Source organism: Aliivibrio sp. A6 (assembly GCF_028765505.1).
GTDB classification, from domain to species: Bacteria; Pseudomonadota; Gammaproteobacteria; order Enterobacterales; family Vibrionaceae; genus Aliivibrio; species Aliivibrio finisterrensis_A.
This window is the reverse complement of the sequence record NZ_JARACR010000025.1, coordinates 1-57,140: the sequence shown is the minus strand read 5'-3', so window position 1 is coordinate 57,140 and position 57,140 is coordinate 1. Positions and strand designations below refer to the sequence as shown.

Sequence of the window (57,140 nt, the reverse complement as noted above, 5' to 3'; positions counted from 1 at the left end):
CCGCTTCACGTGCAACACGACGCGCACGAGAACGAAGCTCGGTTGGTGTTAAGCCTGAGCTATCATCGATGTACATGTTTTTCTTTTGAGTCAAAATGCCCATGGTAGACGAAATGCGCGCCCAATCTTCATCGTCTAATTGACCGGTACGGATTTTGGTTTGGTCAACACGAGAAAGTGACGCTAACATACGCATCATCAGCTGTTCTGCTGGCATCTCTAGTGAGAAAATAAGGACGGGTTTGTCTTGGTCCATTGCGGCGTTTTCACACAAGTTCATCGCAAAGGTGGTTTTACCCATCGATGGACGAGCAGCAACAATGATTAAATCAGAACCTTGTAAGCCAGCGGTTTTCTTATTGAGATCAGTAAACCCCGTCGATACCCCTGTCACACCATCCTGCGGGCTTTGATATAAGATCTCGATACGCTCTAAGGTTCTCTCTAAAATTGAATCGACATTTTGAGGGCCTTCATTTTCAGTAGTACGCTCTTCTGCGATGGCAAAGACTTTACTCTCTGCCATGTCGAGTAAATCTTCTGATGTTCGGCCTTGTGGATCATAACCTGCATCTGCAATTTCATTTGCAACACCAATAAGGTTACGTACCATTGCACGCTCACGCACGATATCTGCATAAGCATTAATGTTTGCAGCACTTGGGGTATTTTTAGCTAAATCCGCCAGATACGCAAAACCGCCAACAGAATCTAATTTCTCATGACGTTCAAGGTGCTCAGATAAGGTAATTAAATCCAAAGGCATACTATTTTCTAGGATGGATTTAACTGACTCAAAGATAAGTCGATGCGGTCGGCTATAAAAATCTCCTGCCACCACTTTTTCTGCAACGGTATCCCAACGCTCATTATCAAGTAACAAACCACCAAGGACAGATTGCTCTGCCTCCAATGAATGCGGCGGTACTTTTAACGCGTCTACTTGTGCGTCTGGTTTGCGGTTTTGATTTCGATTATCAGCCATTACTACTTTTCACCATCCTAAATTTAGCTCTACATTATAACCAAAAGAAACATGGATGAAATAACAATCCTTCTCTAGCAACCTTACCATTCGCAAAATAAAGATTTTGACTCAAATTTAACTATTTGAATCAAGAAAACACCTATACTATCTGACCTCTTTTATTCTTTTTGAGATTGATGCGTGTTAAAAAAAGTGTTTCTAACTGGGCTTATTACTATAAGTGCATCAGTGCATGCTAGTGAGCTCGATACTGAAGACACGGATACGTCGCCCCCATCACCGTGGGAAAGCCAAGTAGAGTTTGGTTACCAATCAAATACTGGTAACAGCGACTCTCAATCACTCAATAGTCGATTTGAGGGCAGCTACACATCTGGACAGCACCGTCATACTGGTGAAATAAAATATTACTTATCAGAAAAAGACGGTGAAGCCGATAAAGATCAACTAAGCATTAATTTGCAAAGTGACTATAAGATCAGTCCTGATTACTACTTATATGCCAACTTTAAAGGGCTAAACACAAAATACAGCGCCTACTTTAACGACTATACTTTTTCTGGTGGTTTGGGTTATCAGATCAGTAATACAGAGAAATTATTATTAGAATTAGAAGTGGGTCCCGGTTTTCGTTACCAAAACCCCAACTTAGATGAAATTGATGATGATGATTTAATTTTGCCTGAAACCGTCCAAGAACCTATTGTTCGTACCAACGTTAATATGTCTTGGAAAGCGCTCGATAACTTAACCTTAGCGGGTGAAGTCACTATTACCGCAGGTCATAGTAATACTCGTGTCGATTCTGAAGTCAGCGTTACGAATAACATTACTGAAGAAATCGCCCTAAAAATTGCACAATCACAAGAGTATCTTGATCGTGTTCCCCCTGGGCTAAGTCAAACCGACTCTGTTTTTTCAATTAACTTATTGTTTTCATTTTAGACTCTTCCAGTTTAATGAAGCTCTTCATGTTTCTTCACTAAACCGAAGTCAGCTAAAATGGCGTAAGCCGCTGGGATCATAAACAACACCAATAAGGTTGAAGTAAAGATACCAAAGACAATCGATACGACTAATGGTTGAATAACTTGCGCCTGCAAACTGGTTTCTAATAACAAGGGTAATAACCCTGCAGCCGTCGTAATTGAGGTTAAAAATACCGCCCTAAAACGCTCACGACTTGCTTTAATTACTGACTCATAAACGGAGTCACCATCATCAACATGGTGGCGTATGTACTGCACCAATAAAATCGAATCATTAACCACAATGCCCGCTAAAGAAACAAACCCCATAATACTTGGCATACTCAATGGATGACCTAATAAAACGTGTCCCCATAACACGCCAATCAGCGCTAATGGTATCGCTAGCATCACCACAAACGGTTCTAAGTAGCTTCTAAATTGGAAGCTGAGAATAACAAATACCCCAAACAGCCCGAGCATAAATCCAGTGCCAATGGATTGTCCTGTTTCGGCCGAATCTTTCGCCTCCCCTTCAAAATCAAAACGCAGTCCTGGGTATTTCTTTTTCAATTCTGGTGCGAGATCTTTTTTAAATTGATTCAGTATTTCTGTTGAGCTCACCTGAGATGCGTGAACATCACCAAAGACACTTAAGGTTCTTAACCCATTAATTCTTTGTATTCGCACATAATTTCTTTGAAAATCTAATGTTGCGATAGAGGCTAAAGGTATTTGGTCTCCCGTAGGCAAAATGATTGGGAAGTTCTCTAAAGTATGTAAATCACCTGCTTGTTGTTTATTTAAACGCACTTCAATTTCAATGTTTTCAACACCTAATTGAATTTCATCTGCCGTTTGTCCAAAGTAAGCAGCACGTAATTGATTAGCAATCAGTTGACCCGTCACACCAAAAGCTTCAGCACCTGGGCGAAGTTTTATTAATACTTCTTCTTTCCCCATTCTCATGTCATCAAGCACGCCATAAACGCCTGCAAAATCATTCAAATAGGCTTGAACTTCTAATGATGCTGACTTCAGTGTGTGTAAATCATCATCCATCATACGAATTTCAATCGCCCTTCCACCCGGTCCCATGGTTGGCTGCTTAAAAACCATAATTATTGGCTCCGCTAAATCTCCGACTTCTTTACGCCATGCATCAATAAAATCATCAATGAGTGTGTTTCGTTTTTCAGCCCCTAATAAATCTAAACGAATTGTTGCTAAATGCGGGCCAGATTCATTAGCGTCGGCATTAGTATTAAACTGCTCGGTAATATGCTCAACTAATGGTGTGCCACCTTCCTTTTCTTCACTCCATTGTTTATTCAATTTATTCGCTGCATTAACAATCTTATCTACGACTAATTCAGTTTGAGATAATGAAGATCCAGGGGGCAAAATAATACGAGCTTCGGCGATATCTCCATCTAACTCAGGAAAACCAACAAACTTTAACGCGCCATCAGATATCAAAGAAAAAGAAACCAATAAACTTGCGATAACCGCACCTAAAAACGCATAGCGCCACTCCACAACTTTCGTTACCGCATTCACCAAGGTGGTATTTCTAAATTGCTCAAAACGGTCCAATACTTTCTTTTTAAACCCAGTAATCGGTTTATCGTTTTTTGCTCTGTGTAATGAATGGCTTAAATGATTAGGTAAAATTAAAAATGCTTCAATAAGACTCAAGGAGAGCACTAAGATCAGAACCTGTGGAATAACCTTGAGTACCGCCCCCATCTCTCCTTGCAAAAACATCAAGCTACCAAAAATACAGACCGTCGTTAAAAAAGAAGATAAAACACCGGGAAAGACTTTTTTAACCCCGTTATAGACCGCATCATCAATCTCTTGTCCTCTATCTAGATGAGAAGCGATGGATTCTGCAATCACAATCGCATCATCCATCATGATCCCGATGGCCATTAATAAGGCAACAAGAGACATGATATTAATAGAGAGCCCTAAGCTTGCCATTAAGAACAGCCCACCTAAAAAAGCCACGGGCAAACCAGCAGCAACCCAGAAAGAATAGCGGAAAGTAAAAAACAGCCACATAGTTAAGAAAACCAGAATGATCCCCTGCCATCCGTTTTTTACCATCATGGTCAAACGATCCCAAAGCAGTGATGAGAGATCATTCGTCATCTCTAACGTCACACCATCGGGTGCGACTGATTGCTGATATTCAACAAATGCAGAAACACGATCTTTGATTCGCAGAGCATCGTCAGCTTTATTTTTACTGATCTTAAGTACCGCTGATGGCTTACCATCAAACAGTACTTTCTGTTCATCAAGTTCAAAACGATCCGTGATAGTGGCAATGTCTCCTAAGCGAAGTAATGCGCCATTCTCTGATGCCCCTATTACCGTTTTTGCTAATTCCTCAGGTGTGGTTTTTCTCTCATCAAAACGAATTAAAAAGTTCTTTTCTGGCGTTTCGATATTACCGCTAGGCAATTTAATGTTCTGTTGAGCTAATTGATTGGCAATATCACTGACATTCAATCCCAATTGACGAATGGCACTCTCATCCAGTTCCACTCGATATTGATGATCCGAAAAACCACTCACTTCAACGAGTGAAACATCATAATCAAGCTTTAGACTTTGCTTTAATTTCTCTGCGTATGCTTTTAATTCTGGCCATGTCGTATCAGCAGTAATCGCCACATCCACCACAGGTTCATTCCAATCAAGTTCTTGAACAACTGGGGATTCAATCTCTTTTGGAAAGTCATTAATTGAGTCAATTTGAGTTTGTACATCCACCAACATTCGCCCGATATCGGCTTTTTCATTCAACTTAATAATCAGTCGAGCTGAGCCTTCTATCGCTTCACATTTGGTTTCTTCAATATTACCTAAACCATCAACCGCATCTTCCATACGAATACAAATGCTCTCTTCCACCTCTTGCGGAGAAGCCCCTGGGTACACAACGCCAGCTAAAATATAAGGAGGACTAAATTCAGGAAATGTCTCTCGTTTTAATTGAGATAAAGAAACCAAACCAAGCAGCAATAAAGTAAGCATTAATAAGTTAGCTGCGGTTGGATGACGAGCAAAGAACTTGATCATTGAGCAGGCTCCTCATCATTATTTGATTTAGCCAAACGCAATTGCATGCCATTAATCGCAGGAAGCAGATCATTTAAGATCAAACGATCATTACTCTTAATATCTCCAGTCACGACAACTTGGTTATTGCGTCGATAAACAATCTCAATCGGAAGGATAGTTAATTTGTTATCTTGCCCTAATAAATAGATCTTATCGCCATGCAACGCACTTTCAGGGATCACCCATTGTGCTGACGCCTCACCTTCGATCCTCGCTTTCACAAACATCCCATTCACTAATGGTGGTAATGAGTTGGGTTGAAAAGCACGGTAGTTTTGATCTATTTCTAAAATGACGCCAATCGTCGCTTGATTTGGATCGACAGTTTCACTAATACGAGCGACTTTCGCTTCCCATTTAGCATCAAAGCGACCACTGCTTAATTCCACATTCGCCGTTAATGGTAATGAATCAATATTTGGCATGCCCTGTTCACTTACCTCAAAGGCTTTCACACTTTGAGCTAATGTTTGCATGTCATGAATAGAGATTTGCGCTTCCATCTCCATGGTTTGAATTCCATGCGCAATAAACATGGTTTGCTGTAGATTAACCACTTGCTCTGCTTCAATATCCACTTCAGAAATACGCACATCCGCTGGCAATATAATCGAAGTTTTTTCTAAAGAGCGTTGCGCTTCTTCTAATTTGGCTTGGTTTACCTTAACCATTGCCGCGGCCACTTTTCTTTCATCAGGCAATAATAAGATCTGATTTTGAATATCTTGAACCACTTTTTGTTGTGCCAAATAAGACTGATTCTGCTGGTCTAAATCCGATTGAGATGTCAGGCCTTTTTTCTGAAGATTAACCTTACGGCTTAGCTCTTTCTTACTGATCGAAAGTCGATTCTTTTCTATTTTTAATGTGTTTCGAATGTTTTTTTCTTCTAAATCCACTTTTGCTAATTGAGTTTGGCTCGATCCTAAGTCTGCTTCTGCTTGAGCGAGTTTCAACTCATAATCGAGTGGGTCTATTCGTAATACTTCAGTACCGGCTAATAAGATATTTCCTTTGTGTAATTCAGGGTGGCGATACACCACTTTACCGGATACTTCAGCAATGGCTTTCCATTCAAACTTAGGTCTAATTTTCCCGTAACCTATGGCTTGAGGGGCAATGGATTTAGGTTCTAACATTTGGATATTGACAACTTTTGAACGGTCTTCAAGTGGTTTAGTTTCAGCATCTGGACGCAATTTCGTGATGGTAATAAGAATAATCACACCAACCGCAACAACTGGAAAAAAGAGGAATTTTTTATTTATTTTCATTATGTGCATCTCTTCTGTTTACTTAACGTCACGCCAGATAAAAGCTAGATAGTTATTAATTGTACTATTAAGAATTAAAAATACGCTCACCTTTGTATAAAAACGCATCATAGCAATCGTTTTTCTTCTCTTTTTTAACATTTAATCAAAAAAACATCCATATAAGGTAAAAATATCATTTAAAGGTTGACGATATTAGCTAAGTACGATATTAATTTGTTAATTATTTTTTATGGATTGTATTTCAAATGAAAACAGTATCTTCTTTTGCTTTAAACCTCCTCATTATCGTGAACATCTCACGCGGGTAGGTTATGGACCAAAAGAAACCATAAACCAAATTTTAAAACCCGCTAACCATGGCGGGTTTTTTTATGGATATCCGTCATCAAGGCAAATGACAAACACAAGGAAGAAAGCCCATGAGCGATCAAGTCATTATCTTCGACACCACCCTACGTGATGGCGAACAAGCACTATCAGCAAGTTTAACCGTAAAAGAAAAATTGCAGATTGCGTACGCACTTGAACGCCTAGGTGTTGATGTAATTGAAGCTGGCTTCCCTGTCTCTTCCCCTGGTGATTTTGAATCAGTACAAACCATTGCAAAACACATTAAAAATAGCCGAATTTGTGGTCTAGCTCGTGCTGTCCCTAAAGATATTGATGCAGCAGCTGAAGCGTTAAAAGTCGCAGAAGCGTTCCGAATTCATACCTTTATTTCTACTTCGACCGTTCACGTTCAAGATAAATTACGCCGTAGCTACGATGATGTGGTTGAAATGGGTGTAAAAGCGGTTAAACACGCACGTAAATACACCGATGATGTAGAGTTTTCTTGTGAAGATGCTGGCCGCACTCCAATTGATAACCTTTGTCGTATGGTTGAAGCTGCAATCAATGCCGGTGCGAATACTATCAATATTCCAGACACGGTTGGTTACACCATTCCAGGTGAATTTGGTGGCATTGTTCAGCAATTATTTAACCGAGTTCCAAACATTGATAAAGCTATCATCTCTGTTCATTGTCATGATGATTTAGGGATGTCAGTTGCCAACTCTATTGCAGCGGTTCAAGCAGGCGCTCGACAAGTTGAAGGTACAATTAATGGTATTGGTGAGCGTGCAGGCAACTGTTCTTTAGAAGAAATTGCGATGATTCTACAGACTCGTTCAGAATATCTAGGCGTTCATACGGGTCTTAAAAATGATGAAATCCACCGCACCAGTAAGTTGGTAAGTCAGCTTTGTAACATGCCAATTCAAAGCAATAAGGCTATCGTAGGCGCAAACGCCTTTAGCCACTCTTCTGGCATTCACCAAGATGGCATGCTTAAGAATAAAAATACCTATGAGATCATGACACCTGAGTCTATCGGTCTTAAAAACAAAGCGTTAAACCTAACCAGTCGTTCAGGTCGTGCAGCGGTTAAGAGCCACATGGATGCGATGGGTTATAAAGACGAAGAATATAATCTAGACACGCTATATGCAGATTTTGTGAAGCTAGCGGATCGTAAAGGCCAAGTGTTTGATTACGATTTAGAAGCGCTAATGCATTTTGCTAACTTACGTGATGAAGATGACTTCTATAAGTTGAACTACCTAAGCGTTCAATCTGGCAGCGTAATGGCGACAACTAGTATCAAACTACTTTGTGGTGATGAAGAAAAATGTGAAGCTGCTGTCGGTAATGGCCCTGTTGATGCACTTTATCAATGTATCTACAAACTAACAGGCTATGAGATTGTTCTAGATAAGTTTGATTTAACTGCAAAAGGCGAAGGTGAAGATGGTTTAGGTCAGGCTGATATTATTGCCAATTACAAAGGCCGAAAATATCACGGTACAGGTTTAGCGACCGATATTATCGAAGCCTCTGGTCAGGCATTACTTCACGTAATTAATAGCATTCATCGTGCAGATCAAATTGCTGAAATTAAGCAAAAGAAAGTAGCAACGGTTTAAAAAAGCCGAAACAAATTTTAAATCAGAGAAGTATAGGCCTTCTCTGATTAAGCAAATTAAATAGAAAAGATTAAAGGATTAACATGACAAACAAAACATACAAAATTGCGGTTCTACCAGGTGATGGCATTGGTCCTGAAGTGATGGAGCAAGCACATAAAGTTCTGGATGCAATCGAGAAAAAACACGCCATTTCATTTTCACGCGAGCAGCACGATGTAGGTGGTATCGCGATTGATAACCATGGCTGTCCGCTACCAGAGAGTACAGTCAAAGGTTGTGAAGATTCAGATGCCGTATTATTTGGCTCAGTTGGCGGTCCTAAGTGGGAACATCTTCCACCAAATGACCAACCAGAGCGTGGCGCCCTACTTCCTCTTCGTAAACATTTCCAACTGTTCTGTAATCTTCGTCCTGCGCAAATCCATAAAGGATTAGAAAACTTCTCTCCACTGCGTGCTGATATTTCAGGTAACGGTTTTGATATCGTCGTGGTTCGTGAACTGACTGGTGGTATCTACTTTGGCCAACCAAAAGGGCGTGAAGGCGAAGGCCCTCAAGAAAAAGCGTATGATACTGAAATTTACCACCGCTACGAAATCGAACGTATTGCAAAGATTGCTTTTGAATCGGCTCGTCTACGTAATAAAAACGTCTACTCAATTGATAAAGCCAACGTTCTACAAAGCTCTATCCTATGGCGTGAAGTGGTAGAAGAAGTGGCTCAAGATTACCCAGATGTAAAACTAAGCCACATGTACATTGATAACGCGACCATGCAGCTAATCAAAGATCCATCTCAGTTTGATGTGATGCTATGTTCAAATATCTTTGGTGACATTATCTCTGATGAGTGCGCGATGATCACAGGCTCTATGGGTATGCTTCCTTCTGCAAGTCTGAATGAGAGCAACTTTGGTCTGTATGAACCCGCAGGTGGTTCAGCGCCTGATATTGCAGGTAAAAACATCGCAAACCCAGTGGCTCAGATCTTATCTGCTGCACTGATGTTACGTTACAGCCTAGGTGAAGAAGACGCAGCACAAAGTATTGAAGCTGCCGTATCTAAAGCGCTATCAGCAGGAGAGCTAACGGCTGACTTAGCCGGTGATAAACCAGCACTAACTACATCAGCAATGGGCGATAAAATCGCTGAGTACATTTTGAATTCGTAATTCAAGGAAGAAGCAATGTCTAACGCAAAAACATTATACGAAAAAATTTACGATGCCCATGTTGCCGTCGCAGCTGAAGGCGAAAATCCAATTTTATACATCGACCGCCATTTGGTTCATGAAGTTACCTCACCACAAGCGTTCGATGGTCTACGTGAGAAGGGACGTAAAGTTCGCCAAGTAGGAAAAACCTTCGCAACGATGGATCACAACGTTTCAACACAAACCAAAGACATTAATGCCTCTGGTGAAATGGCTCGAATCCAAATGGAGACGCTATCAAAAAACTGTGAAGAGTTTGGTGTTACCCTTTACGATCTAAACCATAAATACCAAGGTATTGTGCACGTAATGGGGCCAGAGCTTGGTATTACTTTACCGGGTATGACGATTGTTTGTGGTGACTCACACACCGCAACTCACGGGGCATTTGGCTCACTAGCATTCGGTATCGGTACTTCAGAAGTTGAGCACGTACTAGCAACACAAACGCTAAAACAAGCACGTGCGAAAACCATGAAGATCGAAGTGAAAGGCAAAGTGGCCGAAGGCATTACCGCTAAAGACATCGTTCTTGCGATCATAGGTAAAACAACGGCTGCTGGTGGTACTGGTTATGTGGTTGAATTCTGTGGTGAAGCGATTACCGACCTTACGATGGAAGGTCGTATGACGGTATGTAACATGGCGATCGAATTAGGTGCTAAAGCGGGCCTAATCGCACCAGACCAAACGACGTTTGGTTACATTACTGACCGTAAATTCTCACCTCAAGGGGAAGATTTAACGGCAGCGATTCAATACTGGTCGTCACTAAAAACGGACGATAATGCAGAGTTTGATGCCGTAGTTACTCTTGAAGCCTCTGATATTAAACCACAAGTCACTTGGGGCACAAACCCAGGTCAAGTAATCGCCGTTGACCAACCTATCCCTGCTCCAGAGAGTTTTTCTGACCCTGTAGAAAAAGCGTCTGCTGAAAAAGCCTTAGCTTACATGGGACTTGAAGCTGGAAAGTCCCTGTCTGATTACAATGTTGATAAAGTTTTTGTTGGCTCTTGTACTAACTCACGTATCGAAGACATGCGTGCTGCGGCTGCGGTAGCAAAAGGTAATAAAGTCGCTTCTCATGTTCAAGCCTTGATTGTTCCTGGCTCTGAGCAAGTAAAAGCACAAGCGGAAAAAGAAGGTCTGGATGTGATCTTTAAAGAAGCTGGTTTTGAATGGCGCCTACCGGGTTGCTCTATGTGCCTTGCAATGAACAACGACCGTCTAGGTCCGCAAGAACGCTGTGCGTCAACATCAAACCGTAACTTTGAAGGTCGCCAAGGCCGTGATGGTCGAACTCACCTAGTGAGTCCTGCAATGGCTGCTGCTGCTGCAATTGCGGGTCACTTTGTTGATATTCGCACCATTACAGAACAAGCATAAAAGGAATTTACTATGTCAGGTTTTAAGCAACATACAGGTCTAGTCGTTCCTTTAGATACGGCGAATATTGATACCGATGCCATTATACCAAAGCAGTTTCTACAAAAAGTAAATCGCATTGGTTTTGGTAAACACCTATTTCACGATTGGCGCTTTTTGGATGATGGTGGTGAACAACCAAATCCAGAATTTGTCATGAACGCACCACGCTATCAAGGTGCTACCGTTCTGCTTGCTCGTGAAAACTTTGGTTGTGGTTCATCTCGTGAACACGCACCTTGGGCATTAGCGGATTACGGCATCCAAGTGATGATCGCACCAAGCTTTGCTGATATTTTTTATGGCAACTCAATCAATAACCAAATGGTTCCAGTTCGCCTGACCGAATCTGAAGTTGATGAAATATTTCAGTTCGTTGAAGCGAATGAAGGCGCTGAAGTTACTGTGGATTTAGAAGCGATGTTAGTGACCGCTAACAATAAACAGTATTCTTTTGAAATTGATGAGTTTCGTCGTCATTGTTTATTAAATGGTTTAGATAATATCGGACTGACACTGCAACACGCCGATAAAATTTCAGAGTATGAAGCGAAGATCCCGAGTTTCTTAAAATAAGATTCAGGCTTCGTATTCAGGAAATGTTAGAGGTTGATATGAACGTATCAACCTCTTTTTTGTCTATAGAATAGTGTCATCTATAATCACATATCACTAAACCAAAACAAAAGTCAGGTATCTTTTATGAAAATCCTTATTTCCTCGTTACTTTTGCTTTTCTCATTCAGTACGTTCGCTGCACCAAAATCTGAACTCTGGGATTATTGGAATGTAAGTAATGAAAAAAACGCCACCACCATCTCTCACCAATATTGGCAACAAACCTTAGATAAATACCTCATGACTAAGGGGGAATTCACGCTTTTTTACTATGCTAACGTCACCGATGCTGATGAGCGAACTCTTAACAGCTATTTACGTCAAATGAGTCGTATTGATCCGAGAGAATATAAAAAAGCAGAGCAATACGCTTATTGGGTCAACCTTTACAATGCAATCACTGTAAAAATTATTTTAGATAATTACCCTATCAAATCGATTACTAAATTAGGAGGGCTATTTAGCTTCGGACCTTGGGATGAAGAAGTTATTATAGTGGCAGGAAAAGCTCTTACTCTTAATGATATCGAACATCGAATTTTAAGACCAATATGGAATGATCCTAGAACCCATTATGCGGTGAACTGCGCAAGCTTAGGTTGCCCTAACTTACAATCAAAAGCCTTCACCGCTAGAAACAGCGATAAATTATTAGATAAAGCGGCAACCGAATTCATTAACAGTAACAAGGGTGTATTGATTCAAGAAGATAAAGTCCAACTATCCTCTATTTATGATTGGTTCGCTGTTGATTTTGGTAATCAAACACAGCTTTTTAAGCACCTAAAAAAATATCGCCCAGAATTAAAATCATTCAAAGGCGATATTCGCTATGACTACGACTGGTCATTGAATAAACAATAAAAAATGCAGAGGGATTACTTAATCCCTTTAGCCTTTTTAATTAAGTCATAAGCGCCTTGGATCTCTTGCGCTTTTTCTTTTGCCATTTCCATCATTTCTGGTGGCAGACCTTTTGCTACCAACTTATCTGGGTGATGCTCATTCATTAATTTACGATGGGCACGCTTAATTGTTTTAGCATCAGCATCTTCATTAATACCTAACAAATTATAAGCATCTTTTAGTTGATCAGCTGAACTGGCTTGCTGCCATTGACCATGATTTTGTTGTGAGCCGCCTTGACCAGAGAAACCACCACTGCGCTGAAAACGAAAAGCCGCTTCTTGCATTTTTAAACGTTTTTCAAGCTGTGCAGCACTAAAGCCAAGTTCTTCAGCAACAATGTGTAAAATATCACGTTCACTTGGGTGAATATCACCATCCGCAATGGCTGATGCTATTTGTAACTCTAAAAAGAATTGCAATAAATCATAGCGACCACCCGTAATTGAGCGGATTTTCTGTAAAGTTTCACGTAATGGAAAATCATTTTCTTTACCTTCTCTAAACGCTTCTTGAGCTTCTTTTTTCTGCTCGCCGCTTAGATTCATACGATCCATCATCATTGATGCTAATTGGATTTCTTGTGCTGTTACCTGTCCTTTTGCTTTCGCTATATGCCCCATAACGGCAAAAGCGGCATGAAAAAATTCAGCCTGTCTCTCTGTTTGAGATGCGCCACCAGTTTGGAAAGTAAATCCACTGCTTGCCATGCGTTTTGCTTTATCAAATTGATGCCCAATAAAGATCCCTAATGCAGCGCCAAAAAAGCCACCAAATAAGAAACCAAAAAAACCACCTAATATTTTGCCAAATATTTGCATTTTATATTCCAATTATTGAATTATTCTATTTTTACTCGGTCACATAATTCTACTTAACCACATAACGGGCAAACGCAGCCTCTTACTTTGCAGCCAAGCAACATCAAGATACAGGATTCAGGGTATCATCAACAGAAGCAATTGCAGAAAAATAACTGAATTGAATGAGATGATAGCCGCATCTTAAGGTGGTTTGGGCATAGCTTTTGCTTTATTATAAAGAAGTGACTCTGTCTAATATCATTGAGTATATCAGCGGATTAATATAACGAACAGGAACGTCTATCTCGATGCCTTTTACTTCTCGCAGCCTACTTGTCTCATTCGCTGGATGCCTTCTTTACGGAGCTCCCGTCATCGCTGATGATGGTAACCCTGTATCTCCAGAAAATAGTGCCATCTTCCCTCTAAAAACTGACGCAGTTAACTCTTGCAAAGTGCCTGATAAAATGTCGAAAGAGGAAGAGGAACAACAACCTGTATTAATTCAAGCAGACAGTGTTGAAGCCAGTAATAATTCTAAAGCCGTTTATAAAGGCAACGTTCATATTATTAAAGGCCGACAAGAGATTAAAGCGGATAGCATCACCCTTCATCAGCAGGAAAACATTGCAATAGCTGAAGGTAATGTTGATTACTCAAGCATGGATATGCGCTCAACCTCAGATAAAGTAACTACGGATTTAACTACCGAAGATACCACTATGGTGAATACGGCCTACAATATGTCTTGTCAGCCTATTCGTGGTACAGCAAGCCGTGTATTAAAAACAGGGCAAGAAATCTACCAATTAGAAGACGCCTCTTTCACAACCTGTCCTGCGGATGACAATAGCTGGCGCTTTAAAGCCAGTGATATCGAATTAGACCAATCTGATGAGTGGGCAACGTTCTACAATGCTCGCTTTGAAGTGCTTGATGTTCCGATTTTTTACTTACCTTATATTACCGTTCCTGTTGGCGACCAACGTAAAACAGGGGTGTTAATTCCAAGCGCTAGCTTAGACAGTAAAAATGGTTTTGAGTTGTCAGTTCCTATTTATTGGAATATCGCACCAAATTATGATGCAACCACAACCATTAATTATATGGAAAAGCGTGGTACTCAACTTGAAAGTGAGTTCCGCTACCTTACAGAACTTGGGGTTGGTACGGTTGATCTTGAGTTCTTAGGGTCTGATGAAAAGTTCCAAGAAAAAGGAGCGCGTTGGGGAGCTAGCTGGGTTCATTCAGGTATCTTCAGAAAGCATTGGAAGTTTGAAATCGACTACTCTCAAGTCAGTGATATTGATTATTTCCAAGACTTAAATTCGAGCATAGGTACTCGTGATGAAGGTCAATTAAGTCAATCAGGTGAAGTATCCTATCGAAGTCAAGATTGGGATATGACCATGCGTGTGCGAGACTTCCAGGTTTTAGTTGAGAACCAAACACCATATCGACTAATGCCACAGGTAGAATTTAATTATTATGCCCCTCAATTCTATAGTGCATTTGATTTTAATTTTCATAGCCACGTTAGTAAATTTGCTACTGATGACGAAACAAAACCATCAGCAACACGAGTTCACTTAGAGCCTAAGTTAAGCTTACCTTTGAGTGGTACTTGGTGGTCATTAACACCTGAAACTAGCTTGCTATATACCTATTACTCACAAGAGTTTGACAAGCAGCCAGAAGGAGCAGATGGACCTTTAGATTTAGCTCACGAGGTCAGTAGAACAATCCCCGAAGTTCGTATCAATGGCGCCATCTACTTGGATAGCACACATAGATTCCTAGGTGAGTACTTACAAACGTTAGAGCCAAAAATTCAATATTTGTATGTACCTGAAGTTGACCAAAGTGAAATTTACGGCGGAACAGGTGACGGTGGTTATGACAGCAGTAAATTACAGCTGGACTACTATGGATTATTTAGAGATCGTCAGTACAGTGGTGTTGATTACATCTCATCAGCAAACCAATTCAGTATTGGTGCAACCTCTCGATTTTATGATGATACTTATAAAGAACGCATGAACATCTCTTTTGGTCAGATCCTTTACATGGATGGTTCTGGTACTCAAAGTGATACAGATGATGACAAGAACTCATCAGCTTGGGCTATGGAAAGTGACTTTAATTACGATGATTATTTGTTCTATCACGGTGGTATTCAATACGATTCAAATTTAAGCGAACTTCAAATAGCCAATAGCACATTAGAATATCGTCATAGCGCCGGATACGTTCAAGCAAACTATCGTTATGTAAGTAAAAACTACATCGATGAAAATGTGCCATATTCCAATTCAGATAATACAACCACTCGTTATGGTATTTATCAAGCAGGTATACTAACCCAATATAACATTGGTAATAATTGGAGATTAAGAGCTCAATACTTCTATGACACCAAAGAAGAGTTCATGTTAGAAGCGCTTGCTGGCGTAACCTATTTAAGTGATTGTTGGTCATTTGGATTAACTTACAGTGATCAATTAATTTCTTGGGATTCAGGCAGTACACTATCTACCTATAAGCCTGAATACGAAAGTAATTTAATGCTCTCAATCGCCATTCGAGGTCTTGGAAGTAACACTGGTATCACCTCTGGCTCAGCAACTAACGCACTGGGCTACGGTCGCCCATTTTATTTAAACAATTAATTTATACGGATATACCTGAAGCGTCCTATGTTAATCGGACGCTTCACTCTCCTTACTCTTGGATGACACTATGAAAAACTGGAAACTCCCATTAGTTAGCACATTATTACTTATGCTAACCATGAATGTACAAGCAGCACCGGTTGAATTAGATCGTGTTGTAGCGATTGTTGATGAAGGCGTTGTATTACAAAGCGACATTGATACCTCTCTTAAAACAGTAAAAATAAACGCACAAGAAAAAGGACAACCTTTGCCGGAAGAGAGTGTTCTACGCGAACAAATTCTTGAAAAGCTTATTGTTGATACGATTCAAAGCCAACAAGCTGAAAAAATGGGTATTCGTATCGACGATACTCGACTTGAGGAAGCACTGAAGAACATAGCCAAAGAAAACAACATGACATTGGTGCAACTGCAACAAAAAACCGCAGCTCAAGGGCTTTCATACGCTAGCTTCCGTGAACAAATTCGTAAAGAGATCGCAGCAAGTGAAGCTCGAAACGCTCAAGTACGTCGTCGTATTAACATCCTTCCTCAAGAAGTAGAAAGCCTTGCTCTACTACTTGCTGAAGAGACTCAGGCAACAGTGCAATATAAAATCAGCCACATCCAATTACGAGCAGAAGATGGCGCAACTCAAGCAGATAAAGAAGCGTTAGAGCAGCAAGCTGATGAGCTTACCGAACGCCTAAAACAAGGCGCTGATTTTGCGACCATGGCATACACTTACTCTAAAGGCCCTAAAGCACTTCAAGGTGGTGACTGGGGCTGGATGCGTAAAGAAGAAATGCCAACCATTTTTGCAGACCAAATTACGGGACAAGGAAAAAACAGCATTATCGGTCCATTCCGCTCTGGTGTGGGTTTCCATATTCTGAAAATTGATGACGTTAAAGGGCTTGAGACTATTGCGGTTACTGAAGTAAATGCTCGTCATATTCTAATCAAAACCTCGGTCATCATGAGTGATGAAGGCGCTAAACGTCAGTTAAACACTATTATTGCTGATATTAAAGCAGGCAATGATACCTTTGCTGAAATGGCAAAGCGCTATAGCCAAGATCCAGGTTCAGCAGCAAGAGATGGCGAACTAGGTTTTCAAACACCTGATTTATATGTTCCAGAATTTAAACACCAAGTAGAGATCCTGCCTGTTGGTCAAATCAGTGAACCCTTTAAAACTGTTCATGGCTGGCACATTGTTGAAGTATTAGAGCGTCGTCAAGTTGATAGAACTGATGCCGCAATGAAAAACAAAGCATACCGTATTTTAATGAATCGTAAATTTAACGAAGAAGCTGGCGCTTGGTTGCAAGAAATCCGTGCTAGTGCTTATGTTGAAATACTAAAAGATGATGATGGTGAAGAAGATAATGAATAAGATTAAACGAATTGCCATTACTCCTGGAGAACCATCAGGTATTGGACCAGATCTTGTTCTTGCTATTGCACAACAAAATTGGCCGCATCAATTAGTTGTCTGCGGCAATAAGAATGCGCTAGAGCAGAGAGCTAAATTACTAAATATTGATATCTCAATTGAAGAGTATAATGTGCAGTCTCCAGCCAAAGCTCACAAAGCTGGCACTTTAATTGTCGATGATATCGCTTTAGGTGAAGAGGTCATTGCTGGAGAGCTTAATGAAGCCAATGGACATTATGTTCTTGAAACATTACGCCGAGCAGCGCAAGGCAATATGGATGGCGAATTCGATGCTGTCGTTACTGGCCCTGTACATAAAGGCGTCATTAATCGTGCCGGAGTTGCATTCAGTGGCCATACCGAATTTTTTGCAGAGCAATCAAACACTCAACAAGTTGTGATGATGCTTGCTACTGAAGGCTTGCGTGTGGCGTTAGTAACGACTCACATACCACTCGCTTATGTATCAAAAGCCATTACTGCTGATCGCTTAAAACAAGTGACTCGAATTCTACATCAAGACTTAATCACTAAGTTTGGAATTGCGAAACCATCAATTTTTGTATGCGGATTAAATCCTCATGCAGGTGAAGATGGCTGTCTTGGTCGTGAAGAAATTGATATCATTACGCCAGCATTAAATGAATTACGTGCAGAAGAAGGAATGAATCTTATTGGTCCATTACCTGCTGACACACTATTTCAAGATAAATACTTACAAGAAGCGGATGCGGTACTAGCGATGTATCACGATCAAGGGCTTCCTGTGTTAAAATTTAAAGGCTTTGGAAAATCAGTAAACATTACACTAGGTTTACCGTTTATCCGAACCTCAGTAGACCATGGTACTGCATTGGAATTGGCGGGTACTGGAAAAGCAGATGCAGGAAGCTTTATTACCGCACTAACCCATGCAATTGAACTGGTAGAGAAAAAATGAGTACTAGAAATGATGTCCATTTAGGCCATAAAGCAAGAAAACGCTTTGGTCAAAACTTCTTAAATGACCCTTATGTGATCGATGGAATCGTATCTGCAATCAACCCTCTGCCAGGCCAAAACCTTGTAGAAATTGGTCCAGGTCTTGGTGCTATCACTGAGCCAGTTGGCCGTGAAGTTGATAAATTTACTGTTATCGAACTTGACCGTGACTTAGCAGAACGTTTACGTAATCACCCAGAATTAGGCAGTAAACTGACGATTCATGAAGGCGATGCTATGCGTTTCGACTTTACTCAGTTAATTAAAGAAAATAATAAGCTGCGTATTTTCGGTAACTTGCCATACAACATCTCAACACCACTAATGTTCCACCTATTTGAATTCCATAAAGACGTATTAGACATGCACTTTATGCTACAAAAAGAAGTGGTGAACCGTTTGGCCGCAGGCCCTGGTACAAAAGCATATGGTCGCTTAACCGTTATGGCGCAATACTTCTGTAAAGTAATGCCTGTATTAGAAGTGCCACCAACAGCGTTTGTTCCGCCACCGAAGGTAGATTCAGCTGTTGTTCGCTTAGTACCTTATGAAGTATTACCGTACCCTGCGAAGAACTTAAAGTGGCTTGATCGCGTGTGTCGTGAAGGCTTTAACCAACGTCGTAAGACTGTTCGTAACTGTTATAAAGCATTACTGACTAAAGAGCAGCTAGAAGAATTAGGCATTAACCCTACTATGCGCCCTGAAAACCTTACATTAGAGCAGTTTGTTAATATGGCAAACTGGTTAAATGACAATTATCAGGCTGAAACAGAAACGTCTAAGTAACTGTTTTCGTATTCATAAATTATACATATTAAAAGGTGACTTTATTGTCACCTTTTTTCTATCTAATACTTATTGGCACAAGCTTTATACTAATTTAAGGAAAGGGATATGGCGACCTACTTTGTTGGAGATATTCAAGGTTGTTTAGATGAACTACAGCTCTTATTAGAGCAGGTCCATTTTAATAAAGAAACTGACCAACTATGGCTAACAGGAGATTTGGTTGCTCGCGGACCAAAATCATTAGAAACCTTACGCTTTGTAAAGTCATTAGGATCAGCAGCCGTGACTATTTTAGGTAATCATGATTTGCATTTACTGGCGGTATCTCAGGGCATTTCTCGCGTTAAAGAAAAAGACAAAACAGCACCTATCTTTACGGCACCTGATAGTAAGGAGTTACTAACTTGGTTACGTCATCAACCATTATTAGCCGTTAACTCTGAACATAATATCGTAATGAGTCACGCAGGGATCTCCCCTCAATGGGATATTAATACTGCCATTGAGTGCGCGCATGAAGTTGAAGCGGTTTTACAATCGGACCAATGGATTTGGTTATTAGAGAATATGTATGATAACCAGCCTGATGTATGGCGAGAAGATCTTACCGACATTGAGCGTTACCGTTATATTATCAACGCTTTTACACGCATGCGTTTTTGTTATTCTGATGGTCGCTTAGATATGGAATGTAAGCTGCCACCTCAAGAGATTAATAATGATGAACTCTTTCCTTGGTTTGAGCTAGAAAATCGTCTTCCCCTTTCGCATAAAGTGATTTTTGGTCACTGGGCAGCATTGATGGGACATGATGAAAATAACGTAATAGCGCTCGATACAGGCTGTGTATGGGGGGAATATATGACGATATATCGTGTTGATGATGGGAAATATTTTACGCAGAAAGCGTTGAGCTAGAAACGATACGCTTCGCTGACTAGAAGCTATAAAAGCAAAAAATAGACGGCTTCGCCTTGAGAGCGCTTCGCTTAAGACGCGACAAGTTGCTTGAGAGGTAAGGTTTCAGGAAAATCAAAAGCAGCTCACCTGAAACCTACAAGCACTGCGATCTGAATTCTGTTTTTCTCTTTATTTTTATTCCTCAGGGCGTAGCCTCCTTAAGCGTAGCGCCCTTTAGAACGAAGTTCGTCCTGCTCTTACCTTTCAAGAACCACAAATTCCATATCGTACTGATTTTTTTCATCTTTCGAATACGTTTCAGAGTGAGTCCGATTCCAGCCTTCACCCCAATCTGGGAACTGCGTATCGCCATCAATATCAGCATCGATAAACGTCAGATACAACTTATCCGCATCAGCAAGACACGCTTGGTAAATTGACCCACCACCAATAACCATAAGCTCTTCAATATCACCTGCAACTTGCTTTGCTTCTTCAATTGAAGTTACGCAAGTCACACCATCGATTTGCAAATTAGTATCGCGGCTTAATACAATGTTTAAACGCCCCGGTAAAGGACGACCAATCGATTCATAGGTTTTACGCCCCATCACAATTGGCTTGCCCATAGTGCACTGCTTAAACCAAGCGAAATCAGCAGGTAAGTGCCATGGGATTTGATTATCAATACCAATAATACGGTTCTTTGCCATTGCGGCTATCATGCTAATTCTCACAGTTATTCCTTAATCACTATACTTAAACAATCGACTTTCTACGGTAAAACAGTAGCCCAGGCATAGCAAGACCAATCGCAAGTGCTGCTATAGTAAATAGGGTCTTAATTAAATTATCAATCATCATGGCCCATAACTCTGGAGAATAACCAAGATGGTTAATTTCTACCACGGCGATCATTGCCTTAAATGCAAAGACTCCCGGAACCATTGGGATCAAAGCGGCAACCGTAAATACTTTAGGGTGTGCGAGAAATCGATGCGACCAATGTACGCCTATCATTCCAACCGTGGTTGCGGCACATAGTGTTGCCCACTCTAAAGGCGCACCATAATGCATTAATAAAAATCGTGTTCCATGGCCAATTGCTCCACCAATGGCACAATATTTCAAAGCCTTAGCCGGTACATTAAATACCAAGGCAAAACCAACGGCAGGGATCATGGCAAAAAACATATCATTTAATAAAGCGAGGAATAAATCAAAATTCGAATTAATTAAAACATTCATTAGTTAATCCATCCCCAGACACCAACCAAGTTCATCGCACCCACAATCCCAATGCTGGTTGCTAGGGTAAGTAAGGTCGCAAATGTCCATCGAGCAATTCCCATATTAACGTACCCTTTCACCATATCGGCAACGGCATTTATTAAAGGGAAACCGGGAACAAGCATCAAAACAGAAGAAGCCATTGCAAGAAAAGGAATATTACCAATGTGATAAATGACAGCTTGAGAGGAGATAAGAGTGGTCACAAAGGCAGTGATACCAAAGTTAAGCAGAGGATTAAATTGTCGATGTCCTATTTCTTGGCGAACAATCATGCCTAATGAAGAAGCTAAAAATGTCATCATAAATACAGGCCAATCACCTCCTGCTAAACGACTAAAACTGGCACATGATAAACCTATCATCACAACCACAAGCCAGCGATTATATCTTTCAGGGCTAATATTATCTAGCTTAGCGGTTGCTTCATGCCGATCCAATAACCCTTTTTCCGACATAATACAGATCCGTTGGATCTCAGTAATTGCCCTCATATTAATGCCGCGATCGGGGGCTCTTCGAGCCGTTGTCATACAATGCTCATTAATGATGGTCGTGATCACCAGTGAACTTGCTGACAATGATATTTCGACATCATCCGCCCCGACGGCAATGCCTAAGCGGCGACTGACATCAGAAACCAAACTACTTTCAGCTCCATGCTGTAATAGCATTTGCCCTGCTTTTGCTACTAAGCGGGATATCTCTCTTTGCTTCTCATCCATGTTTATTCGCAATGATTTATTAAATTAAAACCCATTCTAATCATTTCGATATAATGTTTACTGATTTAAATACAAAAAAACCGCAACAAGTGCGGTTTTTTATTATTATCTGTAATAGAAGCAGATTGAATTAGTCACGAACGTAAATTACGTGACCGTCATCTTCTTCATCATCCCAGTCATCGTCATCATCTTCAGTAACAACGTGTTGACCAGACATTGCGTCTTTATGGTAATCATCCCACATGAAGTCAACTTTATCAGCCGCTTTCTCTTCATCTGTTTGAATCTCTTTTGGTAGAGTATCCATAAAGTCAGACAGCTCATCACATACTTCTTGAGTACCTGTGCGACTTACTGCTGCAATCTTAAAGTGACGATCATCCCAAGCAAGTGCTTCTAAGATCTCGTTGATCTTTTCATCCGCTTCTTCTTCTAATAGAAGATCGGTTTTATTGAATAATAACCAACGTGGTTTGCCCGCTACTTTCTCACTGTATTGCTCTAACTCATCAATGATAGTTAATGCATTTTGTACAGGATCACTGCCATCAATTGGAAGAATATCAATTACATGAAGCAGTACACGACAACGCTCAAGGTGTTTTAAGAAACGTACACCTAGGCCTGCGCCATCAGCAGCACCTTCAATTAGACCAGGGATATCGGCAACAACAAAGCTTTTGTTACCGCGAGCACGTACAACACCTAAACTAGGGATTAATGTTGTAAATGGGTAATCGGCTACTTTTGGTTTTGCTGCTGATACCGCACGAATAAACGTAGATTTACCCGCATTTGGTAAACCAAGCATACCTACATCAGCAAGAAGAAGAAGCTCTAGACGAAGTTCACGTACTTCACCTTTTGTTCCTAATGTCTTTTGACGAGGAGCACGGTTTACTGATGATTTAAAACGTGTATTGCCTAAACCATGCCAGCCGCCTTTAGCAACCATTACCTTCATACCGTGAGTCATCAGTTCTGCAACTTTCTCACCAGTATCGATATCAATAGCACGTGTACCTACAGGCACTTTCAACGTAATGTCTTCACCACGCTTACCTGTACAGTTACCACCGCTACCATTCTTACCACGCTCTGCGTCATAAAAACGATTAAAACGATAATCGATAAGTGTATTTAGGTTTTCATCCGCTTCTAGGTAAACATCGCCACCGTCGCCGCCATCACCGCCGTCAGGGCCGCCTTTAGCTACGAATTTTTCACGCCAAAAGCTAACTACACCATTACCGCCATCACCGGCATCTACTTTAATTGTCGCTTCATCAACGAATTTCATTTTCTTCTCCGAGCTGTAGCGTTGGTACTTATTAATAATCAAAAGCACTTACATAAAAAGGCATTCGAATATCAAGTACGGCTGATTTACTGTAGACCAGTGAATAAGGTCTCAATCGTTGATCGTCAATGATCTTTACGCTACGTATATATTAATATAGTCACTAGTTAAGTACTCTAACATTGATATCTATAAAGATGGATATAATTATAGATGAAGAGTGCTTAACTGGTGACTATCCATAAATAAAAAGCCCCGCCAATTGGCAGGGCTTTAGAATTAACTTATAAAGTTATTATTCAGCTTCGATAGAAACGAATTTACGGTTTTTAGGACCTTTAACTTCAAATTTCACTTTACCTTCAGATAGAGCGAAAAGAGTGTGGTCTTTACCGATGCCTACGTTAGTACCAGCGTGGAATTTAGTACCACGTTGACGTACGATGATGTTACCTGCAAGAACAGATTCGCCACCGAAACGCTTAACACCAAGACGTTTACTTTCTGAATCGCGGCCGTTACGAGTAGAACCGCCAGCTTTTTTATGTGCCATTTGTTATTCTCCTTAAATTAAGCGCTGATGCCAGTGATTCTGACTTCAGTGAACCATTGACGATGGCCCTGCTGCTTACGAGAATGCTTACGACGACGGAACTTAACGATTTTAATTTTATCGCCACGACCGTGCTGAACTACTTCCGCAGTTACTTTACCGCCAGCTACTAGAGGTGCACCAACAGTGATTTCTTCACCATTAGCAATCATAAGAACGTTGTCGAAATCAACTGTTGCGCCAGTCTCAACGTCTAATTTTTCCAAGCGAAGAGTTTGACCTTCACTTACACGGTGTTGTTTACCACCAGATTGGAAAACAGCGTACATATTTTACTCCGCTACTTTCGCACTACCATTTATTTTGTTTACTCAACAATTTTGGTGTGCGTTAAACTTGTCATCAATAGGGCGTGGATTCTACGCGAATGATTTCAATCTGACAACCCAAAAATGAAGAAAAATGATGAAAAGATCGCCGACGTGCTCATTAAGCTATAAGGAGATAATTTTCGACTGTATTGCTAACCCCATTTTAGTGTATTATTTAGTTAATCACTTATTATAATGAAGCCTGATTTAGGCCCTAACCTTGCTGGAAGAATAATGGATTTTAAAGCTATTCAAGCCCTAACGGCTGATGACATGGCAATCGTCAATGAGACCATCTTAGCTCAACTCAACTCAGATGTTGCGTTAATCAACCAACTTGGTTTTTACATTGTTAGCGGCGGTGGAAAACGCCTACGCCCAGTTCTTGCCATTTTATCAGCTAAAGCTCTTGGATATGAAGGCAAAGACCACACAATGGCAGCCGCTTTTATTGAATTTATTCATACCGCTACCCTCTTGCATGATGATGTTGTTGATGAATCAGACATGCGTCGCGGTAAAGCAACGGCAAATGCAGAGTTCGGAAATGCAGCAAGTGTATTAGTTGGTGATTTCATCTATACCCGCTCTTTCCAAATGATGACAAGCTTAGGATCCATAAAGATCCTTAGTTTAATGAGTGAAGCTGTAAATGTGATCGCTGAAGGCGAAGTGCTTCAATTAATGAACTGTAACGATCCTAATACGACCGAAGAAAGTTATATGCAGGTGATCTACTCTAAGACAGCTCGCCTATTTGAAGCAGCAACGCAGATCGGAGCGATCCTAAATGATGCTCCACAAGAGATCGAAACCGCACTTCAAAACTACGGTAAATATCTAGGTACTGCTTTTCAGTTAATTGATGATGTCATGGATTACACCTCTGATGGTGAAGACATGGGTAAAAACGTAGGGGATGACCTTGCAGAAGGAAAACCTACGTTACCATTACTACATGCAATGAAATATGGTAATGAAGAACAAGCAGCAATGATCCGTGAAGCAATAGAAAAAGGAAATGGGTTAGATAAACTAGAACCTATCCTAGCTTGTATGAAAGAAGTCGGTTCATTAGAGTACACAAAACAAAAAGCAGATGAAGAAGCAGATAAAGCCATTGCTGAATTGAACATTCTGCCAGAATCTGATTATAAAGAAGCATTAAAAGCGTTAGCTCATTTAGCAGTTAAACGCAGTAAATAAGATAATCTCGCGAATATAAACAGCAAGAAAATATCAAAAAAAGGGCCGCTAATTGATTAGCGGCCCTTTTTTAATACATATTGCTCGTTAGTTATACCATTCTGGATAAGTCGTTGTTCAGATAATTGCGTAGGAAAAATCGATTAGAGCAAGGCATAAATTACAGTAACTAGTGGTTCTAATTACAAAAATTTATAACGCAGGTATAATCGATTTTAACAAGCAAGAATGATCAAATACTTATGTAGATTGGTATTATTTAACAAACTCTTCGCCAATTTTAATGTCGCCTCGTAGCGTATCTAGCATGCTCTCCAGTGCTTCTTGTTCAAATGCACTTAGCTCACCATACGATTGGATCTCTTCAATACCATTCTTGCCAAGAAGAATTGGCTGTGCGAAGAAACGAGCATGTTCACCGTTACCTTCAACATAAGCACATTCAACAACACCCTGTTCGCCACCTAGTGCTTTCACTAACGACAAGCCAAAACGACACGCTGCTTGTCCCATTGAAAGCGTTGCAGAACCACCACCCGCTTTAGCTTCAACAACTTCAGTCCCTGCATTTTGAATACGTGGAGTTAATGCTGCAACTTCTTCAGCAGTAAACTCAACACCTTCTACTTGAGAAAGAAGAGGTAAGATAGTAACACCAGAGTGACCTCCAATTACTGGAACGCGGATCTCACCTGGATCTTTGTCTTTTAATTCTGCAACGAACGTTTCTGAACGGATCACATCAAGTGTTGTTACACCGAATAATTTATTTTTATCATATACGCCTGCTTTTTTTAGTACTTCAGCAGCAATCGCAACTGTTGTATTAACAGGGTTTGTAATAATACCAATACATGCTTTTGGACAAGTGACTGCAATTTTTTCAGTTAATGACTTCACAATACCCGCATTGATATTAAATAGATCTGAACGATCCATTCCTGGCTTACGAGCAACACCTGCAGAAATTAAAACAACATCAGCTCCCTCAAGCGCAGGAGTTGGATCTTCACCACAATAACCTTTAATAGATACAGGGGTTGGGATATGACTTAGATCTGCAGCAACACCAGGTGTTACAGGTGCTATATCATAAAGAGCAAGATCTGAACCCGCTGGTAGGCGGTTCTTAAGAAGTAGTGCTAACGCTTGTCCGATGCCTCCTGCGGCGCCAATAACAGCAACTTTCATGTTCGTTCTCCTTGAGTGGTAGAGGTATATTTTTATTATGAATTTACTTTCAAACTAAAAGCGACGTTATAGTAAGCTCAAATGAAATTCAATCCTATTCGCTTCGCTTTGCGACCTTACGCAATGACATGCCATTCGTGCTACAAATTCATCACTATTTTACTCCGACCTCACAACCATTCTTTCAAATTAACCAACAGAATAAAGGTCTATTGATAAAAAGTAACTAATCACAGAAATACGATTTTGATTTGGTTATAGATAAATAATTATGCGAGAATAGTAGGAATTATTGCAAAAAGAATCAAAACAGTATGCGAAATAATGAAAAGCAAGAACGATTAGTTAAAGAGTTTAAATCTATTCTTAAAGCGGAACGATTTGGTTCGCAAGGTGAGATTGTCGATGCACTTCGTATTGCAGGTTTCGATAATATTAATCAATCCAAAGTATCACGAATGCTAACCAAATTTGGTGCAGTTCGTACTCGTAATGCAAAAATGGAAATGGTGTATTGCCTACCAATTGAACTTGGCGTGCCTACGGTTTCAAGCTCCCTTCGTGAACTTGTAATGGATATTGATTATAACAGTGCGCTTGTTGTTATTCACACCGGTCCAGGGGCCGCTCAACTTATTGCTCGCTTGTTAGACTCTTTAGGGAAAGCGGAAGGCATTTTAGGCGTTGTTGCTGGCGATGATACTATTTTTATCACCCCAACAAGAACGATTGATGTGACTGATTTATTTGATTCAGTGTGTGACTTATTTGAATACTCAGTTTAAACCTAAATAAATTCCTCTCAATATCAGAGCATTTTATAAATCAATAAAGTGCTCTTATTCATCATTCTACCGACTCCCCACAGTTCAAAATTTTATTAAACTGATGCTAATAAGCCGATAATAGCTATTATTAACCCTGTCATTAGTTAGTTATTTCACACTTTTGATAGTTTTTATTTAACATCATTTTAAAAGTAACTCATTAATTTGCTATCATTTACTCGCCATTTCTGTAACAGGAAACGAAAACACTTAATTAAAAGTGAATAAATACTGATTTTTATTTAATCTTGTCATTACAAGGTATGCAATTAAAAGTCATACAATAAAGGAAGGGAATAACATGGCACTAAGTAAAGCGATTAAAACCACAACGGTTGCTGCTGCAATGGTTGTAGCTGGTATGGGTACAGCAAGCGCTCAGGAATTTATCACAATAGGTACAGGTTCAGTGACTGGGGTTTACTACCCAACTGGCGGTGCTATTTGTAAATTAGTGAATAAAGATCGTAAAGAACACAATGTTCGCTGTTCTGTTGAATCAACTGGCGGCTCAATCTATAACGTAAATACCATTCGCTCTGGTGAACTGGATTTTGGTATCGTTCAATCAGATTGGCAGTTCCATGGTTACAACGGCACAAGCAAATTTGAAGCTCAAGGCCCTTACAAGAAACTGCGTGCAATGTTCTCTCTTCATACAGAACCTTTTAACATTATCGCTCGTACCGATTCAGGCATTAACAATGTTGCAGACCTTGAAGGTAAACGCGTAAACATTGGTAACCCTGGCTCTGGTGACCGCGCAACTATGGGCGTTGTAATGGATGCGATGGGTTGGACTAACGATAGCTTTAAACTCGCTTCTGAACTAAAAGGGTCTGAGCGTTCACAAGCACTTTGTGATAACAAAATTGATGCCTTCATCTACATGGTTGGACATCCAAATGGTTCAATCAAAGAAGCAACCACTTCTTGTGATGCAAAACTAGTGTCTGCAACCGGTCCTAAAATCGATAAAATCGTTGCAGACAACCCTTACTATGCATATAGCACAGTACCAGCAGGTATGTACCGCGGTACTGAAGGTGATGTAAACAGCTTTGGTGTTGCAGCAACTATGGTAACAACTTCTGATGTTTCTGATGAAGTGGCTTACAGCGTAGCAAAAGCGGTATTTGAAAACTTTAATACCTTTAAGCGTTTGCACCCAGCATTTGCAACATTGAAAAAAGAAGACATGGTTAAGTCAGGTCTTTCTATCCCACTTCACCCAGGTGCTGTGAAATACTACAAAGAAGTTGGTCTACTAAAATAGCCTTTCTTCAACACTGCGCTACTCTTTACAGGTAGCGTAACTATCAACCAAAGAGGCCATGTGGTCTCTTTGGTTCTTCGCAATATCCCTGATCTTTCCATACAACGGATAACTACCAATAATAAAACGGATTTGAAGATCAGCTCTTTCTAGCCTACACATTGGCTTATATTCAGTAATCTAATGCTTAATAATTGAGTGTTAAATTCGAGCATCACTAAGGAAAAGTACATGACGCAGTCGTTAAATACGTCACAAGATGTGCAAGAAATGGTGGCCCAATCGGACACTGGTGCACGTTCACCACAAGGATTATCTGGCCGTATTTTATGGTTTGTTCCATTATGTTGGTCTCTGTTCCAACTTTGGTATGCTTCCCCTTTACCGTTCATTTTTGATTTCGGCATACTCAATGATACAGAGGCTCGCTCAATACATTTGGCTTTCGCCATCTTTTTAGCTTTTACCGCTTATCCTGCTCTTAAAAACTCACCAAGAGATCGTATTCCTGCGATAGATTGGGCTCTTGCCTTTGCTGGCAGTTTCTCAGCTGCTTATATTTATATCTTCTATACTCAATTAGCTGAGCGTTCTGGCGCACCAACGACCCCCGATATTATTGCCTCTGTTGTTGGTATGATATTGTTGCTTGAAGCAACTCGACGTGCTTTAGGCCCCCCACTAATGGTGGTCGCAGCCGTATTCTTACTTTACACCTTTGCCGGTCCTCATATGCCAGATGTAATTGCACATAAAGGGGCAAGTTTAAACAAAGCAATGTCACATCTATGGTTAACAACTGAAGGTGTTTTTGGCGTTGCACTAGGTGTATCAACCTCTTTTGTTTTCTTATTTGTTTTATTTGGTGCCATGCTAGAAAAAGCAGGTGCTGGTGCTTACTTTATTAAAGTCGCTTTCTCTCTACTTGGTCATATGAAAGGCGGCCCTGCAAAAGCGGCGGTCGTGGCTTCAGGCTTATCAGGTTTAGTTTCTGGTTCATCAATTGCTAACGTAGTAACCACTGGTACGTTTACCATTCCATTAATGAAACGTGTGGGTTTTCCTGGAACAAAAGCGGGCGCAGTTGAAGTTGCAGCCTCCACTAATGGTCAACTTACTCCACCTATCATGGGAGCGGCGGCGTTCTTAATGGTGGAATACGTCGGTATCTCTTATGTAGAAGTGATTAAAGCCGCATTACTCCCAGCTTTAATTTCTTATATTGCGCTACTTTACATCGTTCATCTTGAAGCTTGTAAAGCTGGTATGACTGGCCTTCCGCGTCGCCATACGCCAACCTTAGTCCATAGCCTCCTTTCCTTTACTGGTACTATTCTAGGGCTTTGTGTCATTAGTGCAGCGGTTTACTATGGTATTGGTTGGACAAAAGATGTCTTCGGTGATGCTGCAACACCGATCGTAACAATCGCATTACTGCTCTCTTATGTGGGCTTGGTTAGCATATCTGCAAAATACCAAGAGCACGCAATGATGGCGATTGATGAAGAGTTAACTGAAGTTCCGGACCCTGGTCCTACGATCAAATCAGGCCTACATTTCTTACTGCCTATCGTCGTATTAGTATGGTGTTTAACAGTAGAGCGCTTCTCTCCAGGATTATCTGCATTCTGGGCTTCCGTATTTATGATCTTTATCCTACTGACTCAACGCCCTTTAATTGCTTTCTTTTCAAAGCAAGGCAATCTCGTTGAACAAGTGAAACAGGGATTTGATGATTTACTAGAAAGCTTAGTCTCTGGTGCTCGAAATATGATTGGTATCGGTGTAGCTACTGCTGCTGCAGGTACGGTTGTAGGTGTTGTAACCTTAACGGGTATTGGCCTAGTCATGACTGACTTTGTTGAGTTTATCTCTGGTGGTAGCATCATTCTTATGCTGTTATTTACCGCAGTGATCAGCTTAATTTTAGGTATGGGATTACCAACGACGGCAAACTATATTGTTGTATCAACGTTAATGGCACCAGTTATTGTGACTCTAGGCGCTGCACACGGTCTGATTATTCCATTAATCGCAGTTCACTTATTTGTGTTCTACTTTGGTATTCTTGCAGATGATACACCACCAGTCGGTCTTGCGGCTTTTGCTGCCGCTGCTATTGCAAAATCTGACCCTATCCGCACCGGTATCCAAGGATTCACTTACGATATTCGTACCGCAATTTTACCTTTCATGTTTGTTTTCAATACTCAGCTTTTATTGATGGGCATTGATTCTTGGTGGCATTTAGCACTTACGATTATATCTTCAGTTATTGCAATGTTGACCTTCTCAGCAGCAACGCAAGGTTGGTGGTTCACCAAAACGAAATGGTGGGAAGTAGTCTTACTTTTACTAATCACATTCTCACTGTTCCGTCCTGGCTATTGGTGGGATCAAATCTATCCAGCCAAAGATTATCATCAAGGTATTGAGATCGCTCAAATAGCAGAAGAGCTAAATGTGGGACAATCACTGACATTAGAAGTAACAGGACAAAACCTCGAAGGTGATGTCATCAGCAAAACAGTTCGCTTACCTTTTGATGATCGAGCGGTTACTGGTGATGATCGCGTTAGCTCTATGGGTCTAATGTTATCTGAAGTGGATAATAAAATGATTGTAGATATGGTTGAATTTGGCAGTCCAGCCGAAGCTTCTGGAATTGATTTTGACTGGGAAATAAAGAATGTAGTGCTTGATGCTGACCGTCCTCTAAAAGAGTGGGTATTTGTACCAACATTACTTCTGCTGTTTGCACTAGGCTTTAATCAGCGTCGCCGAGCAAAAAAGGAAAACTTAGCGGCATAAATTAATGAATGGAATCTAGGGGAGTCACTCTCCCCTTATTAGGTAATAAAATCATGTATAAGCAAATATTGGTTCCAGTAGATTTAAATGAAAAAGGCTTTGCTGATAAAGCGGTTGAGTTAGCTGTTTGGCATGCAAAACAATCTAATGCTGAGCTGCATTTATTAAATGTATTACCGGGCATTCATATGTCGATGGTCTCGACCTACTTCCCTAAAGATGCCGCGAAAAAAATGAAAGAAGATGTCTCAGCTCAATTAAACGAATTTGCAGCAAAATTTGTTGATGAAGAAGTGGTATATAAAGTTCACGTATCTGAAGGAAAACCTTATGTCACAATCTTAGATTATGCTGAACGTTTAGGCGCTGACTTAATCGTTATGCCAAGCCATAAGCGCTCAAAAATCGATAAAGTGATGTTAGGTTCAGTCGCAAGTAAGGTCGTTGATAACTCAACAATTAATGTGATGGTTGTAAAGCCTCAAGGCTAAACATTCTGAGGAAATTCAGTTCGAGACGCAAAATCTCGAACTGAATATATCTAATTAAGATGATTTCAGTGTTTTATAATCTGGTAATTTTCTTGTTGGATCATAAATAGAAAACATCATTTCTTGTGCTTCGGGATGAAAATCACAAGGGACAAAAATAGAACGAACCCAATCCGATTTGGGATGGTAAAAGCTCAATTCAGCCGCGTGCAGCTCCAAACGAGAAGAGAAATTTTTCGCTTCCTCATTCGCATAAAATTCATCCCCTACTATTGGATGCCCAATAGACAACATGTGTACTCGTAATTGATGCGAACGTCCAGTGATTGGTAGCAACCGAACAATCGTCGTTTTCTCTTCACGCCTCACCACTTGATAGCGAGTTTGAGAAGGCTTGCCATGCTCAAAACAGACTTTCTGTTTCGGTCTTTTTTCCCAATCACAAATTAAAGGTAGGTCAATTTCACCTTCATCTTGCTCAATATGCCCCCATACTCGCGCATAATAAATTTTGTGCGTTAGGCGGTATTGAAACTGTTTTTTTAAATGACGTTCGCTGTATTTATTCATTGCAAACAACATTAACCCTGACGTAGACATATCTAAACGATGTACAACTTGAATATCAGGGAATTCAACCTTTAAACGGCTCCACATACTATCGTAGTGCTCAGGAGCTCGGCCAGGTACAGATAATAAACCAGATGGCTTGTTTACCACTAAAATAGATTCATCTTGATAAACAATATCTATCCATGGATCTTGTGGTGGTAAATATTCTAGCATTGCCATGTTTATACTCACTCTAGGCATGCTCTCTGAAACATACCATTCTTCAGAGAGCATTACGTTACTTAATTATGGCTCACTACAATTAGACGTAATGAATCTAATTGAACTTGTGCTTTACCAATATAACCAGATAATTCGCTGATTTGAGTTTCAATTTGAGTTAACTCTTCATCACGAATATTTGGGTTTACTGCTTTTAATGCTTGTAAGCGTTCTAGCTCTGCATTTAAGGCATTTTTCATCTCAGTATTCGCATCAACACGAACCGCTTCAATACGATCTTCAATACTTACTTCAGCCTTATCAATTAACGCATGAATCTCTTTTTGTACCGAATTTACAAGCTTACTTGCCATATGGCGGTTTACAGGGCTTAACTGACGGTTAAAGCTTTCAAACTCAACTTGAGCAGATAAGTCATTCCCTTTACCATCCATCATTAGGCGGATCGGTGTTTTCGGTAAGAAGCGACCAATGCCGCTTTGCTTAGGCGCTTGTGCATCCACCACATAAACGAGCTCAAGCAATAATGTTCCTGCAGGTAGCGCTTTATTTTTCAATAAAGAAACCGCTGTAGCCCCTACACCTTCAGTTAATACTAGATCAATACCACCTTGGATCATTGGGTGCTCCCAGCTGATCAAGTTCATGTCTTCACGAGACAATGCTGTTTCACGATCAAAGGTAATAGTACAACCTTCATAAGGTAAACCTGGGTAGCTAGATACCAACATGTTTTCTGCTGGTGTTACTACAATTGCATTTTCACCTTTATCGTCTTGATTTAAACCAATGGTATCAAACAGATTTAAAGCAAAGTTAACCAGATTAGTATCACCATCGGTCGCTGCAATTTTCTCTGCAATCTCTTTTGCTTTATCGCCACCATTAGAATGCACTTCTAATAAACGGTCACGACCTTGCTCTAACTGGGCTTTTAGCTCTTTGTTTAATGCTGCTGACTCTTCAATCAATGGCTCCAAACCATCTGATTTACCTGTCGCTAGAATTGAGATAATTGCATCTGAGAATTTATCATACACCGCACGTCCCGTTGGGCAGGTTTCACCAAAGGCATTCAAACCTTCATCAAACCAACGTGCTAGTAACTCTTGAGATGTACCTTGTAGGTACGGAACATGAATATCGATATCACGTTTTTGACCAATACGATCCAAACGGCCAATACGTTGCTCAAGAAGATCTGGGTTAAACGGCAAATCAAACATGACAAGTTGATTAGCAAACTGGAAGTTACGACCTTCAGAGCCAATTTCAGAACAGATCAGAACCTGTGCGCCGCCTTCTTCTTGTGCGAAATAAGCGGCTGCTTTATCACGCTCAATGATAGACATGCCTTCATGGAAAACCGTACCACGAATACCTTCACGCTCACGCAGTGCTTGCTCTAATTGCAATGCAGTGGAAGCACGAGATGCAATAATTAGCACCTTCTCATTACGGTTTTCTTTTAGTAATTCAAGTAACCAGTTAACACGTGGATCAAACTGCCACCACGTCGCACTATCACCTTCGAACTCTTGGAAGATCTCTTCTGGATAAAGCATCTTCATCGCACGCGCTTCATCCGTCATGCGACCACCCATCATCGTTGCCACACGCATAGACGTTGCATACTGAGAAGGTAAAGGCATTGGCATTAAATTAAGATTACGCTGTGGGAAACCTTTAATCGCAGCACGAGTATTACGGAATAGCACTCGACCCGTACCATGGCGATCCATTAGATTATCAACTAACTCTTGACGAGCTTGCGCTTGCTCTTCTTCAGAAGTTGAGGACTCAATAATTCTAAACAGAGGTTCCGCATCTTGCTCAGAAAGCAGATCTGCAATGCGATTTTTAGATTCGTTAGATAGCGTATCACCACTCATTAATGCGGTAACCGCATCAGCAACAGGTTGATATTGGCGCTCTTCTTCAACAAACGCATCGTAATCATAGAAACGATCAGGGTCTAACAAACGTAAGCGAGCAAAATGACTTTCATGGCCTAATTGCTCTGGTGTTGCAGTTAGCAGTAAAACACCTGCAGTCTCTTCTGCAATTGCTTCAATTACTTGGTATTCACGACTTGGTTTAGTTTGGTTCCACTCAAGGTGATGCGCTTCATCGACCACAAGTAAATCCCAATCCGCTTCAACAACTTGTTCGAAACGACGCTTACTTTTACGAATAAAATCTAATGAACACAATACAAACTGCGCAGTATCAAATGGGTTTTCAGAATCGGCATAAGCTTCAACGCAACGTTCTTCATCAAAGATAGAAAAATGCAGGTTAAAACGACGCATCATTTCAACTAACCACTGATGCTGTAGTGTTTCAGGAACCACGATTAACACACGCTCAGCACGGCCAGACAGCACTTGCTGGTGAATAATCATACCCGCTTCAATCGTTTTACCTAGACCAACTTCATCCGCAAGTAAAACGCGTGGCGCATAACGACGGCCCACTTCATGTGCGATAAATAACTGATGAGGGATCAAACCTGCACGCATACCACACAAACCACGCATTGGGTTTTTATGTTGTTCATATTGATTTTGAAGTGCACGGAAGCGCAGCGCAAAACGATCCATACGATCGATTTGACCTGCAAATAATTTATCTTGAGGCTTATTAAAACGGATCTGATGGCTTAGTAATGTTTCACGAAGAACAACATTCGCTTCATCAGTATCGACACGAGTTCCGATATAAGTAAGTAGACCGCCATCTTCGATAACGTCTTCGACTTCAAGTGACCAGCCCTCATGGCTTTCAATTGTATCTCCCTTATTGAACATCACTCGGGTAACGGGTGCATCGTGTCTTGCGTATAAACGATTTTCTTCTGATGCGGCAAAAAGTATCGATACGGTTCTATCGTCAACCGCAACTACGGTTCCTAAACCCAAATCACTTTCTGTATCACTGATCCAACGTTGGCCCAAAGCAAATGACATAGTGGTAACACACCTCAAAATTAATTTATTTTATATAGAGTGAGAATTTTAGAACCAAGAATAACAGCCTAAAATGGCGAGGTTCAAAAGGGCGCTAATGTTACTGTATGACAGCACATAGGTCACGCCCATTTATCATAAAAATGAGTGTAGTAGATTATACTCAATTTGAGATGAAAAAGTTTATTTAACGGCCTTTAAATAACGAACTAATTCTGATGGATGCTCTTGTATGGCAAGTACCGACACTTCACCAAAACTCAATACTTTGTGCTGACATACAAAAGCATAATGAGAAGCTAATGCCTTTGCATCTTGTAAGCTATGCGTCACCATTAAAACGGTTAATTGTTGCTCTTCAATCAAGCGTTGAATTAACCCGATCATTTCTTCTCTTAGCATAGGATCAAGCGCTGAAAAGGGTTCATCTAATAATAAAACAGGTTTCTTTTGCACTAAACAACGAGCTAAAGCCACTCGCTGCTTTTGCCCGCCCGATAACTGCTCAGGCAAACGATGCAATAACTCATCAACACCAACTTGTTGAGCAGCCTGAGTAACACTTCTTTTCTCTGTTTCATTTAAACGTAAATTAGGCTTAATACCCAAGCCAATATTGTCGAAAACAGAAAGGTGGGCAAATAAATTGTGCTCTTGAAATAGCATCGATAACGGACGCTGATGGGGCGCTTGTGATAATAGTGATAGATTATTAATTGTGATATCACCCGATTCAGGGCTAATAAACCCAGCCAACAAGCTCAGTAATGTACTTTTCCCCGCACCACTCGGCCCAAGAATGGCCACCACATTCCCTTTATTCACCTTTAAGTCAAACTCAAATAATTCTGAATGATAACGGTATTTCACCTCTGAAAAGCTCAGCATTACAACTCACCTTTATGATTATTTTTAGAGGAGAATAACCACTCTACGACACTAAATACACCAACACTTAATAACAATAAGCTTAAGGATACCACTGCGGCAGCTTCCATTTGATAGCTTCCTAATAATTGAAACAGATACAAAGGCAAGGTTCTAAACTCTTGGCTGCCAAACAAAGCAATCGCACTTAAATCACCAATCGACATAATAAAGGCAATGGCAAACGCATGAGCCATGGGTTTTCGTAATGCTCGCCATTCAATCAATCGAAAACGAGTAAAACCATAAAGCCCTAAACTTGCCGATAATAATTGATACTGTTGCGCTATATGCAATAAGGGCTGAGCGAGTGTTTTTATCACATACGGCAGAGCCATAAGTGCATTTACGACAACAACTATCCAGATAGCAATTGAAAATACGTCAGTCATGTTTCTCAATAACAAAAATAACCCGGTACTAATAACCAAACCTGGAGTGACTAAGATCATCGTTCCTATCAGATCTAATTTATCTGCCCATAAACGTTTCTGTTTTAATCTCAATGCTCGAGTGGTGTGCAATAACATCACACCAAATAGCATAGCTAATACCGCAGCCCCTAAAGCGACTATCAATGAATTAGCCAACGCTAACCAAAACGCCTGCGAGCCAAGCACTCTGATTAATTCTGAATTTAAGCCACTGAGTACGACCATCAGTAATGGGGGTAATAGAAAAAGTATTAATAATAAAATCCACCCTCTATCCCACCGCTTCTCTTGTGCTGAGTCTTGATACAATACAGCTTGAGAAATCGATGCCGAGTCAACCGCAACTGATTTAGAAAAACGTTGAATAAACAAGGAAAGTACGCCACATAGCAACATCTGCCATAAAGCTAAAATAGCCCCCGACTGCAAATCAAAATCAAATTTAATCGCTTGATAGATAGCCAGTTCAATGGTGGTTGATTTTGGCCCTCCTCCTAATGCCATCACAGTAGCAAAGCTGGTGAAACAAAGCATAAAGACTAAACCTGCAACATGAGGCAATTGTTGCTTTACTCTCGGCCACGCCAATAAGCGATATTTACTCCAACCGGTTAACCCTAAATGCGCCGCTAATTGATGTTGCTCAGCAGAGATTGAATCTAAACTTTGTAAAAATAAACGAGTCGCAAAAGGATAATTGAAAAAAACATGTGCGAGTAAAATGCCATTAAGGCCATAGATAGAAAATGGTAAGGAGTAACCAAGCCACTGAAATAAATCGGAGATTAAACCGCTATTGCCATAAATAGAGAGTAAGCCAAAAACACCCACTAATGCAGGAAGCACAAGCGTAGTTGCACAAAGCTTAAGTAAAAGGCTTCGTCCTTTAAACTGACGGCGTGATAACGCATATGCAGTAGGAATAGCCAAACTAATACTTAATAAAGCAGAGAGAAATGCTTGGTATAAGCTGAACTGAGTAATGTAGCGATAATAAGGATCAGACCAAATTAAGCTCAAATCCAAACTTGGCGATTCTAAAAATAGAGCGCTTATCGCCCCACCAACAAAGCCAATAATGACAATTGCGATTACATATCCCAATAGAGGAACAGAATTATAAGAAGATTTTTTTTTCATCATTGCCAAAAGAAAGGAGCACATCTGTACTCCTTATATCAAATTAAAATGTTAGAGCGTGTTGCCACTCTCGGATCCATGATTTACGTTGTTGCGAGATCTCTTGAGAATTAAATGATAAGGCTTTACTAGGCACGGTCAGACTATCGAAACCTTGAGGTAATGCAACATCAGTCACAGGATACATCCAGTTTCCAGTTGGCATTGCTGATTGGAATTTATCACTTAAAATAAACGCTAAGAACTCATCCGCCAGTGCATTATTTTTAGTATTTTTCACTTTAGCCGCTACTTCAACTTGAGTGTAGTGCCCTTCTGAAAAATCAGCCGCTGTAAATTTGTCATCTTTTTCTGCAATCAAGTGATACGCTGGAGATGTGGTATAAGAGAGTACTAAATCAGACTCCCCCTCTAAGAACATGCTGTAAGCTTCAGACCACCCTTTTGTAACAGTAACGGTTTTTTTCGCTAGCTGCTTCCACGCTTGTGGTGCTTCATCTCCATAAACCGATTTCATCCAAAGTAATAAACCTTGGCCCGGTGTTGATGTTCTAGGATCTTGATAAATCACTTTTAGATCATCACGCTGCTCGACTAGCTCTTTTAAGCTTTTAGGCGGATTTGCTACTTTTTCTTTATTATAAACAAACGCAAAGTAACCAAAATCATAAGGAACGAACGTAGTGTCATTCCAACCTCCCGGTAAAGTCACTGAATCTGTATTTACTTGATGCTGAGCTAATAACCCTGTTGCTTTCGCTTCTGCCATTAAGTTGTTATCTAACCCTAAGACGATATCTGCTTTGGCATTTTTCCCTTCTAATCGAAGACGATTTAAAATAGACACCCCGTCATCAAGTGCAACCAAGTTTAAATCACAGCCACATTGCGCTTCAAAAGCCGCTTCAACCGTTGGGCCCGGGCCCCAATCAGCCGCAAAAGAGTCATAGGTATAAACCGTTAATGTTTTGGTTTCTGCTGCTGAAACAGCAAAAGAAGTTGCCGTAGCCATCGCTAAGACACTTGGTAATAATTTAAGAGGAGAGGAAATAGAAAGAGTGTTCATTGTGTGCGCTTACATCCTTTTGAGCGGCACAGAATTAAGGTGATATTCTCTAAGAGGATGTCATCTCAATCCCTACGCCAGCATTATCTGAGTCAGGTAGTACGGGTTTAAGTAAGCATTATCCAACCCTTACTAATCTCAGCGAATACCAACTTAAATAAGCCGATATCTATTGCTCCCCGATGAGAAGCGATATTGTATGTGTGAATCAAGCAATGAGCCAGAGGTTTTCTCTAAGCATATTGATTATATCAACGGTGATCGTATCCCCAACGTGGAACTAACCCTTGTTCAACCCCAAGGTGGTCCAAAATTCGCGCCACCATAAAATCAACTAAGTCTTCTATTGATTGAGGTTGATGATAAAAACCTGGGGCTGCCGGCATGATCGTCGCACCCATTTGAGATAGCTTTAACATATTCTCTAGGTGTAATGTAGAAAATGGCGTTTCGCGAACAACTAAAATTAACTGCCCTCGCTCTTTTAACACCACATCCGCAGCACGCTCTATTAAGTTATCTGAAATACCATGAGCAATTGATGCCACACTCCCTGCCGAGCATGGACACACTATCATTTGTTTTGGTGCGGCAGAACCAGAAGCCACTGGTGAGAACCAATCCTCTTTGCCACAAACGGTTAAGTTATCTGCATTACAACCTAAGTGTTCAACTAACGCTGCTTTCATTGCATCAGGGCCGCTTGGGAGCTTCAAACTATGTTCTGTCGCCATCACAACACGAGCCGCTGACGATATTAAAAAATAAACGTGATAATCTGCCGCTAATAAACATTCAAGCAAGCGTAGACCATAGGGCGCACCAGATGCGCCTGTCATTGCTAAAGTAATCGCTCTCTTTTCAGATTTCATTGTTGGTTTAACTTCTCAAGTAATTTTCCGTGAATGCCTTCAAAACCACCGTTACTCATTACCAATATTTGATCGCCCGGCTGTGCTTCGGCCACAATCATATCAACAAAAGTATCGATGTTATTATGGGTATAAGCAGGTTGAGCGCATTGTTGTGCAACCTCATCAACAGACCAAGAAATATTGTCTGGTTGGAAAAGATAAACCGCATCAGCCGCATGTAAAGAGGCCGCTAATGTATCTTTGTGTACACCGAGTTTCATGGTACTTGAACGTGGCTCTAATACCGCGATAATCTTCTTATCACCCACTTTATTACGTAGGCCACCTAGCGTTAGATCAATCGCTGTTGGGTGATGAGCAAAATCATCATAAACCGTCACCCCATTAACCTCACCTTTAAACTCTAGACGACGTTTAGTATTAATAAACTTACCTAACGCTTCACAGGCTAAATCAGGAGTAACACCAACATGGCGAGCAGAAGCGACAACCATCAATGCATTACTCACATTATGATCACCGACTAAATCCCAATTAACTTGTCCAACTTTCTCGCCTTCAAAATAAACGTCAAATACACTGCCATCTTTTTCTAGCTTTATTGCCTTCCACTGACCATCTTCGCCTGTAAATTCAAGCTCACTCCAGCATCCCAGCTCTAATACTTGCTCAAGTGGTTTATCTTGTTTTGGTGCAAAAATACGGCCTGTACTTGGAACCGTTCGAATTAAGTGATGAAATTGGCGCTGAATAGCAGCAAGATCATCAAAGATATCCGCATGATCAAACTCTAGATTATTCAATACAAGCGTACGTGGACGGTAATGCACAAACTTAGAACGCTTATCAAAAAAAGCACTGTCATATTCATCTGCTTCGACCACAAAAAACATGCTTTCGCCTAATCGAGCCGACTCTCCGAAGTTACCAAGCACGCCACCGACTAAAAAGCCTGGTTTATAACCACACTCTTCAAGCACCCATGTCAACATACTCGCCGTTGTTGTTTTACCATGAGTACCAGCAACCGCCATCACCCAGCGATCTTGCAACAAAAACTCTTGTAACCATTGTGGACCAGAGGTGTATTTCAGGTTCTTATCTAAGACATACTCAACACATGGATTTCCACGGCTCATTGCATTACCAATTACCACTAGGTCTGGCGCGGGGTCTAACTGACTCGGATCAAATCCTTGGATAATCTCAATGCCTTGAGATTCTAATAACGTGCTCATTGGAGGATAAACGTTAGCATCGCACCCAGTGACTTTATGCCCAAGCTGACGGGCTAATGTTGCAGCGCCTCCCATGAAGGTGCCACAGATACCAAGGATATGAATATGCATAATTACAACCGTCTTATTTATTAAATTAGTAAGCAACCTCAATTCAAAGTTACTTCAATACTCTTAAAAAGTTCTATGCTATAGAATGAATTACAGCAAACAGTAACACAACCACTGTAAAAATAAATCAGTACCTAACCCTACTTAGCATTGATATCTAATAACAGAGAATTAAAGGAATAACTATGTCTGAAATAAGAACCCTCGGTGAATTCATTGTTGCCAAGCAACATGACTTCCCTCATGCAAGTGGAGAACTCTCTTCCCTTATTGGTTCAATTAAATTGGCTGCTAAAATTGTAAACCGTGAGATAAATAAGGCGGGACTGGTTGATATCACTGGCGCTTCTGGTGAAGAAAATATTCAAGGTGAACAGCAGCAAAAACTCGATCTTTACGCTAATGATAAATTCAAGGCAGCATTAGAAAATCGAGGGCAAGTCTGTGGTGTAGCTAGTGAAGAAGAAGATGAAGCCGTTGCCTTTAATAAAGCATTAAATAAAGACGCTAAATACGTGGTATTGATGGATCCACTAGATGGGTCATCAAATATTGATGTTAACGTATCTGTAGGAACTATTTTCTCTATTTATCGTCGTATTTCACCAATTGGTACACCTCCTACAGAAGAAGATTTCCTACAACCAGGAAACCAACAAGTTGCTGCAGGCTATATTATTTATGGTTCATCAACCATGTTGGTCTATAGCACAGGAAATGGCGTTCATGGTTTTACCTATGACCCATCACTTGGTGTCTTCTGTTTATCTCATGAAGATATGAAGATCCCTAAAGATGGTAATATTTATTCTATCAACGAAGGAAATTACATCCGTTTTCCTGAAGGGATTAAACAATACTTAAAATACTGCCAAGAAATGAAGCCTGAAGATAATCGACCATATACATCTCGTTATATTGGTTCTTTAGTTGCTGACTTCCATAGAAATTTATTAAAAGGCGGCATTTATCTTTACCCAAGCACTCAAGCTTACCCAAATGGAAAGCTACGACTACTCTATGAATGCAACCCTATGGCAATGTTGATTGAAGAGGCAGGAGGTAAAGCGACAGATGGTGAACAACGTATTCTAGATATCAAACCAACAGAATTACATCAACGTGTACCTTTCTTCGTTGGCTCAAGCAATATGGTAGATAAGGTTCAAGATTTTCTTGATGAATGGCAAGAATAATCAAATACTTATGTAGATTGGTATTACTCTTAAGTGATTTTACTACGTAATAAATAGACGACCTAATTAGTTACATTGGTATTAAATCGGAATAACTGAGAATATAACCGAAATACAATAGTACAGAAACAAAAAAACCGAGTCCTAGGACTCGGTTTTTTCTTGAAACTACTTCTGATTACTCAGCTGCAGCTTCTACTTCTGGGCGATCTACAAGCTCAATGTAAGCCATTGGCGCTTTATCACCTGCACGGAAACCGCACTTCAGAATACGAGTGTAACCACCAGCACGTTGTGCAAAGCGTGGACCTAACTCGGTAAATAGTTTTGCTACAACTTCGTTATCACGAGTGCGAGCAAATGCAAGACGACGGTTAGCAACACTGTCAATCTTAGCTAATGTAATCAAAGGCTCAACTACACGGCGAAGCTCTTTTGCTTTTGGTACAGTCGTCTTGATAATCTCGTGACGAACCAAAGAGCAAGCCATATTGCTAAACATAGCTTTACGGTGGCTGCTGTTGCGGTTGAGTTGACGACCACTCTTACGATGGCGCATGACCTAATCCTTCTAACTAGATAATTAGTGAACTGATTAATCTTCAGCGATAGACGCTGGTGGCCAGTTCTCTAGGCGCATGCCTAAAGAAAGACCACGTGAAGCTAGAACATCTTTAATTTCAGTTAAAGACTTCTTACCAAGGTTTGGCGTTTTAAGTAGCTCAACCTCAGTGCGCTGCACCAGATCACCAATGTAGTGAATCGCTTCTGCTTTCAAACAGTTAGCAGAGCGAACCGTTAGTTCAAGATCGTCTACAGGACGCAGTAGGATCGGATCGAACTCTGGCTTTTCTTCTTTCTCTTCAGGAACTCGTACATCACGAAGATCTACAAATGCATCCAGTTGCTCAGCTAAAATTGTAGCTGCACGACGGATAGCTTCCTCAGGATCAAGCGTACCATTTGTTTCCATATCGATAACAAGCTTGTCTAAGTCAGTACGTTGCTCAACACGTGCCGCTTCAACCGAGTAAGAAATTTTATCTACTGGGCTGTAAGTTGCATCGATAAGCAGACGACCAATTGGACGCTCATCTTCTTCAGTATGGATACGCGCTGTTGACGGTACATAGCCGCGACCACGCTCTACCTTGATTCTCATGCTGATTTCAGCATTGTCATCAGTTAAGTGGCAGATTACATGCTCTGGGTTCGCAATCTCAACATCACCATCATGGGTGATGTCACCTGCAACAACAGGGCCTGCACCAGACTTGTTAAGAGTAATGATAACTTCATCTTTACCCTCAACCTTAACGGCAAGGCCTTTAAGGTTTAGAAGGATTTCAAGGATATCTTCCTGAACACCTTCTTTGGTGCTGTACTCATGTAATACGCCTTCGATTTCTACTTCAGTTACGGCACAACCCGGCATTGAAGATAGTAAAATACGACGTAGAGCGTTACCTAGAGTGTGGCCGAAACCACGCTCTAACGGCTCAAGAGTTACTTTTGCGTGAGTCATGCTAACTTGTTCAATGTCAACAAGACGCGGCTTTAGAAATTCTGTTACAGAACCCTGCATTGTGTCCTCTCTTTATTTAAGCCTTACTTAGAGTAAAGCTCGACGATCAAGTGTTCGTTGATGTCGGCAGACAAATCAGAACGTTCAGGAAGACGCTTAAACGTACCTTCCATTTTGCCAGCATCTACTTCAATCCAAGTTGGTTTTTCGCGTTGTTCAGCAACTTCTAGAGCAGCTTTAATACGTGATTGCTGTTTAGCTTTTTCACGAATAGAAACAACATCGTTCGCCGCAACTTTGAAAGAAGGAACGTTAACTACTTTACCATTAACTAGAATAGACTTATGGCTAACTAGTTGACGAGATTCAGCACGTGTAGCGCCAAAACCCATACGGTAAACTACGTTATCTAGACGACCTTCAAGAAGTTGAAGTAGGTTTTCACCTGTGTTGCCTTTAATACGAGCAGCATCTTTGTAGTAGTTACGGAATTGTTTTTCTAAAACGCCGTACATACGACGAACTTTTTGCTTCTCACGAAGCTGAACGCCGTACTCAGATAGACGACCGCGACGAGCGCCGTGTACACCTGGAGCGTTATCAATTTTACACTTGGTATCGATCGCACGTACACCAGATTTAAGGAATAAATCTGTGCCTTCGCGACGGCTAAGCTTCAGCTTAGGACCCAAATATCTTGCCATGTTCTTTCTCCAATATTCCTAGAAACGAAACTTAAACGCGACGTTTCTTAGGTGGACGACAACCGTTATGAGGGATCGGAGTAGCATCAACAATATTTGTGATGCGGTATCCAGCAGCGTTTAATGCACGGATAGTTGACTCACGACCAGGACCAGGGCCCTTAACCATAACTTCAAGGTTCTTAACGCCATATTCTTTGGCCATTTCACCACAACGCTCAGCAGCAACTTGTGCAGCGAACGGCGTAGATTTACGAGAACCACGGAAACCAGAACCACCTGCAGTAGCCCAAGCTAGTGCGTTACCTTGACGGTCAGTAATGGTTACGATTGTGTTGTTGAAAGAAGCATGGATGTGCGCTACGCCATCCGCTACTTGCTTGCGAACGCGCTTACGAGCGCGAGTAGGTTGTTTTGCCATTGTACTCTCTACCTTATCCGATTATTTTTTGATCGGCTTGCGCGGACCTTTACGGGTACGTGCGTTGGTTTTAGTACGCTGTCCACGTAACGGTAGACTGCGACGGTGACGAAGACCACGATAACAACCAAGGTCCATTAGACGCTTGATGTTCATCGATACTTCACGACGTAGATCGCCTTCTACAGTGTATTTGGCAACACCATCACGCAGAATATCAATCTGCTCATCATTCAGTTCACTGATCTTAACATTTTCAGCAATACCCACTTCAGCTAAAATAGCTTGAGAGCGAGTCTTACCGATTCCGTAGATCGCTGTTAAAGCGATTACTGCATGTTTATGATCAGGAATGTTAATGCCTGCTATACGGGCCACTATTCACTCCTAGTACTTTTTCTTAAGAAGAGCCGCAACAAAGCCCGTTGAGGATACGTTGCGACTATAACTACTTCTTTTGCACACAAAAGGTAGGCCGAGAATAATACTCGGCCTAACTTAATATATCAAGTAAAAATTTCTGCTAATTAACCTTGGCGTTGCTTATGCTTTGGTTCAACGCAAATTACACGCACAACACCGTTGCGCTTAATAACTTTACAGTTGCGGCAGATTTTTTTAACGGAAGCACGAACTTTCATTGCTAAACTCCGTAAAATTGGAATCTGAAATTAACGGCCGTAGCCTTTCAGATTGGCCTTCTTCAACACGGACTCATACTGTTGAGACATCAGATGAGTCTGAACCTGTGCCATAAAGTCCATGATAACAACAACTACGATTAGTAGGGAAGTACCGCCAAAATAGAAGCGTACGTTCCAAGCGATCATCATAAACTCGGGAATCAGACAGATAAAGGTGATATACATCGCACCAGCTAAGGTTAGACGAGTCATTACTTTATCAATATATTTCGTAGTCTGTTCACCTGGGCGGATTCCGGGTACGAATGCACCAGACTTCTTCAAGTTATCTGCTGTTTCACGCGGGTTAAACACCAACGCTGTATAGAAGAAACAGAAGAAGATAATTGCTGCTGCATAAAGCATTACATATAACGGCTGACCAGGGCTTAACGCCATGGAAACATCAGTTAACCAACCGAATGTTCCTTCACCATTACCACCAAACCACTGAGCCAATGTCCCAGGGAATAGTATAATACTTGATGCAAAAATTGCAGGAATCACACCAGCCATATTTATTTTTAATGGAAGGTGAGTACTTTGAGCTGCAAATACCTTACGGCCTTGCTGACGCTTCGCATAGTTAACGACGATACGACGTTGACCACGCTCCATGAACACTACAAAGTAGATAACTGCAAATGATAAAACTGCAATTAGTAATAGAAGAAGCACGTGCAGTTCACCTTGACGCGCCTGCTGAATCGTTTCTCCGATAGCCGGTGGTAAACCAGCAACGATACCTGTGAAAATAATCAAAGATATACCGTTACCAATGCCACGCTCAGTAATTTGTTCACCTAACCACATTAAGAACATGGTACCAGTTACTAAACTTACTGTAGCTGTCAGATAGAACATCATGTCAGGGTTAGCAACTAACCCTGGAATCATGCTTGGTAGACCGGTTGCAATACCAATTGCTTGGAATGTAGCCAGCACCAAGGTGCCATAACGTGTGTACTGGTTAATCTTACGACGACCAGACTCACCTTCTTTTTTCAACTCTGCTAGAGGTGGATGAACAACTGTTAACAGCTGAACAACGATAGATGCCGAAATATACGGCATAATACCTAAAGCAAGAATTGAGGCACGAGACAGTGCACCACCAGAAAACATGTTAAACAGTTCAATGATGGTACCCTGTTGCTGTTCAAAAAGATCAGCAAGGACAGCAGCGTCAATCCCAGGAATTGGCACAAATGAGCCAGCTCGGAACACTAAAAGCGCACCTATAACAAATAACAGACGCGATTTCAGTTCAGCTAGGCCGTTCTGTGCACTACTTACTTCTTTTCCTGGTTTCTTTGCCATTGTACCTCATCCTTCGAGGATTATTCCTCGATCTTACCGCCTGCAGCTTCAATCGCAGCTTTAGCGCCTTTCGTTACGCGTAGACCTTTAACAGTTACAGCAGTAGCGATTTCACCAGAAAGTACAACTTTCGCGAACACAATGTTCTTAGTGATTACGTTAGCAGCTTTAAGGCTGTTTAGATCGATAACGTTACCTTCAACTTTAGCAAGTTCGCTTAGACGAACTTCTGCAGTTACTAGGCTCTTACGTGAAGTAAAGCCAAATTTAGGTAAACGTTGTTTCAGAGGCATTTGACCGCCTTCAAAACCAACGCGAACTTTACCGCCAGAACGTGATTTTTGGCCTTTGTGACCACGGCCACCAGTTTTACCTAGGCCAGAACCGATACCACGACCTACACGCTTCTTAGAAGGTTTAGAGCCAGCAGCCGGTGATAGAGTATTCAAACGCATTTCTGATTACTCCTCAATCTTAACCATGTAGTAAACTTTGTTGATCATACCGCGGTTACACGGAGTATCTTCAATTTCTACTGTATGGTTGATGCGACGAAGACCTAGACCTTTAAGGCACAAAATGTGCTTAGGTAGGCGACCGATAGAGCTTTTAGTCTGAGTTACTTTGATAGTTTTAGACATGGTACTTACTCCGAAATAGATTCAACAGTTAGACCACGCTTAGCAGCTACCATCTCAGGTGACTTAACGCTACTTAAACCAGCAATCGTTGCGCGAACAACGTTGATTGGGTTAGTAGAGCCGTAAGCTTTTGCTAGAACGTTGCGGACACCCACAACCTCTAGTACTGCACGCATAGCACCACCTGCGATGATACCTGTACCTTCTGAAGCAGGTTGCATGTACACTTTTGAACCAGTGTGGCGACCTTTAACAGAATGGTGAAGAGTACCTTCGTTAAGTGCAATCGTAAACATGTTACGACGTGCTTTTTCCATTGATTTTTGAATCGCTGCAGGTACTTCACGAGCTTTGCCGTAACCGAAACCTACACGACCATTACCGTCACCAACAACTGTTAGTGCAGTAAAGCTAAAGATTCGACCACCTTTAACCGTTTTAGAAACACGGTTAACAGCAATTAGCTTTTCGTTCAAATCTGTAGCTTGTTGTTGTTCTTTAGCCATCTTCCAACCCTACCTTAGAATTTCAGACCAGCTTCGCGAGCAGAATCTGCTAGCGCCGCTACTCGGCCGTGGTATTGGAAACCAGAACGATCGAAAGCAACATTAGTAATGCCTTTTTCGATAGCGCGCTCTGCAATTAATTTACCAATTGCTTGAGCTGCAGCTTTGTTGCTAGTGTTTCCAACTTGCTCACGGATTGCCTTTTCTACAGTAGAAGCGGCAGCGATAACCTCTGAGCCGTTTGGTGCGATTACCTGAGCGTACGTATGACGCGGAGTACGGTGTACTACAAGGCGAGTTGCACACAGTTCAGCAATCTTACGACGTGCACGTGTAGCACGACGGATGCGAGATGCTTTCTTATCCATAGTGATACCCTACTTCTTCTTAGCTTCTTTAGTACGCACGATTTCATCGGCGTAACGAACACCTTTGCCTTTGTAAGGCTCAGGCTGACGGTATGAACGAATATCCGCAGCAACTTGACCAACTACTTGCTTATCGCAACCAGTTAAAACGATCTCAGTTTGAGTTGGACACTCAGCTTTAATACCTTCTGGTAGAGCGTGCTCTACTGGGTGTGAGAAGCCAAGAGTTAGAGCTACAGAGTTGCCTTTCATAGCAGCACGGTAACCTACACCTTTAAGAGTTAGCTTCTTAGTAAAGCCTTCATTAACGCCGATAACCATGTTGTTAACTAGTGCACGAGCTGTACCAGCTTGTGCCCAAGCATTAGCCACGCCTTCGCGAGGACCAAATACAACAGTGTTATCTTCTTGTGAAACAACTACAGCACTGTTAAGTACGCGAGTTAGTTCACCTTTACCACCTTTAATAGTGATTTCCTGGCCGTTCAGTTTAACTTCTACGCCAGCAGGAATTACTACAGGTGCTTTAGCAACACGAGACATATCCTACTCCTATTAAGCTACGTAGCAGATAATTTCGCCACCAAGACCAGCTTTACGCGCAGCGCGATCAGACATTAGGCCTTTTGATGTAGAAACAACAGCAATACCAAGACCACCCATAACAGATGGTAACGCGTCGTTCTTCTTGTATACACGAAGACCTGGACGAGAAACTCGTTGGATTTGCTCGATAACTGGTTTAGCTTGGAAATACTTAAGAGTGATTTCTAGCTCAGGTTTGATTTCGCCTTCAACAGCGAAGTCAGCGATGTAGCCTTCAGCTTTAAGTAGTGCAGCAATTGCAACTTTAAGCTTTGAAGAAGGCATTTTAACAGCAACTTTATTTGCTGATTGACCGTTGCGAACGCGGGTCAGCATATCCGAAATCGGATCTTGCATGCTCATATGATTTACTCCAAATGATTAAGTGGCAATTACCAGCTAGCCTTACGAAGACCCGGAATCTCGCCTTTCATGCAAGCTTCACGAACCTTAATACGGCTTAAACCGAACTTACGTAGGTAACCGTGTGGACGACCAGTTTGGTTGCAACGATTACGCTGACGAGATGCACTTGAATCACGAGGTAGAGCTTGCAATTTAAGAACTGCATCCCAACGCTCTTCTTCAGAAGCATTTACATCGCTAATTAGAACTTTTAGCGCCGAACGCTTTTCAGCGAACTTAGCTACAAGTTTTGCACGTTTAGCTTCACGTGCTTTCATAGATTGTTTAGCCATAACAGTAACCCTTCACCTTACTTACGGAATGGGAAGTTAAAGGCAGCCAGCAGAGCTCGGCCTTCCGCATCTGTATTCGCAGACGTCGTGATAGTAATATCAAGACCGCGTACACGATCAACTTTATCATAGTCGATCTCAGGGAAGATGATTTGCTCGCGAACGCCCATGCTGTAGTTACCGCGACCGTCAAAAGACTTCGCGCTAACACCACGGAAATCACGTACTCGTGGAAGTGCAATAGAGATTAAACGCTCTAAGAATTCCCACATACGTTCGCCACGTAGGGTTACTTTACAACCGATTGGGTAGCCTTCACGGATTTTAAAACCAGCAACAGATTTACGCGCTTTAGTAATCAATGGTTTTTGACCAGAGATAATTGCCATATCGGCAGCAGCGTTTTCTAGAAGCTTTTTATCATTGATTGCTTCACCAACACCCATGTTTAGGGTGATTTTTTCAACCCTAGGGACTTGCATGACGCTTGAGTAGCTGAACTCTTTGGTAAGCTCAGCGACTACAGACGACTTGTAGTAATCATGCAGTTTCGCCATAGTAGAACTCCAAATTGCTTCTATCTATTAGTTAGAAATGGTTTCGCCGTTTGATTTGAAGAAACGCACTTTTTTGCCTTCTTCAAAACGGAAACCGATACGGTCCGCTTTACCAGTAGCTTCGTTGTAGATTGCGATGTTAGAAGCATCAATTGCTGCTTCTTTCTCAACAATACCACCTTGCTGACCAAGAGCCGGTACAGGCTTCTGGTGCTTTTTAACAAGGTTGATACCTTCAACGATAACTTTACCAGTTTCAAGAACCTTAGTTACTTTACCTTTCTTGCCTTTATCTTTACCGACAAGAACGATTACTTCGTCATTACGACGGATTTTAGCTGCCATCTTACCGCTCCTTACAGAACTTCTGGTGCTAGTGAAACAATTTTCATGAATTTCGCATTACGAAGTTCACGAGTCACTGGACCAAAGATACGTGTACCGACTGGTTGCTCAGTAGTGTCATTCAACAATACGCAAGCATTACGGTCGAAGCGAATGATAGAACCGTCTGGGCGACGAACGCCTTTACGAGTGCGCACTACTACCGCCTTCAGAACATCACCTTTCTTAACTTTACCGCGAGGAATTGCTTCCTTAACAGTAACTTTAATGATGTCTCCGATATGTGCATAACGGCGGTGAGAGCCACCCAGAACCTTAATACACATTACCTTGCGCGCACCAGAGTTATCTGCAGCGTCAAGTGTACTTTGCATTTGGATCATTGTTAGTGCTCCGCTAAATATTTAAAACTAGACCCATCACGGGTCGGGCTGCCTCTTTAAAAGGGATGGGGATTATATCACCATATTTTAAATAAAGGTAGTCTAAAAATAAACGGCTCCAAAAAAAGTTCGGAGCCGCTTAGAATCGCTATAGAATCAACAAATTAAGCTTTTGCTTTTTCTACAATGTTTACCAAAGTCCAAGATTTAGTCTTAGACAGTGGGCGACATTCACGAATCTCAACAGTATCGCCTAGGCCACACTCGTTGTTTTCATCATGTGCGTGAAGCTTAGTCGTGCGCTTGATGTATTTACCGTAGATCGGGTGTTTCACCATGCGTTCAATAGCAACAACAATAGACTTGTCCATTTTGTCGCTAACTACACGACCTTGCATAGTACGAATTTTCTCGCTCATTATGCGCCAGCCTTCTCATTCAGTAAAGTTTTAACACGTGCGATATCACGACGTACAGCTTTCAGAGTATGAGTTTGCTGTAGTTGACCAGTCGCAGCTTGCATGCGCAAGTTAAACTGTTCACGTAGCAAATTCAGAAGCTCTTCATTAAGCTCTTCAACGTTTTTCTCGCGTAGATCTTGTGCTTTCATCACATCACCTGCTTAGTTACAAAAGTAGTTTTGATAGGCAGTTTACGTGCCGCTAGGCGGAACGCTTCACGTGCCAACTCTTCAGGTACGCCGTTCATTTCGTACATAACCTTTCCAGGTTGGATTTGGGCTACCCAGTACTCAACGTTACCTTTACCCTTACCTTGACGAACTTCAAGCGGTTTTTCTGTGATAGGTTTGTCTGGGAACACACGGATCCAGATTTGACCTTGACGCTTAATGTGACGCGTCATAGCACGACGAGCCGCTTCAATCTGACGAGCAGTTAGACGACCACGGCCTACAGCTTTAAGACCGAAGTCGCCGAAGCTTACTTCAGTGCCTTTAGCAAGACCACGGTTACGACCAGTCATAACCTTACGGAACTTAGTACGTTTTGGTTGTAGCATCAGTCAGCTCCTTACTTACGGCTTCTACGCTGCTTCTTAGGCTTGTCAGCCTTAGGCTCTACTGCATTAGCAGCTGGCATACCGCCTAGAACTTCACCTTTGAAGATCCAAACTTTAACGCCGATCACACCGTATTGAGTGTGAGCCGAAGAAGTTGCGTAATCAATGTCAGCACGTAGAGTATGTAGAGGTACACGACCTTCACGATACCACTCAGAACGTGCGATTTCAGCACCGCCTAGACGGCCACCTACTTGTACTTTGATGCCTTTAGCGCCTAGACGCATTGCATTTTGTACCGCACGCTTCATAGCACGACGGAACATAACACGACGTTCTAGTTGAGAAGCAATGCTGTCAGCTACAAGTTGAGCGTCTAGCTCAGGCTTGCGAACTTCTGCAATGTTGATTTGCGCTGGAACACCTGCGATTTTTGCTACGCCTGCGCGTAGTTTCTCTACGTCTTCACCTTTCTTACCGATAACAACGCCTGGACGAGCAGTGTGAATAGTCACACGGATGCTCTTAGCAGGACGCTCGATAACGATGCGTGATAGAGATGCTTTTTTCAGTTCTTTAGTAAGATACTGACGTACCTTGAAGTCGCCGTCTAGGTTGTCAGCGAACTCTTGGCTACTAGCAAACCATGTAGCATTCCAAGGCTTAACGATGCCAAGACGAATACCATTAGGATGTACTTTTTGACCCATTTGCTTAATCTCCTAGTCTTTAACGATCAGCTACAACGATAGTGATGTGGCTTGAACGCTTCAAGATGCGATCTGCACGACCTTTAGCACGAGGCATAATACGCTTCATGATAGGGCCTTCGTCTACGAAGATTTTAGCGACATTTAGATCGTCGATATCTGCACCTTCGTTGTGTTCAGCGTTTGCGATAGCAGACTCAACAACTTTCTTAATTAATACTGCAGCTTTTTTGTTGCTGAAAGTAAGAATTTCAAGAGCTTGGTCTACTGATTTCCCACGAATTTGGTCCGCAACTAAGCGAGCCTTTTGTGGAGAAATGCTGGCAAAACGATGTTTAGCAATAGCTTCCATATTCTACCTCCTAACGCTTTTTAGCTTTCTTATCTGCAGCATGGCCACGATAAGTACGAGTAGGTGCAAATTCGCCCAGCTTGTGACCAATCATGTCTTCTGTAACGAAAACTGGTACATGCTGGCGACCATTATGGACAGCGATGGTCAAGTTGATCATAGTTGGAATGATCATTGAACGACGGGACCAAGTCTTAATAGGCTTTTTGTCTCCGCTTTCCACCGCTTTCTCTACCTTCTTCAGCAAGTGTAGGTCAATAAAAGGACCTTTCTTGAGAGAACGTGGCATGGCGATTCCTCTTTATAGATTATTTGTTACGACGACGTACAATGTACTTGTCAGTAGATTTATTCTTACGAGTCTTGAAGCCCTTAGTTGGCATACCCCAAGGTGATACTGGGTGACGACCGCCTGATGTACGACCTTCACCACCACCGTGTGGGTGATCCACTGGGTTCATTGCAACACCACGTACCGTTGGACGAACACCGCGCCAGCGTGTAGCACCGGCTTTGCCTAGCTCACGTAGCATGTGTTCAGAGTTACCAACTTCACCGATAGTCGCACGACCTTCAGAAAGAACTTTACGCATCTCACCAGAGCGTAGACGTAATGTCACATAAGCGCCATCACGAGCAATGATTTGTGCGTATGCACCAGCAGAACGTGCAACTTGCGCGCCCTTACCAGGTTTTAATTCAACACAGTGAACAGTAGAACCTACTGGGATGTTGCGCAATGGTAAGCAGTTACCTGCTTTGATTGGCGCATCAACACCTGATTGTACTGTATCGCCGGCTTTAAGACCTTTTGGTGCGATAATGTAACGACGCTCACCGTCTGCGAACAGAACTAGTGCAATGTTTGCACTACGGTTTGGATCGTATTCTAAACGTTCAACGATAGCTGGGATGCCATCTTTAGTACGTTTAAAGTCAATTAGACGGTAGTGTTGCTTATGACCACCACCAACGTGACGTACTGTAATACGACCGTTATTGTTACGACCACCAGATTTAGAGTTTTTCTCTAAAAGAGGTGCGTATGGCTTACCCTTATGTAGGTCAGCGTTAACGATTTTTACAACGTGACGACGACCAGGGGAAGTCGGCTTACATTTAACAATAGCCATTTTTAACTACTCCTGTTATTCCGCGCCGCCAACGAAGTCTAGGTCTTGACCTTCTTTCAAGATTACGTACGCTTTTTTCACGTCTGAACGACGGCCTTGGCGTGCACCTTGACGTTTGGTCTTGCCCTTAGTGATAAGGGTATTTACAGACTTAACTTCAACTTCAAACAACTTTTCTACTGCTGCTTTAATCTCTTTTTTAGTTGCATTGATTGCTACTTTGAAAACAATAGTGTTATTGCCTTCAGCAGCCATCGTTGCTTTTTCAGAGATAATAGGACCACGTAGAACTTTTAGTAGACGCTCTTCACTGATCATGCCAGCATCTCCTCAACTTGCTTAACTGCAGCTGCAGTCATTAGAACCTTGTTGAATGCCACTAGGCTTACTGGATCAATACCAGCAACGTCACGTGCGTCAACTTTGTAAAGGTTACGAGCAGCTAAGAATAGATTCTCATCTACTTCGCCAGTTACGATAAGAACATCGTTAAGCTCAAGCTCTTTAAGCTTAGCAACTAGCTCTTTAGTTTTAGGTGCTTCAACTGAGAAGTTGTCTACAACGATCAGACGATCTTGACGAACTAACTCAGAAAGAATGCTCTTAAGAGCACCACGGTACATTTTTTTGTTTACTTTTTGGCTGTGATCTTGTGGTTTCGCAGCAAAAGTAACACCACCTGAACGCCAGATTGGGCTACGAATAGTACCCGCACGAGCTCGGCCTGTACCTTTTTGACGCCATGGCTTAGCGCCACCGCCAGATACTTCTGAACGTGTTTTTTGAGCGCGAGTACCTTGACGAGCACCTGCTGCATAAGCAACAACTACTTGGTGTACAAGAGCTTCGTTAAACTCACGTCCGAAAGTAGTTTCGGAAACAGTTAGTGCCGCAGCACCTTTAACCATTAGTTCCATTACATACTCCTAAGACGTTATGCTTTAACAGCTGGTTTAACGATCACGTTGCCACCTGTTGAGCCTGGTACTGCACCTTTAATAAGAAGCAGATTGCGCTCAGCGTCAACACGTACGATCTCTAGGTTTTGAGTCGTACAACGCTCAGCACCCATGTGACCTGCCATTTTTTTGCCTTTAAATACGCGACCTGGAGTTTGACATTGGCCAATTGAACCCGGAGCACGGTGAGACAAAGAGTTACCGTGAGTCATATCTTGAGTACGGAAGTTCCAACGCTTAACAGCGCCTTGGAAGCCCTTACCTTTAGATGTACCAGTAACGTCTACTTTTTTGATTTCGTTAAAGATTTCAACACTTAGCTCAGCGCCAACTGCGAATTCTTCACCGCTTTCTAAACGGAATTCCCAAAGACCGCGACCTGCTTCAACACCTGCTTTCGCAAAGTGACCAGCTTCAGGCTTAGATACGCGGTTAGCTTTCTTAGAACCACAAGTAACTTGAATTGCGTTGTAGCCATCTGTTTCTACAGTTTTCACTTGAGAAACACGGTTAACTTCAACTTCAACTACTGTTACTGGGATAGAAACGCCTTCTTCGGTAAAGATGCGGGTCATGCCCACTTTACGACCGACTAGACCAATCATAATAATCTCCCCTTAACCTAGGCTAATTTGAACATCAACGCCAGCAGCAAGGTCTAAACGCATTAGTGCGTCAACAGTTTTATCTGTTGGCTCAACAATGTCGATTAAACGCTTGTGAGTACGAATTTCGTACTGGTCACGTGCGTCTTTGTTAACGTGAGGAGAAGTAAGAACAGTAAAACGCTCTTTACGAGTAGGTAGTGGAATAGGACCACGAACCTGAGCGCCAGTGCGCTTAGCTGTTTCAACGATTTCCGCTGTAGACTGATCGATTAATTTGTAATCGAATGCTTTTAGGCGGATACGTATACGTTGGTTCTGCATGAGACAGAGCTCCAATAATAAATACACAAACAATATCGCCACTCAATCCCGTAAGAACGAGAGAATGTCGATTGATTTATGTGAAACCATAGGTCCAAAATTAGGACACATTGTCAGTTAACTTATATTAGAATTTACATCTAACGATCACTCATTAGAGTAATGTCTAATAATATTAACCGCGAACATAAGCTGAGTATTCATTCTAAGTACTCACCCTACTCTGTAGGAATCAGCACTTTCCTCGCTGCTCATTGGTTCACAACTGGCTTAACCAGTGCGATGCATTATACAGATCACACTTTTAGTTGCAAGCGTTGTTTGAAAAACAAACGAAAAAAATTATATTTTCTTACAAACAACAAAAAGGGAAGCCTAAGCTTCCCTTTTTTAGTCATGCGATTTATCGCAAAATCTTTAGCTATTAAGCG

Annotated in this window: 63 protein-coding genes and 1 riboswitch (1 of these 64 running past the window's edge); of the genes, 17 read left to right on the top strand and 46 right to left on the bottom strand. The window is 41.4% G+C overall.

The annotated features are described in order from the left end of the window. Positions 1–985, bottom strand: the 5' portion of a protein-coding gene (locus PVK70_RS14375; RefSeq protein ID WP_130045921.1) for a replicative DNA helicase. 413 nt of this gene lie to the left of the window's left edge; the window shows 985 of its 1,398 coding nt (coding positions 1–985); it begins with the start codon at positions 983–985; its stop codon lies beyond the left edge, outside the window. A gap of 231 nt (positions 986–1,216) precedes the next feature. Between PVK70_RS14375 and PVK70_RS14370 the strand changes: the two genes are divergently transcribed. Beyond that, positions 1,217–1,933: a DUF481 domain-containing protein gene (locus PVK70_RS14370; protein WP_242504803.1), complete on the top strand. Its 717-nt coding sequence runs from the start codon at positions 1,217–1,219 to the stop codon at positions 1,931–1,933. Between the two features lie 11 nt (positions 1,934–1,944). Here PVK70_RS14370 and PVK70_RS14365 read toward each other — a convergent pair whose 3' ends face one another. Further along, the gene (locus PVK70_RS14365; protein ID WP_130048669.1) at positions 1,945–5,049 is read right to left on the bottom strand and encodes an efflux RND transporter permease subunit; all 3,105 of its coding nucleotides are present in this window, start codon (positions 5,047–5,049) and stop codon (positions 1,945–1,947) included. After that, positions 5,046–6,365, bottom strand: coding sequence for an efflux RND transporter periplasmic adaptor subunit (locus tag PVK70_RS14360; protein WP_130048668.1), 1,320 nt, complete (start codon positions 6,363–6,365; stop codon positions 5,046–5,048). The genes PVK70_RS14365 and PVK70_RS14360 overlap by 4 nt, the downstream gene beginning before the upstream one ends. 422 nt (positions 6,366–6,787) lie before the next feature. Between PVK70_RS14360 and leuA the strand changes: the two genes are divergently transcribed. The 5 genes from leuA (at position 6,788) to PVK70_RS14335 (ending at position 12,462) form a co-directional block, all read left to right on the top strand. Then, the gene (gene leuA / locus PVK70_RS14355; protein WP_130045918.1) at positions 6,788–8,335 is read left to right on the top strand and encodes a 2-isopropylmalate synthase; all 1,548 of its coding nucleotides are present in this window, start codon (positions 6,788–6,790) and stop codon (positions 8,333–8,335) included. 83 nt (positions 8,336–8,418) lie between these two features. Then, the gene (gene leuB / locus PVK70_RS14350; RefSeq protein ID WP_130048667.1) at positions 8,419–9,510 is read left to right on the top strand and encodes a 3-isopropylmalate dehydrogenase; all 1,092 of its coding nucleotides are present in this window, start codon (positions 8,419–8,421) and stop codon (positions 9,508–9,510) included. Positions 9,511–9,525: 15 nt separating this feature from the next. After that, the gene (gene leuC / locus PVK70_RS14345) at positions 9,526–10,941 is read left to right on the top strand and encodes a 3-isopropylmalate dehydratase large subunit (protein WP_130048666.1); all 1,416 of its coding nucleotides are present in this window, start codon (positions 9,526–9,528) and stop codon (positions 10,939–10,941) included. 12 nt (positions 10,942–10,953) lie between these two features. Continuing rightward, entirely contained in the window at positions 10,954–11,556 is a 603-nt protein-coding gene (gene leuD, locus PVK70_RS14340) for a 3-isopropylmalate dehydratase small subunit (RefSeq protein WP_130045915.1), read from the top strand. Between the two features lie 126 nt (positions 11,557–11,682). Next, a complete protein-coding gene (locus PVK70_RS14335; protein ID WP_130048665.1) occupies positions 11,683–12,462 on the top strand; it encodes a DUF547 domain-containing protein in 780 nt (259 codons plus the stop codon). A gap of 14 nt (positions 12,463–12,476) precedes the next feature. Here the strand turns inward: PVK70_RS14335 and djlA are convergent, their stop codons facing one another. After that, positions 12,477–13,325 carry a co-chaperone DjlA gene (djlA, locus tag PVK70_RS14330; RefSeq protein WP_130048664.1) on the bottom strand — a complete coding sequence of 283 codons (849 nt, stop codon included), beginning with the start codon at positions 13,323–13,325 and terminating at the stop codon, positions 12,477–12,479. 290 nt (positions 13,326–13,615) lie between these two features. Between djlA and lptD the strand changes: the two genes are divergently transcribed. From lptD to PVK70_RS14305, 5 genes are all read left to right on the top strand, one after another. Next, positions 13,616–15,976, top strand: a complete 2,361-nt coding sequence (gene lptD / locus PVK70_RS14325; RefSeq protein WP_130048663.1) for an LPS assembly protein LptD — start codon at positions 13,616–13,618, stop codon at positions 15,974–15,976. Between the two features lie 70 nt (positions 15,977–16,046). Beyond that, a complete protein-coding gene (gene surA, locus PVK70_RS14320; protein ID WP_130048662.1) occupies positions 16,047–17,360 on the top strand; it encodes a peptidylprolyl isomerase SurA in 1,314 nt (437 codons plus the stop codon). Further along, positions 17,353–18,342 (top strand): 4-hydroxythreonine-4-phosphate dehydrogenase PdxA, encoded by a 990-nt coding sequence (gene pdxA, locus PVK70_RS14315; protein ID WP_165367215.1) that lies wholly within the window; start codon positions 17,353–17,355, stop codon positions 18,340–18,342. Before surA ends, pdxA begins: the two co-directional genes overlap by 8 nt. After that, on the top strand, positions 18,339–19,172 hold the full coding sequence (gene rsmA, locus PVK70_RS14310; RefSeq protein ID WP_130048661.1) for a 16S rRNA (adenine(1518)-N(6)/adenine(1519)-N(6))-dimethyltransferase RsmA: 834 nt from the start codon (positions 18,339–18,341) through the stop codon (positions 19,170–19,172). Before pdxA ends, rsmA begins: the two co-directional genes overlap by 4 nt. A gap of 108 nt (positions 19,173–19,280) precedes the next feature. Continuing rightward, a complete protein-coding gene (locus tag PVK70_RS14305) occupies positions 19,281–20,093 on the top strand; it encodes a symmetrical bis(5'-nucleosyl)-tetraphosphatase (protein ID WP_130048660.1) in 813 nt (270 codons plus the stop codon). A gap of 239 nt (positions 20,094–20,332) precedes the next feature. Here PVK70_RS14305 and folA read toward each other — a convergent pair whose 3' ends face one another. The 6 genes from folA to rplU form a co-directional block, all read right to left on the bottom strand. Continuing rightward, positions 20,333–20,812, bottom strand: a complete 480-nt coding sequence (folA, locus tag PVK70_RS14300; RefSeq protein WP_165367214.1) for a type 3 dihydrofolate reductase — start codon at positions 20,810–20,812, stop codon at positions 20,333–20,335. A gap of 22 nt (positions 20,813–20,834) precedes the next feature. Further along, positions 20,835–21,323: a threonine/serine exporter family protein gene (locus PVK70_RS14295; protein WP_130048659.1), complete on the bottom strand. Its 489-nt coding sequence runs from the start codon at positions 21,321–21,323 to the stop codon at positions 20,835–20,837. Further along, on the bottom strand, positions 21,323–22,090 hold the full coding sequence (locus PVK70_RS14290; RefSeq protein WP_130045906.1) for a threonine/serine ThrE exporter family protein: 768 nt from the start codon (positions 22,088–22,090) through the stop codon (positions 21,323–21,325). The genes PVK70_RS14295 and PVK70_RS14290 overlap by 1 nt, the downstream gene beginning before the upstream one ends. A gap of 130 nt (positions 22,091–22,220) precedes the next feature. Continuing rightward, positions 22,221–23,393: an Obg family GTPase CgtA gene (gene cgtA / locus PVK70_RS14285; protein ID WP_130045905.1), complete on the bottom strand. Its 1,173-nt coding sequence runs from the start codon at positions 23,391–23,393 to the stop codon at positions 22,221–22,223. Between the two features lie 295 nt (positions 23,394–23,688). Continuing rightward, positions 23,689–23,946, bottom strand: coding sequence for a 50S ribosomal protein L27 (gene rpmA / locus PVK70_RS14280; protein WP_005417307.1), 258 nt, complete (start codon positions 23,944–23,946; stop codon positions 23,689–23,691). 17 nt (positions 23,947–23,963) lie between these two features. Next, positions 23,964–24,275: a 50S ribosomal protein L21 gene (gene rplU, locus PVK70_RS14275; RefSeq protein WP_060993942.1), complete on the bottom strand. Its 312-nt coding sequence runs from the start codon at positions 24,273–24,275 to the stop codon at positions 23,964–23,966. A gap of 276 nt (positions 24,276–24,551) precedes the next feature. On the opposite strand from rplU, the gene ispB reads away from it, so the two are divergent. Continuing rightward, complete coding sequence (gene ispB, locus PVK70_RS14270; protein ID WP_130048658.1) at positions 24,552–25,523, top strand: octaprenyl diphosphate synthase; 972 nt, start codon at positions 24,552–24,554, stop codon at positions 25,521–25,523. Between the two features lie 255 nt (positions 25,524–25,778). Here the strand turns inward: ispB and mdh are convergent, their stop codons facing one another. Next, positions 25,779–26,714 (bottom strand): malate dehydrogenase, encoded by a 936-nt coding sequence (gene mdh / locus PVK70_RS14265; RefSeq protein WP_130048657.1) that lies wholly within the window; start codon positions 26,712–26,714, stop codon positions 25,779–25,781. 314 nt (positions 26,715–27,028) lie between these two features. Here mdh and argR point away from each other — a divergent pair, with 314 nt between their 5' ends. From argR to PVK70_RS14245, 4 genes are all read left to right on the top strand, one after another. Continuing rightward, positions 27,029–27,499 carry a transcriptional regulator ArgR gene (gene argR, locus PVK70_RS14260; protein WP_130048656.1) on the top strand — a complete coding sequence of 157 codons (471 nt, stop codon included), beginning with the start codon at positions 27,029–27,031 and terminating at the stop codon, positions 27,497–27,499. 343 nt (positions 27,500–27,842) lie between these two features. Beyond that, a complete protein-coding gene (locus PVK70_RS14255; RefSeq protein WP_130048655.1) occupies positions 27,843–28,817 on the top strand; it encodes a TAXI family TRAP transporter solute-binding subunit in 975 nt (324 codons plus the stop codon). Positions 28,818–29,048: 231 nt separating this feature from the next. Further along, entirely contained in the window at positions 29,049–31,628 is a 2,580-nt protein-coding gene (locus PVK70_RS14250) for a TRAP transporter permease (protein WP_130048654.1), read from the top strand. Between the two features lie 53 nt (positions 31,629–31,681). Then, positions 31,682–32,119 (top strand): universal stress protein, encoded by a 438-nt coding sequence (locus PVK70_RS14245; protein WP_130045899.1) that lies wholly within the window; start codon positions 31,682–31,684, stop codon positions 32,117–32,119. A gap of 54 nt (positions 32,120–32,173) precedes the next feature. Here PVK70_RS14245 and rluA read toward each other — a convergent pair whose 3' ends face one another. From rluA to mpl, 7 genes are all read right to left on the bottom strand, one after another. Next, complete coding sequence (rluA, locus tag PVK70_RS14240; protein WP_130048673.1) at positions 32,174–32,911, bottom strand: bifunctional tRNA pseudouridine(32) synthase/23S rRNA pseudouridine(746) synthase RluA; 738 nt, start codon at positions 32,909–32,911, stop codon at positions 32,174–32,176. Between the two features lie 62 nt (positions 32,912–32,973). Continuing rightward, positions 32,974–35,883: an RNA polymerase-associated protein RapA gene (gene rapA / locus PVK70_RS14235; protein ID WP_130048653.1), complete on the bottom strand. Its 2,910-nt coding sequence runs from the start codon at positions 35,881–35,883 to the stop codon at positions 32,974–32,976. Between the two features lie 183 nt (positions 35,884–36,066). Continuing rightward, on the bottom strand, positions 36,067–36,771 hold the full coding sequence (gene thiQ, locus PVK70_RS14230) for a thiamine ABC transporter ATP-binding protein (RefSeq protein ID WP_130048652.1): 705 nt from the start codon (positions 36,769–36,771) through the stop codon (positions 36,067–36,069). Beyond that, positions 36,771–38,408, bottom strand: a complete 1,638-nt coding sequence (gene thiP, locus PVK70_RS14225; protein WP_422836544.1) for a thiamine/thiamine pyrophosphate ABC transporter permease ThiP — start codon at positions 38,406–38,408, stop codon at positions 36,771–36,773. Before thiP ends, thiQ begins: the two co-directional genes overlap by 1 nt. 19 nt (positions 38,409–38,427) lie before the next feature. Further along, complete coding sequence (gene thiB, locus PVK70_RS14220) at positions 38,428–39,450, bottom strand: thiamine ABC transporter substrate binding subunit (protein ID WP_130048651.1); 1,023 nt, start codon at positions 39,448–39,450, stop codon at positions 38,428–38,430. 52 nt (positions 39,451–39,502) lie between these two features. After that, positions 39,503–39,642, bottom strand: a riboswitch (TPP riboswitch). A gap of 59 nt (positions 39,643–39,701) precedes the next feature. After that, positions 39,702–40,322: a flavin prenyltransferase UbiX gene (locus tag PVK70_RS14215; RefSeq protein ID WP_130045895.1), complete on the bottom strand. Its 621-nt coding sequence runs from the start codon at positions 40,320–40,322 to the stop codon at positions 39,702–39,704. Next, a complete protein-coding gene (mpl, locus tag PVK70_RS14210) occupies positions 40,319–41,674 on the bottom strand; it encodes a UDP-N-acetylmuramate:L-alanyl-gamma-D-glutamyl-meso-diaminopimelate ligase (protein ID WP_130048650.1) in 1,356 nt (451 codons plus the stop codon). Before mpl ends, PVK70_RS14215 begins: the two co-directional genes overlap by 4 nt. A gap of 185 nt (positions 41,675–41,859) precedes the next feature. Between mpl and fbp the strand changes: the two genes are divergently transcribed. Continuing rightward, on the top strand, positions 41,860–42,870 hold the full coding sequence (gene fbp, locus PVK70_RS14205) for a class 1 fructose-bisphosphatase (RefSeq protein WP_130048649.1): 1,011 nt from the start codon (positions 41,860–41,862) through the stop codon (positions 42,868–42,870). Between the two features lie 178 nt (positions 42,871–43,048). On the opposite strand, the gene rplQ is transcribed toward fbp, so the two are convergent. The 28 genes from rplQ to rpsJ form a co-directional block, all read right to left on the bottom strand. Next, on the bottom strand, positions 43,049–43,429 hold the full coding sequence (gene rplQ, locus PVK70_RS14200; RefSeq protein ID WP_130045892.1) for a 50S ribosomal protein L17: 381 nt from the start codon (positions 43,427–43,429) through the stop codon (positions 43,049–43,051). A 36-nt stretch (positions 43,430–43,465) separates the two neighbouring features. Continuing rightward, positions 43,466–44,455, bottom strand: coding sequence for a DNA-directed RNA polymerase subunit alpha (locus PVK70_RS14195; RefSeq protein ID WP_130045891.1), 990 nt, complete (start codon positions 44,453–44,455; stop codon positions 43,466–43,468). 23 nt (positions 44,456–44,478) lie between these two features. Then, positions 44,479–45,099, bottom strand: coding sequence for a 30S ribosomal protein S4 (gene rpsD / locus PVK70_RS14190; RefSeq protein ID WP_045103035.1), 621 nt, complete (start codon positions 45,097–45,099; stop codon positions 44,479–44,481). Between the two features lie 31 nt (positions 45,100–45,130). After that, positions 45,131–45,520, bottom strand: a complete 390-nt coding sequence (gene rpsK / locus PVK70_RS14185) for a 30S ribosomal protein S11 (RefSeq protein ID WP_005303517.1) — start codon at positions 45,518–45,520, stop codon at positions 45,131–45,133. A gap of 21 nt (positions 45,521–45,541) precedes the next feature. Further along, the gene (gene rpsM / locus PVK70_RS14180; RefSeq protein WP_130045890.1) at positions 45,542–45,898 is read right to left on the bottom strand and encodes a 30S ribosomal protein S13; all 357 of its coding nucleotides are present in this window, start codon (positions 45,896–45,898) and stop codon (positions 45,542–45,544) included. Between the two features lie 149 nt (positions 45,899–46,047). Continuing rightward, positions 46,048–46,161, bottom strand: coding sequence for a 50S ribosomal protein L36 (gene rpmJ / locus PVK70_RS14175; RefSeq protein ID WP_005417265.1), 114 nt, complete (start codon positions 46,159–46,161; stop codon positions 46,048–46,050). A gap of 30 nt (positions 46,162–46,191) precedes the next feature. After that, positions 46,192–47,523 carry a preprotein translocase subunit SecY gene (gene secY / locus PVK70_RS14170; protein ID WP_130048648.1) on the bottom strand — a complete coding sequence of 444 codons (1,332 nt, stop codon included), beginning with the start codon at positions 47,521–47,523 and terminating at the stop codon, positions 46,192–46,194. Between the two features lie 20 nt (positions 47,524–47,543). Beyond that, complete coding sequence (gene rplO / locus PVK70_RS14165) at positions 47,544–47,978, bottom strand: 50S ribosomal protein L15 (RefSeq protein ID WP_130045888.1); 435 nt, start codon at positions 47,976–47,978, stop codon at positions 47,544–47,546. A gap of 6 nt (positions 47,979–47,984) precedes the next feature. Then, on the bottom strand, positions 47,985–48,164 hold the full coding sequence (rpmD, locus tag PVK70_RS14160; RefSeq protein WP_130045887.1) for a 50S ribosomal protein L30: 180 nt from the start codon (positions 48,162–48,164) through the stop codon (positions 47,985–47,987). A 5-nt stretch (positions 48,165–48,169) separates the two neighbouring features. Beyond that, positions 48,170–48,670: a 30S ribosomal protein S5 gene (gene rpsE / locus PVK70_RS14155; RefSeq protein WP_045103039.1), complete on the bottom strand. Its 501-nt coding sequence runs from the start codon at positions 48,668–48,670 to the stop codon at positions 48,170–48,172. Positions 48,671–48,684: 14 nt separating this feature from the next. Then, positions 48,685–49,038 carry a 50S ribosomal protein L18 gene (gene rplR / locus PVK70_RS14150; RefSeq protein ID WP_130045886.1) on the bottom strand — a complete coding sequence of 118 codons (354 nt, stop codon included), beginning with the start codon at positions 49,036–49,038 and terminating at the stop codon, positions 48,685–48,687. A 9-nt stretch (positions 49,039–49,047) separates the two neighbouring features. Next, entirely contained in the window at positions 49,048–49,581 is a 534-nt protein-coding gene (rplF, locus tag PVK70_RS14145) for a 50S ribosomal protein L6 (protein ID WP_130048647.1), read from the bottom strand. A gap of 12 nt (positions 49,582–49,593) precedes the next feature. Then, on the bottom strand, positions 49,594–49,986 hold the full coding sequence (gene rpsH, locus PVK70_RS14140; protein WP_130045884.1) for a 30S ribosomal protein S8: 393 nt from the start codon (positions 49,984–49,986) through the stop codon (positions 49,594–49,596). 29 nt (positions 49,987–50,015) lie between these two features. After that, positions 50,016–50,321 (bottom strand): 30S ribosomal protein S14, encoded by a 306-nt coding sequence (rpsN, locus tag PVK70_RS14135; RefSeq protein ID WP_130045883.1) that lies wholly within the window; start codon positions 50,319–50,321, stop codon positions 50,016–50,018. Positions 50,322–50,338: 17 nt separating this feature from the next. Further along, positions 50,339–50,878: a 50S ribosomal protein L5 gene (rplE, locus tag PVK70_RS14130; protein ID WP_130045882.1), complete on the bottom strand. Its 540-nt coding sequence runs from the start codon at positions 50,876–50,878 to the stop codon at positions 50,339–50,341. Positions 50,879–50,905: 27 nt separating this feature from the next. After that, positions 50,906–51,223 carry a 50S ribosomal protein L24 gene (gene rplX, locus PVK70_RS14125; protein ID WP_130045881.1) on the bottom strand — a complete coding sequence of 106 codons (318 nt, stop codon included), beginning with the start codon at positions 51,221–51,223 and terminating at the stop codon, positions 50,906–50,908. 11 nt (positions 51,224–51,234) lie between these two features. Next, entirely contained in the window at positions 51,235–51,606 is a 372-nt protein-coding gene (rplN, locus tag PVK70_RS14120; RefSeq protein WP_005417241.1) for a 50S ribosomal protein L14, read from the bottom strand. A 164-nt stretch (positions 51,607–51,770) separates the two neighbouring features. Next, entirely contained in the window at positions 51,771–52,025 is a 255-nt protein-coding gene (gene rpsQ, locus PVK70_RS14115) for a 30S ribosomal protein S17 (RefSeq protein ID WP_130048646.1), read from the bottom strand. Further along, positions 52,025–52,216 carry a 50S ribosomal protein L29 gene (gene rpmC, locus PVK70_RS14110; RefSeq protein ID WP_005417238.1) on the bottom strand — a complete coding sequence of 64 codons (192 nt, stop codon included), beginning with the start codon at positions 52,214–52,216 and terminating at the stop codon, positions 52,025–52,027. Before rpmC ends, rpsQ begins: the two co-directional genes overlap by 1 nt. Continuing rightward, entirely contained in the window at positions 52,216–52,626 is a 411-nt protein-coding gene (gene rplP, locus PVK70_RS14105; RefSeq protein WP_005417237.1) for a 50S ribosomal protein L16, read from the bottom strand. Before rplP ends, rpmC begins: the two co-directional genes overlap by 1 nt. Before the next feature lie 11 nt (positions 52,627–52,637). After that, complete coding sequence (gene rpsC, locus PVK70_RS14100; protein ID WP_045103049.1) at positions 52,638–53,336, bottom strand: 30S ribosomal protein S3; 699 nt, start codon at positions 53,334–53,336, stop codon at positions 52,638–52,640. Positions 53,337–53,355: 19 nt separating this feature from the next. Then, entirely contained in the window at positions 53,356–53,688 is a 333-nt protein-coding gene (gene rplV / locus PVK70_RS14095; protein ID WP_045103050.1) for a 50S ribosomal protein L22, read from the bottom strand. A gap of 10 nt (positions 53,689–53,698) precedes the next feature. Next, positions 53,699–53,977 (bottom strand): 30S ribosomal protein S19, encoded by a 279-nt coding sequence (gene rpsS, locus PVK70_RS14090; protein ID WP_012549154.1) that lies wholly within the window; start codon positions 53,975–53,977, stop codon positions 53,699–53,701. Between the two features lie 19 nt (positions 53,978–53,996). Then, positions 53,997–54,821, bottom strand: coding sequence for a 50S ribosomal protein L2 (gene rplB, locus PVK70_RS14085; protein WP_012549153.1), 825 nt, complete (start codon positions 54,819–54,821; stop codon positions 53,997–53,999). 15 nt (positions 54,822–54,836) lie between these two features. Then, positions 54,837–55,139 (bottom strand): 50S ribosomal protein L23, encoded by a 303-nt coding sequence (rplW, locus tag PVK70_RS14080; RefSeq protein ID WP_130045879.1) that lies wholly within the window; start codon positions 55,137–55,139, stop codon positions 54,837–54,839. After that, a complete protein-coding gene (gene rplD / locus PVK70_RS14075) occupies positions 55,136–55,738 on the bottom strand; it encodes a 50S ribosomal protein L4 (protein WP_130048645.1) in 603 nt (200 codons plus the stop codon). Before rplD ends, rplW begins: the two co-directional genes overlap by 4 nt. 17 nt (positions 55,739–55,755) lie before the next feature. Next, complete coding sequence (gene rplC, locus PVK70_RS14070) at positions 55,756–56,385, bottom strand: 50S ribosomal protein L3 (protein WP_060993968.1); 630 nt, start codon at positions 56,383–56,385, stop codon at positions 55,756–55,758. A gap of 12 nt (positions 56,386–56,397) precedes the next feature. Then, entirely contained in the window at positions 56,398–56,709 is a 312-nt protein-coding gene (gene rpsJ / locus PVK70_RS14065) for a 30S ribosomal protein S10 (protein ID WP_005417222.1), read from the bottom strand. Positions 56,710–57,140: the final 431 nt, after the last annotated feature.

Excerpts from the sequence above, each read along its gene's own strand:
- rplB (WP_012549153.1), bottom strand. The coding sequence starts at position 54,821 with ATGGCTATTGTTAAATGTAAGCCGACTTCCCCTGGTCGTCGTCACGTT.
- thiB (WP_130048651.1), bottom strand. The coding sequence starts at position 39,450 with ATGAACACTCTTTCTATTTCCTCTCCTCTTAAATTATTACCAAGTGTC.
- rplP (WP_005417237.1), bottom strand. The coding sequence starts at position 52,626 with ATGCTACAACCAAAACGTACTAAGTTCCGTAAGGTTATGACTGGTCGT.
- PVK70_RS14360 (WP_130048668.1), bottom strand. The coding sequence starts at position 6,365 with ATGAAAATAAATAAAAAATTCCTCTTTTTTCCAGTTGTTGCGGTTGGT.
- rplW (WP_130045879.1), bottom strand. The coding sequence starts at position 55,139 with ATGATCAGTGAAGAGCGTCTACTAAAAGTTCTACGTGGTCCTATTATC.
- surA (WP_130048662.1), top strand. The coding sequence starts at position 16,047 with ATGAAAAACTGGAAACTCCCATTAGTTAGCACATTATTACTTATGCTA.
- leuB (WP_130048667.1), top strand. The coding sequence starts at position 8,419 with ATGACAAACAAAACATACAAAATTGCGGTTCTACCAGGTGATGGCATT.
- fbp (WP_130048649.1), top strand. The coding sequence starts at position 41,860 with ATGTCTGAAATAAGAACCCTCGGTGAATTCATTGTTGCCAAGCAACAT.
- rpsE (WP_045103039.1), bottom strand. The coding sequence starts at position 48,670 with ATGGCTAAAGAACAACAACAAGCTACAGATTTGAACGAAAAGCTAATT.
- rpsS (WP_012549154.1), bottom strand. The coding sequence starts at position 53,977 with ATGCCACGTTCTCTCAAGAAAGGTCCTTTTATTGACCTACACTTGCTG.
- rplO (WP_130045888.1), bottom strand. The coding sequence starts at position 47,978 with ATGCGTTTGAATACTCTATCACCGGCTGCTGGCTCTAAACCTTCTAAG.
- PVK70_RS14365 (WP_130048669.1), bottom strand. The coding sequence starts at position 5,049 with ATGATCAAGTTCTTTGCTCGTCATCCAACCGCAGCTAACTTATTAATG.
- rsmA (WP_130048661.1), top strand. The coding sequence starts at position 18,339 with ATGAGTACTAGAAATGATGTCCATTTAGGCCATAAAGCAAGAAAACGC.
- rpmA (WP_005417307.1), bottom strand. The coding sequence starts at position 23,946 with ATGGCACATAAAAAAGCTGGCGGTTCTACTCGTAACGGCCGCGATTCA.
- rpsK (WP_005303517.1), bottom strand. The coding sequence starts at position 45,520 with ATGGCAAAACAACCTACTCGCGCTCGTAAGCGCGTTCGCAAGCAAGTA.
- PVK70_RS14305 (WP_130048660.1), top strand. The coding sequence starts at position 19,281 with ATGGCGACCTACTTTGTTGGAGATATTCAAGGTTGTTTAGATGAACTA.
- PVK70_RS14295 (WP_130048659.1), bottom strand. The coding sequence starts at position 21,323 with ATGAATGTTTTAATTAATTCGAATTTTGATTTATTCCTCGCTTTATTA.
- rplR (WP_130045886.1), bottom strand. The coding sequence starts at position 49,038 with ATGGATAAGAAAGCATCTCGCATCCGTCGTGCTACACGTGCACGTCGT.
- rpsJ (WP_005417222.1), bottom strand. The coding sequence starts at position 56,709 with ATGCAGAACCAACGTATACGTATCCGCCTAAAAGCATTCGATTACAAA.
- secY (WP_130048648.1), bottom strand. The coding sequence starts at position 47,523 with ATGGCAAAGAAACCAGGAAAAGAAGTAAGTAGTGCACAGAACGGCCTA.
- PVK70_RS14215 (WP_130045895.1), bottom strand. The coding sequence starts at position 40,322 with ATGAAATCTGAAAAGAGAGCGATTACTTTAGCAATGACAGGCGCATCT.
- djlA (WP_130048664.1), bottom strand. The coding sequence starts at position 13,325 with ATGCAAATATTTGGCAAAATATTAGGTGGTTTTTTTGGTTTCTTATTT.
- PVK70_RS14245 (WP_130045899.1), top strand. The coding sequence starts at position 31,682 with ATGTATAAGCAAATATTGGTTCCAGTAGATTTAAATGAAAAAGGCTTT.
- rpmJ (WP_005417265.1), bottom strand. The coding sequence starts at position 46,161 with ATGAAAGTTCGTGCTTCCGTTAAAAAAATCTGCCGCAACTGTAAAGTT.
- PVK70_RS14290 (WP_130045906.1), bottom strand. The coding sequence starts at position 22,090 with ATGGATGAGAAGCAAAGAGAGATATCCCGCTTAGTAGCAAAAGCAGGG.
- rpsC (WP_045103049.1), bottom strand. The coding sequence starts at position 53,336 with ATGGGTCAAAAAGTACATCCTAATGGTATTCGTCTTGGCATCGTTAAG.
- lptD (WP_130048663.1), top strand. The coding sequence starts at position 13,616 with ATGCCTTTTACTTCTCGCAGCCTACTTGTCTCATTCGCTGGATGCCTT.
- PVK70_RS14195 (WP_130045891.1), bottom strand. The coding sequence starts at position 44,455 with ATGCAGGGTTCTGTAACAGAATTTCTAAAGCCGCGTCTTGTTGACATT.
- leuA (WP_130045918.1), top strand. The coding sequence starts at position 6,788 with ATGAGCGATCAAGTCATTATCTTCGACACCACCCTACGTGATGGCGAA.
- rplN (WP_005417241.1), bottom strand. The coding sequence starts at position 51,606 with ATGATCCAAATGCAAAGTACACTTGACGCTGCAGATAACTCTGGTGCG.
- mpl (WP_130048650.1), bottom strand. The coding sequence starts at position 41,674 with ATGCATATTCATATCCTTGGTATCTGTGGCACCTTCATGGGAGGCGCT.
- rpsN (WP_130045883.1), bottom strand. The coding sequence starts at position 50,321 with ATGGCTAAACAATCTATGAAAGCACGTGAAGCTAAACGTGCAAAACTT.
- PVK70_RS14255 (WP_130048655.1), top strand. The coding sequence starts at position 27,843 with ATGGCACTAAGTAAAGCGATTAAAACCACAACGGTTGCTGCTGCAATG.
- argR (WP_130048656.1), top strand. The coding sequence starts at position 27,029 with ATGCGAAATAATGAAAAGCAAGAACGATTAGTTAAAGAGTTTAAATCT.
- leuC (WP_130048666.1), top strand. The coding sequence starts at position 9,526 with ATGTCTAACGCAAAAACATTATACGAAAAAATTTACGATGCCCATGTT.
- thiP (WP_422836544.1), bottom strand. The coding sequence starts at position 38,408 with ATGTGCTCCTTTCTTTTGGCAATGATGAAAAAAAAATCTTCTTATAAT.
- rplQ (WP_130045892.1), bottom strand. The coding sequence starts at position 43,429 with ATGCGCCATCGTAAGAGTGGTCGTCAACTCAACCGCAACAGCAGCCAC.
- PVK70_RS14335 (WP_130048665.1), top strand. The coding sequence starts at position 11,683 with ATGAAAATCCTTATTTCCTCGTTACTTTTGCTTTTCTCATTCAGTACG.
- rplV (WP_045103050.1), bottom strand. The coding sequence starts at position 53,688 with ATGGAAGCTATTGCTAAACATCGTTTTGCCAGCATTTCTCCACAAAAG.
- mdh (WP_130048657.1), bottom strand. The coding sequence starts at position 26,714 with ATGAAAGTTGCTGTTATTGGCGCCGCAGGAGGCATCGGACAAGCGTTA.
- leuD (WP_130045915.1), top strand. The coding sequence starts at position 10,954 with ATGTCAGGTTTTAAGCAACATACAGGTCTAGTCGTTCCTTTAGATACG.
- rpmD (WP_130045887.1), bottom strand. The coding sequence starts at position 48,164 with ATGTCTAAAACTATCAAAGTAACTCAGACTAAAAGCTCTATCGGTCGC.
- cgtA (WP_130045905.1), bottom strand. The coding sequence starts at position 23,393 with ATGAAATTCGTTGATGAAGCGACAATTAAAGTAGATGCCGGTGATGGC.
- rplX (WP_130045881.1), bottom strand. The coding sequence starts at position 51,223 with ATGGCAGCTAAAATCCGTCGTAATGACGAAGTAATCGTTCTTGTCGGT.
- rpsH (WP_130045884.1), bottom strand. The coding sequence starts at position 49,986 with ATGAGCATGCAAGATCCGATTTCGGATATGCTGACCCGCGTTCGCAAC.
- rpsQ (WP_130048646.1), bottom strand. The coding sequence starts at position 52,025 with ATGAGCGAGAAAATTCGTACTATGCAAGGTCGTGTAGTTAGCGACAAA.
- rpsD (WP_045103035.1), bottom strand. The coding sequence starts at position 45,099 with ATGGCAAGATATTTGGGTCCTAAGCTGAAGCTTAGCCGTCGCGAAGGC.
- rplE (WP_130045882.1), bottom strand. The coding sequence starts at position 50,878 with ATGGCGAAACTGCATGATTACTACAAGTCGTCTGTAGTCGCTGAGCTT.
- pdxA (WP_165367215.1), top strand. The coding sequence starts at position 17,353 with ATGAATAAGATTAAACGAATTGCCATTACTCCTGGAGAACCATCAGGT.
- PVK70_RS14250 (WP_130048654.1), top strand. The coding sequence starts at position 29,049 with ATGACGCAGTCGTTAAATACGTCACAAGATGTGCAAGAAATGGTGGCC.
- thiQ (WP_130048652.1), bottom strand. The coding sequence starts at position 36,771 with ATGCTGAGCTTTTCAGAGGTGAAATACCGTTATCATTCAGAATTATTT.
- rapA (WP_130048653.1), bottom strand. The coding sequence starts at position 35,883 with ATGTCATTTGCTTTGGGCCAACGTTGGATCAGTGATACAGAAAGTGAT.
- rpmC (WP_005417238.1), bottom strand. The coding sequence starts at position 52,216 with ATGAAAGCACAAGATCTACGCGAGAAAAACGTTGAAGAGCTTAATGAA.
- ispB (WP_130048658.1), top strand. The coding sequence starts at position 24,552 with ATGGATTTTAAAGCTATTCAAGCCCTAACGGCTGATGACATGGCAATC.
- rplF (WP_130048647.1), bottom strand. The coding sequence starts at position 49,581 with ATGTCTCGTGTTGCTAAAGCACCTGTAGTAATTCCTGCTGGCGTAGAA.
- rluA (WP_130048673.1), bottom strand. The coding sequence starts at position 32,911 with ATGGCAATGCTAGAATATTTACCACCACAAGATCCATGGATAGATATT.
- rplC (WP_060993968.1), bottom strand. The coding sequence starts at position 56,385 with ATGATTGGTCTAGTCGGTCGTAAAGTGGGCATGACCCGCATCTTTACC.
- rplD (WP_130048645.1), bottom strand. The coding sequence starts at position 55,738 with ATGGAACTAATGGTTAAAGGTGCTGCGGCACTAACTGTTTCCGAAACT.
- rplU (WP_060993942.1), bottom strand. The coding sequence starts at position 24,275 with ATGTACGCTGTTTTCCAATCTGGTGGTAAACAACACCGTGTAAGTGAA.